General features: G+C 42.5%; 45 protein-coding genes and 1 pseudogene (1 of these 46 running past the window's edge). 9 read left to right on the top strand and 37 right to left on the bottom strand.

The genetic code is table 11. From position 1 onward, the window contains the following. Both D0X99_RS17090 and D0X99_RS20780 read right to left on the bottom strand, forming a co-directional pair. On the bottom strand, positions 1–6,973 hold the 5' portion of the coding sequence (locus D0X99_RS17090; protein WP_233553748.1) for an HYR-like domain-containing protein. The gene continues 1,142 nt to the left of window position 1, outside the view; the window shows 6,973 of its 8,115 coding nt (coding positions 1–6,973); it begins with the start codon at positions 6,971–6,973; the stop codon falls past the left edge of the window. A gap of 24 nt (positions 6,974–6,997) precedes the next feature. Beyond that, positions 6,998–7,984 (bottom strand): annotated as a pseudogene (locus D0X99_RS20780) (delta-60 repeat domain-containing protein); the annotation flags it as partial. A 211-nt stretch (positions 7,985–8,195) separates the two neighbouring features. On the opposite strand from D0X99_RS20780, the gene D0X99_RS17085 reads away from it, so the two are divergent. The 3 genes from D0X99_RS17085 (at position 8,196) to D0X99_RS17075 (ending at position 11,298) form a co-directional block, all read left to right on the top strand. Continuing rightward, positions 8,196–8,423: a hypothetical protein gene (locus tag D0X99_RS17085; protein WP_119479079.1), complete on the top strand. Its 228-nt coding sequence runs from the start codon at positions 8,196–8,198 to the stop codon at positions 8,421–8,423. A 407-nt stretch (positions 8,424–8,830) separates the two neighbouring features. Next, entirely contained in the window at positions 8,831–10,666 is a 1,836-nt protein-coding gene (locus D0X99_RS17080; RefSeq protein ID WP_119479078.1) for a sensor histidine kinase, read from the top strand. A gap of 8 nt (positions 10,667–10,674) precedes the next feature. After that, on the top strand, positions 10,675–11,298 hold the full coding sequence (locus D0X99_RS17075) for a response regulator transcription factor (protein ID WP_119479077.1): 624 nt from the start codon (positions 10,675–10,677) through the stop codon (positions 11,296–11,298). 279 nt (positions 11,299–11,577) lie between these two features. Here the strand turns inward: D0X99_RS17075 and kdsB are convergent, their stop codons facing one another. From kdsB to D0X99_RS17060, 3 genes are all read right to left on the bottom strand, one after another. After that, on the bottom strand, positions 11,578–12,303 hold the full coding sequence (kdsB, locus tag D0X99_RS17070; RefSeq protein WP_119479076.1) for a 3-deoxy-manno-octulosonate cytidylyltransferase: 726 nt from the start codon (positions 12,301–12,303) through the stop codon (positions 11,578–11,580). A 107-nt stretch (positions 12,304–12,410) separates the two neighbouring features. Further along, entirely contained in the window at positions 12,411–14,873 is a 2,463-nt protein-coding gene (locus D0X99_RS17065; protein WP_119479075.1) for a GumC family protein, read from the bottom strand. 4 nt (positions 14,874–14,877) lie between these two features. Then, positions 14,878–15,696 carry a polysaccharide biosynthesis/export family protein gene (locus D0X99_RS17060; RefSeq protein WP_119479074.1) on the bottom strand — a complete coding sequence of 273 codons (819 nt, stop codon included), beginning with the start codon at positions 15,694–15,696 and terminating at the stop codon, positions 14,878–14,880. A 259-nt stretch (positions 15,697–15,955) separates the two neighbouring features. On the opposite strand from D0X99_RS17060, the gene D0X99_RS17055 reads away from it, so the two are divergent. The 3 genes from D0X99_RS17055 (at position 15,956) to D0X99_RS17045 (ending at position 19,906) form a co-directional block, all read left to right on the top strand. Next, complete coding sequence (locus D0X99_RS17055; RefSeq protein ID WP_119479073.1) at positions 15,956–16,891, top strand: GNAT family N-acetyltransferase; 936 nt, start codon at positions 15,956–15,958, stop codon at positions 16,889–16,891. Positions 16,892–17,462: 571 nt separating this feature from the next. Then, the gene (locus D0X99_RS17050) at positions 17,463–18,509 is read left to right on the top strand and encodes a polysaccharide deacetylase family protein (protein WP_233553747.1); all 1,047 of its coding nucleotides are present in this window, start codon (positions 17,463–17,465) and stop codon (positions 18,507–18,509) included. Between the two features lie 158 nt (positions 18,510–18,667). Further along, positions 18,668–19,906 carry a glycosyltransferase gene (locus D0X99_RS17045; protein WP_119479071.1) on the top strand — a complete coding sequence of 413 codons (1,239 nt, stop codon included), beginning with the start codon at positions 18,668–18,670 and terminating at the stop codon, positions 19,904–19,906. A gap of 1,170 nt (positions 19,907–21,076) precedes the next feature. On the opposite strand, the gene D0X99_RS17035 is transcribed toward D0X99_RS17045, so the two are convergent. The 8 genes from D0X99_RS17035 to D0X99_RS17000 form a co-directional block, all read right to left on the bottom strand. Beyond that, positions 21,077–21,328, bottom strand: a complete 252-nt coding sequence (locus tag D0X99_RS17035; RefSeq protein ID WP_233553746.1) for a hypothetical protein — start codon at positions 21,326–21,328, stop codon at positions 21,077–21,079. A 28-nt stretch (positions 21,329–21,356) separates the two neighbouring features. After that, positions 21,357–21,593: a hypothetical protein gene (locus tag D0X99_RS17030; protein WP_147392254.1), complete on the bottom strand. Its 237-nt coding sequence runs from the start codon at positions 21,591–21,593 to the stop codon at positions 21,357–21,359. Further along, positions 21,569–21,997 (bottom strand): DUF5675 family protein, encoded by a 429-nt coding sequence (locus D0X99_RS17025; RefSeq protein WP_147392253.1) that lies wholly within the window; start codon positions 21,995–21,997, stop codon positions 21,569–21,571. Before D0X99_RS17025 ends, D0X99_RS17030 begins: the two co-directional genes overlap by 25 nt. After that, positions 21,997–22,746 (bottom strand): hypothetical protein, encoded by a 750-nt coding sequence (locus D0X99_RS17020; protein ID WP_119479066.1) that lies wholly within the window; start codon positions 22,744–22,746, stop codon positions 21,997–21,999. The genes D0X99_RS17025 and D0X99_RS17020 overlap by 1 nt, the downstream gene beginning before the upstream one ends. Positions 22,747–22,925: 179 nt before the next feature. Then, entirely contained in the window at positions 22,926–23,573 is a 648-nt protein-coding gene (locus D0X99_RS17015) for a DUF6266 family protein (protein WP_119479065.1), read from the bottom strand. Between the two features lie 280 nt (positions 23,574–23,853). Further along, a complete protein-coding gene (locus D0X99_RS17010) occupies positions 23,854–24,048 on the bottom strand; it encodes a hypothetical protein (protein ID WP_119479064.1) in 195 nt (64 codons plus the stop codon). A gap of 16 nt (positions 24,049–24,064) precedes the next feature. Continuing rightward, positions 24,065–24,967: a terpene synthase family protein gene (locus tag D0X99_RS17005; RefSeq protein WP_119479063.1), complete on the bottom strand. Its 903-nt coding sequence runs from the start codon at positions 24,965–24,967 to the stop codon at positions 24,065–24,067. After that, positions 24,948–25,550 (bottom strand): Crp/Fnr family transcriptional regulator, encoded by a 603-nt coding sequence (locus D0X99_RS17000; protein ID WP_119479062.1) that lies wholly within the window; start codon positions 25,548–25,550, stop codon positions 24,948–24,950. The genes D0X99_RS17005 and D0X99_RS17000 overlap by 20 nt, the downstream gene beginning before the upstream one ends. Positions 25,551–25,865: 315 nt before the next feature. On the opposite strand from D0X99_RS17000, the gene D0X99_RS16995 reads away from it, so the two are divergent. Both D0X99_RS16995 and D0X99_RS16990 read left to right on the top strand, forming a co-directional pair. After that, entirely contained in the window at positions 25,866–26,291 is a 426-nt protein-coding gene (locus tag D0X99_RS16995; RefSeq protein WP_119479061.1) for a MauE/DoxX family redox-associated membrane protein, read from the top strand. An 807-nt stretch (positions 26,292–27,098) separates the two neighbouring features. After that, positions 27,099–27,374: a hypothetical protein gene (locus tag D0X99_RS16990; RefSeq protein WP_147392252.1), complete on the top strand. Its 276-nt coding sequence runs from the start codon at positions 27,099–27,101 to the stop codon at positions 27,372–27,374. 48 nt (positions 27,375–27,422) lie between these two features. Here the strand turns inward: D0X99_RS16990 and D0X99_RS16985 are convergent, their stop codons facing one another. The 4 genes from D0X99_RS16985 to D0X99_RS16970 all read right to left on the bottom strand — a co-directional run bounded on the left by D0X99_RS16985 (position 27,423) and on the right by D0X99_RS16970 (position 35,160). Beyond that, on the bottom strand, positions 27,423–28,745 hold the full coding sequence (locus tag D0X99_RS16985; RefSeq protein ID WP_119479059.1) for a RagB/SusD family nutrient uptake outer membrane protein: 1,323 nt from the start codon (positions 28,743–28,745) through the stop codon (positions 27,423–27,425). A 277-nt stretch (positions 28,746–29,022) separates the two neighbouring features. Then, positions 29,023–32,214, bottom strand: a complete 3,192-nt coding sequence (locus tag D0X99_RS16980) for a SusC/RagA family TonB-linked outer membrane protein (RefSeq protein ID WP_119479058.1) — start codon at positions 32,212–32,214, stop codon at positions 29,023–29,025. 4 nt (positions 32,215–32,218) lie between these two features. Further along, the gene (locus tag D0X99_RS16975; protein ID WP_119479057.1) at positions 32,219–33,844 is read right to left on the bottom strand and encodes a TlpA family protein disulfide reductase; all 1,626 of its coding nucleotides are present in this window, start codon (positions 33,842–33,844) and stop codon (positions 32,219–32,221) included. Positions 33,845–34,956: 1,112 nt separating this feature from the next. Continuing rightward, on the bottom strand, positions 34,957–35,160 hold the full coding sequence (locus D0X99_RS16970) for a hypothetical protein (RefSeq protein WP_119479056.1): 204 nt from the start codon (positions 35,158–35,160) through the stop codon (positions 34,957–34,959). Positions 35,161–35,273: 113 nt separating this feature from the next. Here D0X99_RS16970 and D0X99_RS16965 point away from each other — a divergent pair, with 113 nt between their 5' ends. After that, the gene (locus tag D0X99_RS16965) at positions 35,274–35,486 is read left to right on the top strand and encodes a helix-turn-helix domain-containing protein (protein WP_119479055.1); all 213 of its coding nucleotides are present in this window, start codon (positions 35,274–35,276) and stop codon (positions 35,484–35,486) included. Positions 35,487–36,240: 754 nt separating this feature from the next. On the opposite strand, the gene D0X99_RS16960 is transcribed toward D0X99_RS16965, so the two are convergent. The 20 genes from D0X99_RS16960 to D0X99_RS16855 form a co-directional block, all read right to left on the bottom strand. Continuing rightward, positions 36,241–36,618: an ASCH domain-containing protein gene (locus D0X99_RS16960; RefSeq protein ID WP_119479054.1), complete on the bottom strand. Its 378-nt coding sequence runs from the start codon at positions 36,616–36,618 to the stop codon at positions 36,241–36,243. Then, positions 36,615–38,108, bottom strand: a complete 1,494-nt coding sequence (locus D0X99_RS16955) for a PIN domain-containing protein (RefSeq protein ID WP_119479053.1) — start codon at positions 38,106–38,108, stop codon at positions 36,615–36,617. The genes D0X99_RS16960 and D0X99_RS16955 overlap by 4 nt, the downstream gene beginning before the upstream one ends. Before the next feature lie 381 nt (positions 38,109–38,489). Further along, positions 38,490–38,816, bottom strand: coding sequence for a YegP family protein (locus D0X99_RS16950; protein ID WP_119479052.1), 327 nt, complete (start codon positions 38,814–38,816; stop codon positions 38,490–38,492). 1,677 nt (positions 38,817–40,493) lie between these two features. Next, positions 40,494–41,714 (bottom strand): hypothetical protein, encoded by a 1,221-nt coding sequence (locus D0X99_RS16935; RefSeq protein WP_119479049.1) that lies wholly within the window; start codon positions 41,712–41,714, stop codon positions 40,494–40,496. A gap of 296 nt (positions 41,715–42,010) precedes the next feature. Beyond that, complete coding sequence (locus D0X99_RS16930; RefSeq protein WP_119479048.1) at positions 42,011–43,099, bottom strand: glycosyltransferase family 4 protein; 1,089 nt, start codon at positions 43,097–43,099, stop codon at positions 42,011–42,013. Next, positions 43,096–44,727: a glucosamine inositolphosphorylceramide transferase family protein gene (locus D0X99_RS16925; protein ID WP_119479047.1), complete on the bottom strand. Its 1,632-nt coding sequence runs from the start codon at positions 44,725–44,727 to the stop codon at positions 43,096–43,098. Before D0X99_RS16925 ends, D0X99_RS16930 begins: the two co-directional genes overlap by 4 nt. After that, on the bottom strand, positions 44,728–46,128 hold the full coding sequence (locus D0X99_RS16920; protein ID WP_119479046.1) for a glycosyltransferase: 1,401 nt from the start codon (positions 46,126–46,128) through the stop codon (positions 44,728–44,730). It abuts the gene before it with no gap. After that, positions 46,125–46,520, bottom strand: a complete 396-nt coding sequence (locus D0X99_RS16915; RefSeq protein ID WP_199708128.1) for a serine O-acetyltransferase — start codon at positions 46,518–46,520, stop codon at positions 46,125–46,127. The genes D0X99_RS16920 and D0X99_RS16915 overlap by 4 nt, the downstream gene beginning before the upstream one ends. 151 nt (positions 46,521–46,671) lie before the next feature. Continuing rightward, on the bottom strand, positions 46,672–47,544 hold the full coding sequence (locus D0X99_RS16910; RefSeq protein ID WP_119479044.1) for a glycosyltransferase: 873 nt from the start codon (positions 47,542–47,544) through the stop codon (positions 46,672–46,674). Then, positions 47,545–48,252 carry an FkbM family methyltransferase gene (locus tag D0X99_RS16905; RefSeq protein WP_158587727.1) on the bottom strand — a complete coding sequence of 236 codons (708 nt, stop codon included), beginning with the start codon at positions 48,250–48,252 and terminating at the stop codon, positions 47,545–47,547. Continuing rightward, the gene (locus tag D0X99_RS16900; RefSeq protein ID WP_119479042.1) at positions 48,249–49,133 is read right to left on the bottom strand and encodes a glycosyltransferase family 2 protein; all 885 of its coding nucleotides are present in this window, start codon (positions 49,131–49,133) and stop codon (positions 48,249–48,251) included. Before D0X99_RS16900 ends, D0X99_RS16905 begins: the two co-directional genes overlap by 4 nt. Next, the gene (locus D0X99_RS16895; RefSeq protein ID WP_119479041.1) at positions 49,126–49,986 is read right to left on the bottom strand and encodes a glycosyltransferase family 2 protein; all 861 of its coding nucleotides are present in this window, start codon (positions 49,984–49,986) and stop codon (positions 49,126–49,128) included. Before D0X99_RS16895 ends, D0X99_RS16900 begins: the two co-directional genes overlap by 8 nt. Further along, positions 49,976–50,968: a glycosyltransferase gene (locus D0X99_RS16890; RefSeq protein WP_119479040.1), complete on the bottom strand. Its 993-nt coding sequence runs from the start codon at positions 50,966–50,968 to the stop codon at positions 49,976–49,978. The genes D0X99_RS16895 and D0X99_RS16890 overlap by 11 nt, the downstream gene beginning before the upstream one ends. Further along, entirely contained in the window at positions 50,965–52,062 is a 1,098-nt protein-coding gene (locus D0X99_RS16885) for a glycosyltransferase family 2 protein (protein ID WP_119479039.1), read from the bottom strand. Before D0X99_RS16885 ends, D0X99_RS16890 begins: the two co-directional genes overlap by 4 nt. Position 52,063: 1 nt before the next feature. After that, on the bottom strand, positions 52,064–52,801 hold the full coding sequence (locus D0X99_RS16880; protein WP_119479038.1) for a methyltransferase domain-containing protein: 738 nt from the start codon (positions 52,799–52,801) through the stop codon (positions 52,064–52,066). Beyond that, the gene (locus D0X99_RS16875) at positions 52,794–53,666 is read right to left on the bottom strand and encodes a beta-1,6-N-acetylglucosaminyltransferase (RefSeq protein WP_158587726.1); all 873 of its coding nucleotides are present in this window, start codon (positions 53,664–53,666) and stop codon (positions 52,794–52,796) included. The genes D0X99_RS16880 and D0X99_RS16875 overlap by 8 nt, the downstream gene beginning before the upstream one ends. 4 nt (positions 53,667–53,670) lie before the next feature. Beyond that, the gene (locus D0X99_RS16870; protein ID WP_158587725.1) at positions 53,671–54,540 is read right to left on the bottom strand and encodes a glycosyltransferase family 2 protein; all 870 of its coding nucleotides are present in this window, start codon (positions 54,538–54,540) and stop codon (positions 53,671–53,673) included. 26 nt (positions 54,541–54,566) lie between these two features. Further along, positions 54,567–55,460 carry a glycosyltransferase family 2 protein gene (locus D0X99_RS16865; protein WP_119479035.1) on the bottom strand — a complete coding sequence of 298 codons (894 nt, stop codon included), beginning with the start codon at positions 55,458–55,460 and terminating at the stop codon, positions 54,567–54,569. Between the two features lie 7 nt (positions 55,461–55,467). After that, positions 55,468–56,580, bottom strand: a complete 1,113-nt coding sequence (locus D0X99_RS16860) for a glycosyltransferase family 4 protein (RefSeq protein ID WP_119479034.1) — start codon at positions 56,578–56,580, stop codon at positions 55,468–55,470. A gap of 4 nt (positions 56,581–56,584) precedes the next feature. After that, positions 56,585–57,334 carry a hypothetical protein gene (locus D0X99_RS16855; RefSeq protein WP_119479033.1) on the bottom strand — a complete coding sequence of 250 codons (750 nt, stop codon included), beginning with the start codon at positions 57,332–57,334 and terminating at the stop codon, positions 56,585–56,587. Positions 57,335–57,671 lie beyond the last annotated feature (337 nt).

Genomic DNA, 57,671 nt, shown 5'->3' with positions numbered 1-57,671 from the left:
CTGTAGTTGTTCCAATCAGAGCCCCTTCCGGAGAATTAATCCAACCTCCACCTGTGACAAAGTTTCCATTCGGATCATAGACAGGCAGGTATGCGATAGATTCAGCACATCCATCTCCCACTACTGCGGTCACTTTATACACATCCAAGCCAAGCCCTGAGACAGTAAGGGTTGCAGTTCCGCTTGAATTGGTAATTGATGATCCTTTTAAGACATCATCCAGGTAGAAGTTTACGGATACCCCTGCAATAGCCGGAGTCACCGATGCACTCAAAGTCGCCCCAGTTCCGATCTGGATCGGAGTACTGCTGGCAGAAGCATCGATTTGGATTCCTTCCACTGTAATCACCTGAGTAAATACTTGAGAAAGATTGGAATTAACATCTCTCGCTACCCAAGTATTGGTAATGGTACCTGCCCCATTTGGACCGGAAGGAACAAACACCCCTGCTGTCTTCTCAACAGCCATCACACTGCAATTGTCACCGGCAATCGGTGCGAGAAGTTGAGCCTGGGCCAGAAGATTACTTTGACCGCAAGAAATGGTTCTGTTCAAACTACCCGGTGTTGTTGACCAAGTAGGGTTGGTCACATCAGACACAATAACCGTTTGCTGCTGAGTTACTGAATTTCCGTTTCCATCATTGTATGTCCAAGTGATGATATAAGTTCCCTGATTGCTGTAATTCAACGGATCGGTGGTCGTTCCGGTAATGGTTCCTGCACAGGCATCGTTGGCTGTCGGAGCGGTAACTGTAACTGAACACTGACTACTGATTGTTGGCAACTGGGCCACGGCTGGAACCGGAGCAGTCGTGTCATCCACGATCACGGTTTGTTCCTGAGTTACGGTATTACCATTGCCGTCATCGTAGGTCCAGGTGATGGTGTAAGTGCCCTGAGCATCGTAAGTCAGCGGATCGGTGGTCGTTCCGGTGATTATTCCCTTGCAGGCATCATTGGCTGTTGGCGCTGTTACGGTAACTGAACACTGGCCAGTGATTGTTGCCAAGGTTGACAAAGTTGGAACTGGTGCGGTTGTATCATCCACAATCACAGTTTGAGTCTGGGTGGACGTATTTCCATTGCCATCATCGTAGGTCCAATTGATTGTATACGTTCCCTGAGCATCATAAGTAAGCGGATCGGTGGTCGTTCCGGTGATTGTTCCTTCGCAGGCATCATTGGCTGTCGGAGCAGTGACAGTGACTGAACACTGTCCACTGATCGTTGGAAGTGTTGCCAAAGTCGGAACCGGAGCGATCGTATCGTCAACAACTACAGTCTGAGTCTGGGTGGACGTATTTCCGTTGCCGTCATCGTAAGTCCAGGTGATGGTATAAGTTCCCTGAGTATCATAAGTCAGCGGATCGGTGGTCGTTCCGGTAATCTCACCCTCACAGGCATCAGTTGATTTTGGAGCAGAAACCTCCACTGCACACTGTCCACTGACAACTGGCAATTGAGCAACAGCCGGTACCGGAGCAGTCGTGTCGTCTACGATCACGGTTTGAGTTTGAGTTGACGTATTTCCATTACCATCGTCATAAGTCCAGGTAATGGTATAGGTACCCTGAGCATCGTAAGTAAGCGGATCGGTAGTCGTTCCTGTGATGGTTCCCTTGCAGGCATCGTTAGCTGTAGGAGCTATAACTGTGACTTCACACTGCCCACTGATTGTTGGCAACTCAGCCACGGTTGGAACCGGAGCGGTCGTGTCATCCACGATCACGGTTTGAGTCTGGGTGGACGTATTACCGTTGCCATCATCGTAAGTCCAGGTAATGGTATAAGTTCCCTGAGTATCATAAGTCAGCGGATCGGTAGTCGTTCCGGTAATTGTTCCCTCACAGGCATCATTGGCCGTAGGCGCGGTAACGGTAACTGAACACTGGCCAGTGATTACTGGCAACTGGGCCACGGCTGGAACCGGAGCGGTCGTATCGTCCACGACTACCGTTTGCTCCTGAGTCGCGGTGTTTCCATTGCCGTCATCGTAGGTCCAGGTAATGGTATAAGTTCCCTGAGTATCATAAGTCAGCAGATCGGTAGTCGTTCCTGTAATGGTTCCCTCGCAAGCATCATTGGCTGTAGGCGCAGTGACAGTAACTGAACACTGACCACTGACAACTGGCAACTGAGGAACAGCCGGAACCGGTGCGGTCGTGTCGTCCATGATCACGGTCTGGGTCTGGGTGGAGGTATTACCGTTGCCATCGTCATAAGTCCAGGTGATGGTATAAGTTCCCTGAGCATCATAAGTCAGCGGATCGGAAGTCGTTCCGGTAATTGTTCCCTCACAGGCATCGTTAGCTGTTGGCGCTATAACGGTAACTGAACACTGACCACTAATTGTTGGCAACTGAGCAACGGCTGGAACCGGAGCGGTCGTATCGTCCACGACTACCGTTTGCTCCTGAGTCGCGGTGTTTCCATTACCGTCATCGTAAGTCCAGGTGATGGTATAAGTTCCCTGCTCTGCGTAGCTGGTCGGATCGGTGGTCGTTCCGGTAATGGTTCCCTCGCAAGCATCATTGGCTGTAGGCGCAGTGACAGTAACTGAACACTGACCACTGACAACTGGCAACTGAGGAACAGCCGGAACCGGTGCGGTCGTGTCGTCCATGATCACGGTCTGGGTCTGGGTGGAGGTATTACCGTTGCCATCGTCATAAGTCCAGGTGATGGTATAAGTTCCCTGAGCATCATAAGTCAGCGGATCGGAAGTCGTTCCGGTAATTGTTCCCTCACAGGCATCGTTAGCTGTTGGCGCTATAACGGTAACTGAACACTGACCACTGATTACTGGCAACTGGGTCACGACTGGAACCGGCTCGGTCGTGTCATCCACGATCACGGTTTGAGTCTGGGTGGATGTATTTCCATTGCCATCATCGTATGTCCAATTGATGGTATATGTACCCTGAGCATCATAAGTCAGCGGATCGGTAGTCGTTCCGGTAATTGTTCCCTCACAGGCATCATTGGCCGTAGGCGCGGTAACGGTAACTGAACACTGGCCAGTGATTACTGGCAACTGGGCCACGGCTGGAACCGGAGCGGTCGTATCGTCCACGACTACCGTTTGCTCCTGAGTCGCGGTGTTTCCATTGCCGTCATCGTAAGTCCAGGTGATGGTGTAAGTGCCCTGAGCATCGTAAGTCAGCGGATCGGTGGTCGTTCCGGTGATTGTTCCTTCGCAGGCATCGTTAGCTGTTGGCGCAGTGACAGTGACTGAACACTGACCACTAGCAACCGGCAATTGGGCAACGGCTGGAACCGGAGCAGTCGTGTCATCCACGATCACGGTTTGAGTTTGGGTGGACGTGTTTCCGTTTCCGTCATCGTATGTCCAATTGATGGTATATGTACCCTGAGCATCGTAAGTCAATGGATTGGTAGTCGTTCCGGTAATGGTTCCTTCGCAGGAATCATTGGCTGTCGGAGCAGTGACAGTGACTGAACACTGTCCACTGATTACCGGCAACTGGGCAACAGCTGGAACCGGAGCAGTGGTGTCATCCACGATCAGGGTCTGAGTCTGGGTGGACGTATTTCCGTTTCCGTCATCGTAAGTCCAGGTGATGGTGTAAGTGCCCTGAGCATCGTAAGTCAGCGGATCGGTGGTCGTTCCGGTGATTGTTCCTTCGCAGGCATCGTTAGCTGTTGGCGCAGTGACAGTGACTGAACACTGACCACTAGCAACCGGCAATTGGGCAACGGCTGGAACCGGAGCAGTCGTGTCATCCACGATCACGGTTTGAGTTTGGGTGGACGTGTTTCCGTTTCCGTCATCGTATGTCCAATTGATGGTATATGTACCCTGAGCATCGTAAGTCAATGGATTGGTAGTCGTTCCGGTAATGGTTCCTTCGCAGGAATCATTGGCTGTCGGAGCAGTGACAGTGACTGAACACTGTCCACTGATCGTTGGAAGTGTTGCCAAAGTCGGAACCGGCGCGGTCGTATCGTCCACGATCACCGTCTGGGTCTGGGTGGACGTATTACCGTTTCCGTCATCGTAAGTCCAGGTGATGGTGTAAGTGCCCTGAGCATCGTAAGTCAGCGGATCGGTAGTCGTTCCGATAATTGTTCCTTCGCAGGCATCATTGGCTGTCGGAGCGGTAACTGTAACTGAACACTGACTACTGATTGTTGGCAACTGGGCAACAGCCGGAACCGGGGCAGTGGTGTCATCCACGATCACGGTCTGAGTCTGGTTGGACGTATTACCATTGCCGTCGTCGTAAGTCCAGGTGATGGTATAGGTACCCTGAGCATCGTAAGTAAGCGGATCGGTTGTCGTTCCGGTGATGGTTCCCGCACAGGCATCATTGGCTGTCGGAGCTGTCACTGTGACTGCACACTGACCATTGATTTCCGGCAATTGGGCAACAGCTGGAACCGGAGCGGTCGTGTCATCTACGATCACTGCCTGAGTCTGGGTAGACGTATTTCCATTGCCGTCATCGTAAGTCCAGGTGATGGTATAGGTTCCCTGGGCATCATAAGTCAACGGATCGGTGGTAGTTCCGGTGATTGTTCCTTTGCAGGCATCATTGGCTGTCGGAGCGGTAACTGTAACTGAACACTGACCACTGATTACTGGCAACTGGGCCACGGCTGGAACCGGAGCAGTCGTGTCATCCACGATCACGGTTTGAGTCTGGGTTGACGTATTTCCGTTGCCATCATCGTATGTCCAGGTGATGGTGTAAGTGCCCTGAGCATCATAAGTCAGCGGAGCTGTAGTCGTTCCGATGATTGTTCCTTTGCAGGCATCGTTAGCTGTTGGCGCAGTGACAGTGACTGCACACTGCCCACTAACAACTGGCAACTGAGGAAGAGCTGGAACCGGAGCAGTCGTATCGTCCACGATTACGGTCTGAGTCTGGGTAGACGTATTTCCATTGCCGTCATCATAAGTCCAGGTGATGGTGTAATTGCCCTGAGCATCGTAAGTCAATGGATCGGTAGTTGTTCCGGTGATGGTTCCCTTGCAGGCATCGTTGGCCGTCGGAGGTGTTGTCACTGTTACTGAACACTGACTACTGATTGTTGGCAACTGGGCAACAGCCGGAACCGGAGCAGTAGTGTCATCCACAATCACGGTCTGGGTCTGGGTGGAGGTATTTCCATTTCCGTCATCGTAAGTCCAGGTAATGGTATAGGTACCCTGAGCATCATAAGTCAGCGGATCGGTGGTCGTTCCGGTGATTGTTCCTTCGCAGGCATCGTTAGCTGTTGGCGCAGTGACAGTGACTGAACACTGACCACTAGCAACCGGCAATTGGGCAACGGCTGGAACCGGTGCGGTCGTGTCATCCACAATCACCGTCTGAGTCTGGGTGGATGTATTTCCATTGCCATCATCGTAAGTCCAGGTGATGGTATAGGTACCCTGAGCATCGTAAGTCAGCAGATCGGTGGTCGTTCCGGTGAGGGTTCCTGCACAGGCATCGTTAGCCGTAGCCGCAGTGACAGTTACTGAACACTGACCACTGATCACTGGCAACTGTGCAACAGCTGGAACCGGAGCAGTAGTGTCATCTACAATAATCGTCTGATCCTGGGTACTGCTATTCCCTGCAGCATCGGTAAAGGTCCAAGTGATGGTATAGGAACCTTGCTGGGTAATCGGGAAGATACTTTGATTAGTAGTTCCCTGGATGGTTCCATCCACATTATCGGTAGCTGTAGGGATAGTGAGATCTGAGAAGTTTACTCGGCACTGAGCAATGAACTGGGTAAGGTTTTCAACGATTAGAACTGGAGCCTCTGTATCCACCTCTATTACGGGATCCCCGTAGATCCTTACAATCCTTCCCCTATTAATACCATTATAGTTAGTAAGTATTCCTCCTAGTAGAATCTTACCATCAGTTTGAGTAACAATTGAATTAATTTGTTCATTTGCTCCAGTTCCAGGATTAAAAGAACTATCCAAAGACCCGTCTAGATTAAGTCTGGCAATTCGATTAATGGAGACTCCATTATAGGAAGTAAATCCCCCACCAATGAGAATTTTACCATCACTTTGCAATCCTATTCTAAAAACCCTTTGATTAGCTCCTGATCCTATATTAAATGAGACATCCAAACTCCCGTTTGAATTCAAACGGGCAATTCGATTTCTTGATACTCCGTTAAAAGTGGTAAAATCTCCAACTATCAAGATTTTGCCATCTGGCATTTGTTTAATTGTGTGTACTGGATTATTTACACTTGTACCGGGATTGAATGAGGTATCTAAACTCCCATCTGCATTCAAGCGGGCAATCCAATTTCTCGTGACACCATTATAGGACGAAAAATAACCTGCAATAAGAAACTTTCCATCTGACTGAGTTTCTAAATAATCAATTGAACTATTGGGTCCTGCTGGATTAAAGGAAGTATCTATACTTCCATCTAAATTCAAGCGAGCAATTCGATTTCTTGAAATTCCATTGAATGAGGTAAAATCACCTGCAATTATTATTTTTCCATCAGCCAGTTGTGAAAATGTAGATACACTTCCACTAATTCCTGTACCTGGATTAAAGGAGACGTCCAAACTTCCATCAGGATTAAGACGCGCAATTTTATTTCGGGAAACTCCATTATAGGTAGTAAAGTCTCCAATGATTATTATTTTTCCATCTGCTTGTATTGAAATAGAATATACAAAACTGTTTGGCCCTGCTTGACCCAAATTAAATGAAGTATCAAGTGTCCCATCGGTGTTTAGCCTTCTTAAATAGGGTCTTGAAATACCATTGAAGGTGGTAAAAAATCCCCCAATCAAAACTTTTCCATCTTGCTGAAGCGCCATATTCATAATTCCATTATTTCCTCCAGCACCCAGCACCTCATAGGTTCCATCGGCATTTAGCTGTGCTAAATAATTTCTAGAATTTCCATTTACAGTTGTGAATTCGCCTCCAATCACAGCCTTACCGTCTGGAAGAGCTAAAACATTCCAGAGGGGCATATTAATTACCCCCGAATTAAAAGTATTGTCCAAACTACCATTACTATTCAATCTAGCTACATTCCATCTCTGAGTTTGGAAATTCCCGGCTATTAGGATCTTGCCATTTATGGTTGGGGAAATTGATAGGATATAACTTGAGATGTCTAATCCTGAAAAGGTAAAAGAGGTATCCACTACTCCATTTGGATTTATCCTTACAAGATTTCTTCTATTACCAGTTGTGGTTGAACCTAAATTAAAATTACCTCCAACCAAAAGTTTATCGTCACTCTGAACAAACAAAGCAAAAACTAACCCCGAAATTCCACACTGACACCAATTACTAACAGGTGCTCCAGATGAGGTTAATTTGACAATATTAAAAGTAAACCCTCCTGCCAAGTATATACTTCCATCAGAAGTAGAAACAATTGATCTTACCCCCCCGCCTTGAAAACCCGGGAAATATGAAAGATCCAATATCCCTGTGGTTTCTAGTCTTGCAGAATATGGCCTTGACACTCCATTAAATCCTACAAAATCTCCACCTACTAGGATTTTACCATCTGGTTGAAGGAATATTGTGTATACCCTCCCATTAAAGCCTGTACCAATAGTAAAATTTGAATCTACACTTCCATCTGAATTTAGTCTCGCTATTCCACTTCTCGCTACGCCATTGAACTGAGTAAAATCCCCTCCAATCAATATTTTTCCATCTGACTGTAATACAACTGTCCAAATTGTGGCATTTGCTCCAGTTCCAATATTAAAGGTGGGATCAAGAGTTCCATCCGGATTTATCCTAATAATCCGGTTCCTAGCGATTCCATTATATGTTGTGAAGTTTCCCACTGAAATAATTTTTCCATCAAGTTGCCTTACACTTGCATGTACAAATTGATTTGCTCCTGTCCCTGTGTTAATTCCATTGGGATTAAAACTCAAATCCAGTTCCCCCGGATTCTGTGCCCGGCTTATCCCACTAAAAAGCAGGAACAATAAAAGTGAGAAGTAGATGTGTTTCATATAGATCAGCGGTTTTTTCCTATTTGAAAGGACCTGATGCCAAGGTTGTCATCGATCCGATTTGGGGTTAAAATTCGCTGAAGGCCCCTCGGCGTCCTATACCTAGAACTAGGTAAAATCAGCAGTTAATTTGTAATTAAGTGCGTTTTACATGATGATTTTTGTATTGTGAATATCTACTGACAAAAAACAGTAAATAAAAGCACAGTAAATGAAGGAAGCGCAAAGAGCGTTACTGTACGTGTTACTTATCGATTCATTTAGAGGGAACCCCTGTCCTAAAAAACAAAAGTGCCTGCAAGATGAAATTGCAGACACTTGGTATTGGAAAAGATTGGAAATTAGAATTTGGTGGGAGAGCCATAGAATATGGAAGAAACCGAACAGGATCAGGAAGTTGGAGGATTCAATTCTCGGAAAAATTGCCTTTGAAAATTGAAGCGTTGAAAACATCCTAACTATCCTCCTCCTTTCCGGTCTAGCTAAAAAATCAACAGATGAGCCCCATCCTTTTTAGGTTTTGAATAAGAAATTTTCCGGTTGAGAATCGTGAATTTCAGTTCATATTTCTTCAATTTGATTTCGGTCTTTTTCCATCAAATTCTTCTTTAGTAAAAATCAATAATCTTTATTCTAAAAATCCGGTGATCGCTCCCGTTGAAAAGTTGCAGATAATCGACTAAATCTGTTTTTTAATACTGGATTTGACTTTCGGGAATTTTGGCCTTTGATCTATTTTAAACCAAACCGAAGTGGATTTCCTGTCTAAATTCACCCAAAGTCACTGAAGATCAAATACCTAGAACTAGGTAAAATTTAATTTTTGAAAGACTTTAAACGTAATTTGTGATTCAATTTTTGGTTCAATCCACCCGAATTGGAATAGGGTTTTTAGGAGTAATTGTTTTCCTGATATTCAGCTTTCTCCCTCAAAAGGAGAAAATTCCAACATCCCTACCATTCACCGTTCTCGTTGACAAAGGACAGGCCGTTGAGGATGTTTGGAATAGTCCCGAAGGGAATCGCATCACCAATGGCACCTTCAACCCCGGAATTCAGCTTAATCGCTGGTGGATAAAAGCCAAGCTAAAAAATGAATCAGATGCCGGGGAAGAGTTTTTCTTTCTCCTGAATAATCCCCACATCAATTACATCGAAGTGTATGTGGACGGAAATAAGCAACCCACTTACGTTACTGGAGATCGGTTTCCGTTTGATTCCCGCCCCTACCCTAGTAGAGACTTTGTATTTCCCTTTTCCCTCAAATCCGGTGAAACCAAAGAAATTTTGATGTTGCTTGATAAGCGTGGGGAGACGTTCCACATCGATCCAGAGGTTTTGAATGAAAATGAATTCACGGACCGCAGAGGAACAGAACGCTTAATTATGGGGATAGTGACCGGCTGGATGATTTTGACCGTGGTTTTCACGATGTTTTTTTGGTCCGAACTTCGACACCGAAGTGCTTTTTACTACGCATTGTACATCCTGCTGGTGTTCCTTTGGATCTTTTCTCACTGGGGAATGGGCTTCCAATACCTATGGCCGGAAAGTGTGACTTGGGTAGGGAAATCCCGTCCGGTCTTCAATCTCGCTTCCAATGTGGCGTTTTTACTTACTCTGATCAATTTTTTCCCTCCCTCACCCACTCAAAAACGATGGAACAGCTGGATTCGAAGCCTGATTTGGGTCAATGGTTTGCTGTTACTGGCTTTTTTGATAATCCCGGAAAGTGAAATTAAGCCCGAAACCATCGCATTTTTTCTCAAAGGAGTATTAATTCTCTCTGTGGTACAGATTCTAATCGCATTGAGTTATCTGATTGTCCAGTATTTGGCAAAGACTCCGTTTGCAGGGTATTATTTGGTCGGCATCTCCTTTTTATTTTGCTTCTCACTCCTGTTGTATGTTGACCAGGTCTCCGGTGCAGTTCAACTTTCCCACTACTTATTAAACTTTGGAAGTGCATTTGGTACCATGGGAGAGACAACATTGATTGCTTTTGCTTTTATGCGTCAGGCCTCTTTGGAGAAAAAGGAAAAAGAAAAACTTGCTGTCAAAATACTAACCCGGGAAAAGGAAATAGCGGACCAGGTGATCTCCGTTCAGGAGGAGGAACGAAACCGCTTGGGCAGGGATTTACACGACAGTATTGGGGGAATGTTGGGTACCCTCCACATGAGACTACAAGGAATTAGCCAAAAAATCCAGGATCCGGAACTTCAGTCCATCCAGAATTTGGTACTTCAGGGGATACATGAAACCCGAGCTCTAAGCCACAACCTCACCCCTCCTCACCTCGATGAACTTGGACTGGTAAAAGCACTTGCAAACCAGGTGGAGATGCTGAATCAGGAAGGTGCAATAAAGGTCAAATTTTACCACAGGCTTGAATCAAGTCTTTCCAAATCAACCGAGTTGATGGTCTACCGAATCGTCATGGAGTTGATCACCAATTCCCTGAAACATTCCGAGGCAAGTGAAATTGGAATCCAGCTGGTTTCGGATTCCGGGAAACTGGAGTTGATGGTGGAAGATGACGGAAAAGGATTCTCAGTTGATCAAAAAATGGGAGGCTTGGGACTTAAAAACATTTCCAACCGGGTGAATTACCTGAAAGGCAACCTAACTATTGATTCAAATTCCAAAGGAACCACTACCCTTATTATTATCCCAACCTAAACCTATCCATGAGCAAGATTACCCTATTTCATATCGACGATCACCTTCTTTTTTCTCAAGGTGTTTCCTCTTTATTAAAAGGAGCACCTCATTTTGAATGGCTGGGCGAGGCCAATGATCCGGAATCGGGAAAAACTCAAGTCATTCAAATCCAGCCGGATATTGTCCTTTTGGACTATTTCCTTCCCGGAAAAAACGGGATAGAACTTGGAAAGGAAATTTCAGGATTTTCTCCCCGATCCAAACTGGTGCTGCTCACCATGGAAAAAAACCACACGATAATACAACAAGCAAAAGAAGCCGGTTTTTATGGGTTTATTCCCAAATCAGCTGAGCGGGATGTCCTGCTCAATACGCTGTTAAATGTAGCTGCAGGGGAAAAAATATTTCCCCAGACCAAGGTTCAGGATATCGAAGAAAACCCGGGTTTGTCCAAATTCAAGCAATTGAGTAAACGGGAAAAGGAGATTGCATTGATGGTAGTTCAGGGATTTACCTCGGTAGAAATTGCAGAAAAACTGTTTCTTAGTCTTTTGACTGTCAATACACACCGAAGAAACCTTATTCAAAAGTTGGGATTCAAAAATGTGGCTCAACTTTCTGCTTTTCTAAACCAAATTTATAAGTATTGATATCCTAAAATCCCAAAGCTTAATTTTGATCAAGAGTTCCAGCCTAAAAAAAAGCCAGCCTCAATCGAAGCTGGCTTTAGGTTTTTTTAAACAACCCACTTTTTAATCAACCTTCCGGTCATCAACATCTTACCAACCTAAATCTGAACAGTGTACATGCCTAGGTCCATTCAGATCCAAGGTCTGAAAGAGTGCCGAATTTTACACTTCATCTGAATTTTGGGAGACTATTAAATCGGATCAGCCCAAAGGATTATCTGGTATTTGGCTCCTATTTCCTCAAAGGATACTCTTCAAAAAATTCCTTGCCCTGTCGAGGTCTTCTTTGGTATCAATGGCGATTGCCTGATGGGTGGTTTCCACCATTTTGATTTTTACGCCTTTCTCAATCAAGCGGAGCTGCTCGAGCATTTCAATTTGTTCCAAATAGCCTTTGGGCCAGGAGGTGAATTCTTTCAACAGTTCACGGGTATACGCATATACCCCGATGTGCTTCCAGTAAAAAACATCCTTTGTTCTTTCCCTGTTGAAAGGAATGGGAGAGCGGGAAAAATAAATTGCATTGTTCTTTTCATCCAAAACCACTTTTACTGCATTTGGATTGTATGCTTCGTCTTCCGAAATCCTGCACATCAAGGAAGCCATTTTTACTTTTGGGCGCTCAAAAACAGCCACCAAATCACTCAGGGATTTCTTGTCCTGAAAGGGTTCATCTCCCTGCACATTAACGATCAGGTCCGCATCGACTACTTCTAGCGCCTCTGCAATTCGGTCGGAACCGCTTTGGTGAGGCACGGTACTGAAGAAAACTTTTCCTCCCAAGTCCAAAATCTGCTCCCTAATCAGCTCATGGTCTGTCACCACCCAAACTTCATCAAAAACCCCTGTGGCTAAGGTGCTCACATAGGTTCGCTGGATTACCGAAATTCCTCCCAAGTCCTGCACCAACTTTGCCGGTAGGCGGGTAGAAGCATATCGAGCCGGGATCAATGCAGCAGTTTTCATGGGGAATTGAAATGGGTTTGCGAAAAGGGATTTGGGATTGGTTAATGTTGGATTTGATTAAGGATAATAGGATTGGGAACTATACTTTTCACCTAACACAATCCTAACTATCTTATCCTGAAGGCCTTTTTGATGACAGCAATCGGATCAAAAGGTTTGGTTTTTCTGATTTTCTTCTTTTTGGTTTCCAGATCGTCTCCGTAGTAATTATACATGTACTTGTTGTTTTGAGAGTACAAGTAGGTATTTCCATATCCATAATTATACCCTTCGTAATGGTATCCTGAATTGATAATACCATTAAACACCCCGTACACATTTTTCACCTGTTTGTTGTTGAACAAGTCATTGATCATAACCAAGTGATCCTTTACGGTATAGTTTTGACGCACCACATACAAATTGATGTCAAAAAGACGCATCAGGTCAATGGTCTCAGATACCAATCCCATGGGAGGAGTATCAAAGACGATTATATCAAATCGTTCTTCCAGGTATTTCAAAAACTCAAGTAACCTGGGTGTCTGAAGCAATTCCGCAGGATTGGGTGGAATCACCCCTGATGGAACAAAAAACAGATTTTCATGCTGAGAAGGGAACACGATTTCCTCCGCACTGACTTTCCCGATCAGGTAAGTGGAAAGCCCAATTTTATCCGAATGATCGAAATAAGCCCCCAATTTAGGCCTTCTCAAATCCGCTCCAACCACCACGGTCTTCTTGGATCCCAAGGCCATTGCAGATGCCAAATTGAGTGAGGTAAAGGTCTTCCCTTCTCCGGAAACCGAAGAAGTGACCAAGATCTTTTTAGTATTTTTTCCGGAGGCCAAATAGGTAATCGCAGATCGGAGTGATCGGAAAGATTCCGCCACAGCAGACTTGGGGTGCTCCAAAACCACCTTATTGGTATCCTTGGTGCTGTATCCAATGATTCCAAGTTGAGGAATCATAAAGTGTTTTTTCAAATCCCTCTGATCTTTGATACTGTCATCAAACATGTCACGGATGACGATAAATCCAAAAGGAAGTAAAAAACCCAGCGCGATAGCCAAACCATAATTTTGGGTTTTCTTGGGAAATACCAAGGTCCCTCTTTTTGCCAAGTCAAGAATTGCATTGTCCGACACGTTGGCAGCACGGGCAATCCCTGCCTCAGCCCTTTTTTCCAGAAGATAGGTAAAGAGCGACTCCCTTAACTTAAACTCACGGAAGATGGAGGTGTATTTGGATTCGGATTCCGGCAAGGTTGCAAACTCTGCATCATAAACCCTGATTTCGCTTAATATACCTTGCTTTTGTTTTTTTGTGTTATCGATCAGGTTGACTACGTTTTCAAAGAGTGCATCCTGGACTTTTTCCATCTGCACATCAATTTTGATTACCTCAGGGTGGTTTTCATTGACTGAGGCAAGCAGCTTTCTACGGTCTTGGGAAAGTGTCACCAAGGTTTGAATCAATCCATTCAACAAAGGATCAGGAACCCCGATCACAGAAGGGGCAATCACATCGGAATAATCCTTGCTTTTGCGCTCCATATACTGCCGGATCTCCTCGAAATACTGAAGCTGAAAGTCGAGTTCGGCATTCCGTTCATCCAGGGTATTCATTTTACTCAGGATATTGGAAAATTCCACCGAGACATCAAGCAGCTTATTGTCAACTTTAAACTGCTGGAGTTCCCGCTCTTTTTCCTTAAGGGAATCCTCCAAAAAGCCGAGTTGCTCCTCGATAAAGTTGATGGTGTTCTCCTGGATTTTATTCTTTTCGTCCAAGTCGTATTGGATATAGGATTGCATCAGGGCATTGATGTAGTCCCTCCCCTTTTCTACCACTTTGGTGGTGGTGGTGAGTCTGAGAACGGAAGAAAATTCATTCTCCATGGTGACCTGAACTGACTTGGCCAATCTGTCTTCCAGGACCGTGGGATTTATCAGTCTAAAGATGATAACATCCCCCACTTTGGAAGGATTCACCAATAAAACTGTGAATTTGGAACGGGCAGTTTCTATTTCTTCACCAAAGGTGTAGGTCTTATTGTATACCGATTCGTCTCCTGCCGCCTGTGCCTCATTAAAATCCATTAAGCCCTTTTCGGCCGGAAGTAATTTGAAATTCTTCTCCGAAAGCACCTCCAACTCCACCGGAGTGTCTGTCACCTGAAGGTGATCCCAATCCACCTGAATCCGGATGGGTGATCTGTCGTAGAGTTCAATATCCTTGATATTGGTTTTTGCAAAATACTCCACATCAAAATGGAGTTTGCTCAAAGCTTCACGGGCCATGTTTTTGGACCTCAATCGTAGGATGTCATTTTCCAGATTGATCCCGGCATTAAAAATATTGGATCGGTCCAGAATTCGAGATTCGGGAGTACTTGAGTTTTTGATTACAATCGATCCAGTTACCTCATACTCATCCACCGTATATCGGTGAAACATGTAAGTAGCTGTGAGGAAAACAGTAATAAAGAGAACGTACCATGGCCAATACCGGATGTACTTGGCGACCACATACCGAATCTCCAGCGCTTTTTCTTCATTGTCAAGTTGACTCAGATCGAGCTTCTCCATAGTCTTAAATATCCCCGCTAACCAAATTTACAATTAAAAGTATGGATGCAAACAATCCGGCAATAAGCGCAAGCGAAGCAGTCAAATTATCTGCTGTTCCAATTTGCCGAATTTTCATAGGTTCGAGGTAAAGGATATCGTTAGGCTGAATAAAGTACCAAGGGCTGCCCAACAAGGCTCTGTCATTCAAATTGATCTGATGAATTTTTGTACCTCCGTCGTATTGCCGGATTAGGAAAAGTTTGTTTTTCTTCGCCAAAAGTGAGGTTTCGCCTGAATTAGCCAAGGCATCGAAAATGGTTGCCCTATTTTTGTAAATGATCTGCACACCCACATTGTTAAATTCCCCCATCGTGGTATAACGAATACCGGCAATCCTCAGTCGGACAAAAACATCATCCTTGAAAAACTTATTAATCTCCTGCTGAACGACCAGCTTGGCTTGCTCTTCAGACATTCCCGCAATCTTGATCTTACCCAGCTTGGGAATTTCCACCATTCCCTCCTGATCGATCGAATATCCTGTCATGTAAAGCGGATCGCTTCCCTGTCCACCTCCTCCGCCAACACGAGTCCCAAGATTCTGAGGATTTGTCAAATAAGTAAATCCCTCAACCAGCTCAGGATCCGAACTTGCAAAATCAATCTGCACAATATCAAACGGTTGCAGGATGTATTCGTAGTCCACCTCAGCAAAAGGGATAAATTCATCCAGATCAATTGCAGTACTATCCGATAGATTTTGCAAATAAGTAATTCGCTTATTGCTGATACAGGAGGTCGCAAAAAGAATAATGCCGACAAAAAAGATAATCTGTTTCATTCAGGGTATTTTGAACTCAATGAATCAAATATAGATAAATATCGGATTAGGAGACGCAAACTCAACACATGAATGACAGGTCACCATTGATTGAAAGCAAAAGCTGTTGTCAGGTTGCATTTGGTGGGATTGTGGTCACTGTGCTAGCCGAAGTATCGAACCATCTGCTAGTGCTGTTGGCCGAAAAACGAACTAACATGATAACCTGACAACAAGGACAAATTTCCTCCAATCCCAACAATTAATTTAAATTCGGCACATGAACATTCGAAAGGCAAGCGATTACGATATTCCGGCAATTATCCAGCTCCTGAAAGTCTCTTTGGGAGAAAGCCTGATTCCAAAATCCGAAGCCCTTTGGAATTGGAAACATGTTCAGAATCCCTTTGGAAAATCCCCTGTTTTGTTGGCCGAGGATAATGGCGAAATCCTAGGAGTCAGAGCCTTTCTGATGTGGGAGTTTTTCCAAAACGGGAAAATCTTCAAATCCTGTCGGGCAGTAGACACAGCTACCCATCCTGAACACCAGGGAAAGGGTATTTTTAAAAAATTGACCATGGACTTGATCGAGGAAATCAAGAAAAACGGAATGGTGGCCGTGTTCAATACCCCAAATTCAAAAAGCACCCCCGGCTACCTGAAGATGGGTTGGGAAAAATGGGGAAATCTCCCGCTCAAGCTCAATTTTCATGTCGGTAAAAAACGAAAAGGAATCCAAATGGAATCTGATTGGACGGCGATTTCGGATTTAATCGAGGAGATTGAATCCGCGCCGCAAACAGAGTTAAGTTTGGGAACCCGAATTGTGAAGGGCTATCTCAATTGGAGGTACAAAGACTCCCCGCTCTTTCCATACCATTACCTTTCTGATGGAGAAAATTACCTCCTGATCTATCGGATCAAAGAAGGAAAAATGGGTAGGGAATTCAGAATTTGCGATTTCTATTGCCTCACCGAGCTATCCCCAAGCCAGAAAAAAGAATTGAACAAAAGTTTGGCTGTCAAAATCAGGGAATCAGGCTCCCGTTTTTCTTCCTTTTCAGGATTAAAATACTCCCAACAAAAAAACCTGGACATGGGAATTCTCCCAGTTATGAAAATCGGCCCTATGGTGACGATGAGGCAAGTTCAGGAAGACTTTTATCCGCTAAGCCAAGACTGGTCCTGGAGCTTGGGGGATTTGGAGGTGTTTTGAACCATTCATTTATTTAACCTCAAATTCGGTAAAGGTCGAATACCGAAAGATAATTACCTAAGACCGAAGATGTGGTTTTGGGTGTAAGATTAGTTTTCTCGAGACCGTCTATGCCATTGGGGCACAGGTTTCGGCAGTAGGGTATTGAGGGGTAAAAAAAATAAAAAACCAACAGTCCAAAAACTGCATTAACCTTGGCACAAGTCAATAGCCTTGCACCGAACTTGCAACCAATTGAAATGGCTCAAGCCCTATTTTTTTTCGTCCTTTTGGCTTGACCCAAAAGGACAATCCCGAAAGCTTTCGGGACAAGACGCCTCCAGCCCTGCAAACTGGCCCCTCACTAAATTAATCCACTGGATTAATTTTTTACGCTCGGTCCTAACCGCACTAGCCGGACGCCGGCCCGCTGCTGCGTCTCCCTCCCCGTCCTAAACTTTGAGAATTGTGCAATCTGGTGTAAGAGCTTGAAATGAAACTAATATCAAACGCTGGAGGAGCAATAGGGAAGGCATAGGCGAACACTAACCGGTTTACTTTTTCGCTTGGGAGGTTGATTTGCTAAACTTAAATGGATCTATCCCCAAAAATCTATTCCTGCCTTTTCTTACATTTAAATATGCAAACAGGTGTGCTTACCATCAGCCTCGACTTCGAACTCCTTTGGGGAATTTTTGACAAAATCGGGACACGGTACAATCCGGAATATTTTGCCAATACACGAAAAGTAATTCCAAGAATGCTTGAACTTTTTGCTCAAAATCAAATCCAAGTTACCTGGGCTACAGTCGGGATGTTGTTTGCCGAAAATGAGGAGGAATGGAAGTACTATTCCCCTGACTTTCTACCTTCTTATCGTGAAAAAAAATATTCAGCCTATGAATGGGCGAGGCAACACGGGATACGTCCTGAGGTCCACTTTGCTCCTGAATTGATCCGGGAAATAATTCAGACTCCTCATCAGGAACTTGGTTCCCATTCCTATGCTCATTACTACACGCTGATGAGGGGACAAAGCCCGGAACAGTTTCGACAAGACATCCAGGCATCCCAAAAAATCGCCATGGAAAAATTTGGTGCAAGGTTGAAATCTCTGGTTTTCCCCAGAAATCACATTAATGAACTTTACCTGGGAATTTGTCTGGAGGAAGGCTTTGAGTATGTCCGAGGCAATCCAAAAAACTGGTTTTGGCAGGAGACACAGCACGAAGACCAGAGCAAAAAATGGTTTCGTTCGGCAGATTGCTTTTTTCCAATGGGAAAAAGAACCTCTTATTCGCTCGAAGAAATAAACTTTTTATCAAAGGAACCGGTAATCCTTCCGGCCTCACGTATTTTGAGGCCTTACACCAATGGAAATTCACTTTTCAACAAGGTAAGACTTTCAAGAGTTTTGGGTGAAATGGAAAAGGCAGCCAAACTCAGAGAAATCTACCATCTCTGGTGGCACCCGCATAACTTTGGTAACAATCCTGAGGCTTGCCTAATCGAGTTAAAAAAGATTTTGAAACTATTCAAAAAGCTTCAGGAACATCACGGTATGGAAAGTCTCAGCATGGGGAATCTGGGGAATAGGGTTAAAGCTAAGCAGGTTAAAAACCAATTTCAGATTCAATGAGAAATTGGAAAGCTTCCAAATCTGGTTTGTCTTAAATCCCTATCAGACTGTTGAAAACCAAACTTAAAAATCCAATCCCCTCATTTTCAATACCATTTGGCTGCAATGTCAAGAGCCTTGAAAGGGGTTAGGACAAAATTTCCCAACTTGCAGGTGCAATGAAGTCCGATTCCAATCCCAAGCGAATAAAAGTCCTACACCTGATTAAAAGCCTTGGGCGGGGTGGTGCCGAAAAATTGATTCCGGAAACAGCCCTAGTTCATGACCAAAACCGATTTGAGTTTCATTGCCTTTATTTTTTTCATCAGGAAGAAAACATCAAGGATGAACTGGAAAAAGCAGGAATCCAGGTTCACCTAATTCCTTCCGGCAATCTTGAGCTTTTCTTTCAAATCAAAAAAGTAAAGCATTTTGTTCTGGAGCATGGATTTGACATCATCCATGCCCACCTTCCTTGGGCGGGAATTTTGGCGAGGTTCGTTGGAAGACAACTTTCCATCCCGATCGTCTACACCGAGCACAATACCTGGGAACGGTACAATAAGATTTCCAATTTTGGAAACCGTATTACCTTCAAACATCAGGATGTAGCCATAGCTGTTTCCAATGAGGTAGCCTTGTCCATGCGACTCAATTCCATTTGGGATCCCTACAAAAGAGGTGGGAGACTCAAAGTCCGGGTTGTTCAAAATGGAGTAAATACGGAGGTGTTTAGAAGAGGCGGCTCTCACAATCCCTCAACTGAAAGCGAGGCACTATCCTGGGGAAAGAAGTCACTTGGTCCGAAGGGAGAAGACTTAAAATCCGCTCTTGGCATCCCTCAACATGCTTCTGTCATTGGAAAAGTCGCTGTTTTTAGATCCCAAAAGCGGCTGTGGCTGTGGGTGGATATTGCCTTGAAAATTCTGGAAAAATGCCCGGAAACTCATTTTTTGCTGGTTGGAGATGGAGAATGGAGAGAAAAAATCCTTAGCCTAATCAAGAAATCCGGAAAGGCAAATCACTTCCATTGGGTGGGTGTCCAAAAGGAAGTGGTGCCCTATCTGAGCATCATGGATATTTACCTGAGTACTTCGGAATTTGAAGGCTTACCGATTGCAATGCTGGAAGCGATGTCCTGTGAGGTACCGGTAGTGGCTACCCGAGCAGGAGGAATCGGGGAAGTCATCCAACAGGGAAAGCAGGGTTTTTTGACTGAAATTGAGGAGTGGGAAGGCCTGGTAGATTATTGCATTCAATTGTTGGAAGATCCTGAACTTCAACAGAAAATGGCTTTGGCAGCACGGGAACGGGTTATAGAAAAATTCAGCATGAAAAGGATGGTAGAGGAGTTGGAAGGGATTTATTTGGAGGTGTTGGATACGTCATTGCGAGGAGGTACGACGAAGCAATCTTGAAGGGTTATCCGCTGCGCTGTTGTCAGGTTATCACGGTTTTCCGCAGATCCAAAAACCGTAAATCCTGCATGGCCCAGCCAACGACAATTATCCAGAAATGAGATTGGAAATTCGGATAACCGATTAGTGAATGATTAGGACTCGACCCTTAAGGGGAAAATCAGGAGCCTGACGAGGTCTGTCTTTTAATAGTTTTTGGTGCGACCCCGGGTTAAATAAATATGCGTTTTATACAGCGTTGGCCAAGGATTTTGATTTGGAAAACAGGATATGATGCCAGCATGGTGAAAAATTGACTGTGGTTTATTAAAATTTACCTTCCCTAAACTTTTTTCTTTCGTCACTTTTTGGCGGCCAAAAAGTAACCAAAAAGCCTTGGGCCCCAGGCTTTACTTCAAATCGGTGAGGTTCTCTTATCCAGTCTTAATTTGTTTTCGATTTGATTTTTGGCTCTGCTCCAAACCTAAAAACAGGTGGATCTCCTTCCAATACTCAGGAGCTAACCTGTTTTCTTTACGGTTTTCCGCAGATCCAAAAACCGTAAATCCTGCATGGCCCAACCGACGACTATTATCCGGTAATGAGATTGGAGATTTGGAGGACGGAATATGAAGCCAGCAAGATGGAAAACAAATCGAGAATTGGAGTTTGGGGAGTTGGATTGCAAATCCTGGAACAAAGGCTCCGAATTAAAAATGCTGAACAAGGCAGCTACTATCTGCAGAAAAAAAATCACCATGGTTTTAGCCCTTCCTTCGTCACTTTTTGGCGGCCAAAAAGTAACCAAAAAGCCTTGGGCCTAAGGCTTTACTTCAAATCGGTGAGGTTCTCTTATCCACTTTTAATTTGTTTTCGATTTGATTTTTGACTCTGCTACAAACCTAAAAACAGGTGGATCACCTTCGCCCACTCAGGTGCTAACCTGTTTTCTTTACGGTTTTCCGCAGATCCAAAAACCATAAATCCTGCATGGCCCAACCGACGACTATTATCCGGTAATGAGATTGGAGATTTGGAGGACGGAATATGAAGGCAGCAAGATGGAATCCAATTTGAGAAATTAGTAAAGACAATAAAGTCGGGAGACTGGCATCGGTTGGACAATTAAGAAAGTAAAAAACCGGGAAGGAGACCCGCCCGGTTTTAATCTGGTCATTCGACTTTATTAGCCTATTTGACCGAATTTAGCAACTTTTCCTCCAGTCTGCTTTCGTCCACTGTCAGTTGACAGATGCTGACCAGAATCGTCCCCGCAGTCAATGCGTGGCCTGCATAGGTCATAAGGATTTCCGGCAATTCTCCGGGGGCGGTCAACACTCCCAGCCCTATTGCAGCAATCATCAGCCCAAGCCGCTTCAACACCTGAAAGAATGGAGGTGTTGGGGCCTGTGCCCGTTCCTTGATTTCTGTGATTAAATCCATGATTTGTTGTTCGATTTTTCGTTTTGGTTTACTTCGGATAAGAATGTCTCGCATTCCTGATCAACTGTTTTTTGAGTAAAAACAGCACCTCGGAGATTCGGTCAATCTCAGCCCTCAGGCTTTCCTGGCGGACTTTGAGTTCCATAAAATCTCCCTGCAACTTCCTGAAGTCCTGTACCAGAAACTTCAGGAAAAAAGCGATGACCGAGAGCAGCAGCGAAAGGATCGCTCCTGTGACCATCAGGAGAAGTTGGGCATCCGACATGCGGATAAACGATAAGGAATCTCCGCTCCCGTCACCTGAAGCTCCACCACCTCTCCCCTCTCCCACAGGTTGCCCAATTCATCGAGCAGCTTTTGAAAGGCCAATCGGGTGAAGGTGGGTTTTGCCCCGGTTTGAAACTCGGTAACCGGTGCCATTTCCAACTGTCCGGGTATCCGATCCGGTCCTACCTGACGGATCCACCCTACTTCTCCAACCCGGATCGCCCATCCGCTCTCCTCCCCGTGAACCGGCTCCAATTCATAGACTCCCTCAGGCATGCAGTGCCTCTGAGGAGAGTAGCAGGATTTGGGGGCTTCCCGGATACAGCAGAGCAGCCGACTTCCCAGGTAAAGCCTCCCCAGCGTATGCCGGGGAGTATACCTGCGTTTAAGCAGGAGACGCATCAGACAGTTTTGCTCGTACCCAGGATCTTGGCCGCATTGTGGGCGCCGTTGTTGATGGCGTATTCCACTCCGTTGACGATCTGGATAAATTCCACTGTCAGCAAATACACGAAATGCGTTCCGCTGAGCTGCCCTTTGTCTACCGAAAGGGATTGAGCTACGGCAGAATCCAACACTGACATTGAACCTGTAGTGGAACCTATGACAGTTCGGGTACCCAGATCAAAGTCCACCGCTACCCCTGTAGCGGAAATCCGGTAATGGGTAGCTCCAACCGGAAGGGCAATCATGTCGCCGGGAACAAAAGCGGGCAACTGCACCTGCCAGGCACTGGCTGTATCGCTGGTTTGAATCTCGAAAAACAGGGTGCTGCTTAGCGATGAACCCGCATTTAGCTCCATTTCCTTGAGTAGGTCCCAGTTGCCGAGTTTAACCTTGCGGTCTCCCCTGACACTGGATTCATCGGACTTCAATACCTGCATCATCACCTGAGTGATCCGGAGGTTGAGGCGTTTATCGCCGATCTTGGAGATCACCGGTCTTAGTGCATCCCGCAGCAGCTTGGAAGCGGTGGCATTGTCAGTGAATTCCCGGATGTTTTCCCGGGTACGCGCAAAACGGGGATCATTCATGATCCTGGACTTTTCTATCCCTCCCTTTTCACGGGCGAGGTAGCCGTTTCTGGTCTTGTAAAAGGAAAGTCTACCGACTGGTCCTTTGAGTGTAATTACTCCTGTTTGCTTTGCCATTTTCAATGGGGTTTAAGTGAAACATGGACCTAAATTGATGGCTAGCAGACTGATGATCAATTGAATGTGCATTCCTTGCAGGCTTTTGCGGTTTATGTATAATCCTGCACCAAAACCTAAAATTCCGAGCATAAAAAAAGCCCCAAAATGGGGCTTTGAAGAACGGAATTCGGTTGTGTCTAAGGAATTTCAAAACATAAAGAATCAGAAAACCTAATTTTTTGCAATCCCAACTTGCGGTAAAAAGCCAGAAAAAGCAATACTCCGCTTTCCTTGAATATTCCTTGCAGGTGTATTTCCTGACTATCATTGGAGCGATGGGAGCCTTCCCGGATTTCCTGATATTTTTTTGATTTTGGATGATAAAGAACGACCCAAGTACTATCCGTTACTCGCGCACTTCCCAAACTACCCCCAGAATTCCAGTTTATTCGGACCCATGTTGGAGATAATTTAAGAATTTCAACTCCCTGAGGAAGTGGAAGGTCTCCCTTTGAAATCCTAAAGGCAGTATTTTGGAGCATTACAACTCCCTCATTTCCATACACCGCATGTTTCATTGCCCAAGACATGGCCAGATGGATTCCTTTTTTCATTCCTTCGGTATATTCTCCAAATCCAAAATCAAGAAGATCTTTTAGGGGAAGAAGAAACTGTTGAATCTGCCTAAAGGCGGCTTGGTTAAATTTTTGGAGCTTGCTGGGGCGATAGAGCTTGCCGGGATCGGGTCTTCTCCTTATTACCGTTTTTCCCATCAGTTGATAGACTACCAGATTGCCGAGTTTACCGCTCAATTGACTGAGCAATGGATTTTGTGATTTTGCCATATGTAAATGAATGAGACATTAAATTTTAAGAAACTGTGCTACATTCCTTTGATTGGAGCCTCACCTCAAGCTCCAACCATTGATTGTTCCTATTTTCTCCCACCTCCAATCCGATGGAAAAAGGGAGAAACCCGGTCTAAAGCAGGGAGAAACTCATACTAAAGGAACACTATGAGTCTATACAATTCCTGAAATGAATCGAAGTGGATGGAGAAAAGCACAATTGGCCGCTCCCAAAAACCAAGACTTTATTGGAAAAGCCTCGTACCCTGAATTTGAATCAATAAAGGTATTCCTGCAACTCCTCTTCCGGAATGCCGGAGAAGGCAGAAAATTCAGCTACCGTCACAAACTGACCCTTTTCCTTATCGACCAGATTGCGGATTTTTTTCAACACCTCATGGCTATATCGCTCGCTTCTCCCTGTAATCCGCTGTATGTCTTTAGCATAGATGACACATCGTTTTTTGAGCATTTCCTACTCCTTTCCATTAGTGGGATTTTACTGTTCCGTTAATCCTTGATAAATACCGAATGCTTTCTTCCGACCAAGCTTGACAACCTCCTGCTAAAAGCAATGCCGATTCTACCCAAGGTTTGGTGTCACTCTCATGTTTTGTCAAGTAGTCTCCCAAACCTAAAATTTGCCATTTGAGCCTTTCCAATTCCTTTTTTACCCGCCTTTTCGCGGAATCCAAACCAATAATTCCTTCCAAAAGTATAAGCTCATTTTGAAAATCTCCCTGACGCCTTTCCTTTTCAAAAGACCCAATATCATTGGACAATGTGATGAGTCTGGAAATTAATTGTTCCATTTTCAACATTCCGCAAGAAGGTGAATAGCAATCTATTCTGAGAAGTTGGAAGGCTAGAAAAACCCCAGAACTAAATCCTCTATTCTGTTGATAGTCATTTAATTCGGGAACCTTGTTTTCAGCCTTGAGAGTGAGTTCCCAGCCAAGGCCTTCCAAATAAAGAATCCAATTCTCCTTCCACTCCTTGCGCCAGATTTCAGAATTGGACCAACGTGAAATTCTTCGGAACAAACTCAAGGTATGTTGCCTTAAGGAGGAAAACTCAGGCTTGCCTTCCCAGGATCCTCTTTTTTCAAGTGCTTTCAACAGCAGATAGGAGTCCTCATTGGTCCAATTATCCATACCGTCATCAATGCGAAATAGGCAAAGGAAAAATCGCATCAGCACCTTTAACCGCTCTGCCTCCAATTCAGGATACAGGTAAGCTGCAAACCAGTTGATTTTCTGACGGCGAAAACTTTCCACCTGCTCAGGTGAAACCAAAATCCCATTTTTCCAAGCCCATCTCAAGCAATCCCTGTCCAGATCAATTACTTGAAGGGAAAGAGCTGAAGGAAACTCAAGTTGACGATTGTTCATGGTTTCCTTTAGCTAATTCAGTGAATACCCGACCAACTGTTCTGGTACTTGTTGCAAAAAGATCAGCCCAATCCTGATAATGTAATAAATCCTCAATACCTGGAAAAAGCTGACAGAATTTGGGGTACCCTTCCAGCATGGGAGATCTCAATATGGTCATTTGTTGAGACATCCGTTCTTGAATCCGGTGGTTGATCAAAATACCCAACTGGGCAAAATCAGGGTATCTTTTGACCACCAATTGTTCATTTTCTTTTGGAAATTCAAGAATGACCACTTCTGAAATCGCTCTTATTTCAATGTTTGACTTAAGTTCACCAGAATAGGAAACCATATCAAAAACTGTATCGGTCTCCCGACCTACATAACCAAGAGCCAATCCCTGACTTTGTTCAAAATAGACACCAACATGCCCACGGCATATGTACCGGCTTGCGCGTTCTTCCTGATATACAGGTTTGATCACATCTCCTTTTCTGTACCTTCTTACTATCAGGTGACGGGAAAGTAGGTGATACAATTCTTCGGAAACAGGATGCAAAGAGTCGTAATCCTGCTTCATTTTTTTTATCAAAATCTCCATCTGTTTTAGAAAAAATAGGTTCAATGAAAATTTTAAAGGACCTCGGCATTCAGATTAGTACAGCTTAATCCATCTGATTCGCCGGGGAAGCATGGGAAAAATAGCTATCTCAAACTAAAAAATATCACCATTTATATATTACGATAAAAAAAATTTATAGAAATCTGGCCATTTGGCTTGAAAACGCAAAAAATTTTCATTTCGAGGCGAATGGCCTTGTATTCAAGTACTTGTACCGAATAATTTTCTTCAATAAAGTAGAGTGGCCCTCTTTTTAGGGAAATAAGGCCATGTAATTTATTCATTGAAGATCATATGGAAACAGAAAGCCCAAAATCCTTAAAGTACCCGGATCTGATTTCTTCCTTTATCCTGTTTGTTTGGGTTTACACCGGAATCGAAAAGTTTATCCGGTTTGAAGAAAGCCGAAATTCCTTTCACAATCAGGTTTTTCCTTCATGGCTGGCTGAAATCTTAAGCTATTCAGTACCTGGAGTTGAGTTGCTTCTTGCCCTGCTACTGCTCTTTTCAAAAACAAGATGGTGGGGATACCTAGGCAGCATCTTGTTGCTGTCAGTTTTTACCACCTATGTGGGATTGATCTGGGTTGGAGCATTCCCCAGAGTTCCTTGCAACTGCGCGGGAATCATCGAAAGTCTTGGATGGGCAGAGCATTTCTGGATGAATCTGGGCTTGATTGGGACTTCGATTTATGGACTATGGATAGAGGGAAAGGGGTGAGGGGATTAAATATTAAGCGTTAATCGTTAAGAGTTAAATGTTAAGAATTGCCGGTGGGGCCTGAAAAGCTGGTTACCGGATGTTGAGTTTGTCCAATAAAAGAAAGTGGTCACCACATTCATTCCAGACTGGCCCCAAAGGGGTCAAATCTTGGTAGCCATGGGTGTGGTTCGACTCCGCTCACCAACCGAGCGGAATCCACGGTAAAAAAGATCAAAATCCATTAAAGGGTACAGGGTACCATGGGTAACTGGCTGATTAGGCCGAGGTATGGAGATATTGGCCCGATGATATATTGTCCAGCACCGATTCGGATCGGTGGAGAAGCAGGACAACGAGAATGGGATTTGGAAATAAGCATAGAATGCCAGCAAGATGGAATGGGAAATGGGATTACAAATCCCAAAGGATATTAGGGTCGAATTACAAATTCGACCCAGCCAGGGTTTTAAGATTGGTAATTGGGTAATTCAAATAGATTAAAGTCTGAAAGCTGAAAAGTCGAAAAAATGTCGAATGTCGAATATCGAATAAAGGATATCGAAAAAGGGATTCACCTCAATAGTTAAAAAATGGAGCGGTGAGGTGGGCCCACCGCTCCGGGCAGAATCAGACAAACAGATGAAAAACTGATCTGCCAAAAAATATCAATAAAAAAAGAGGATCATTTCTCTCGTGGCTTGGGGTGAGAGACAAGCCAAATCCCAATGAGCCTCCTACAGGGAGATGCCGAAAACCCTTTCCAGAGTAGGCAACCAAATGAAACGGTTTGTCCCTTTTTGATCGGTCAAAAAAGGGTCCTCAACGATGAATAAACTTTCAAAATTGCTCCCTGTGCTTGCATTGGTACTGGGAGCTTTCGCAGCAGTGGCATTTTCACCTAAAGACATGCCTATGAATGTCTATGGAGAATCCGCCGGCCAATGGTACAATGTCACCGGAATAACTCCGGGACCAAGTACCTATACCTGTGATCAGCAGGATGATGTGGAATGTCTTCATGATGCAGTGAATGGCAGTCCCATCAATCCAGGTGAAGACAGAATCTTTGTGAAAAGAGGAACTCTTCCGCCTGCCAATTGATAGGAAATCAATTGAAGGATTGGGCCCGGGAATTTGTCCCGGGCTTTTTTATAATCCTTCCAATTCCATCTCGATGGGAGGCAAACTCAACACAAACTGGGAATTGCTGTTCAATAGATAGGATTGGCCTCCTATTTCTCTAACCATTGGTAATTCCAAGTCGCCAATAGCAGCCAGCCTTTTCATGTCTGCCCACCTGCTTGCCCTGAAAACTAATTCCTTTCTTCTTTCCTCCAGTACTGTGGATAGATTAGGAATCCCTACTTCTTGTTGCCAAATCGCCAAATTCTGATAACGATTTAATGCCAACTGTGTCAACAAGGTCTTTCCCTGTTCTGCATTTCCTGTTCGAAATGCCGCTTCCGCCCCATTCAAAAGAACTTCTGAAAGACTCAGTCCGGAAAACAGGTTAAAATCTCCCAAATAAGAACCCCGAAAGAGCGCATTCCCCTGAGCATCCAGACTGAAAAAGAGTTTCTTTCTTAGGTCATTTGCTGAATAAACCTGATACAACTCACGGTTCACAAAGGTGGCAGAGCTGGCTGTCACTGAAAAACTGCTGGTGACTCCGTAGTACAGCGTTTCTTTGTTGAAGAGCGGGAAGGGGTAAGGATTATTTGGGTTAATCTCCTTATAGTTCAAAAGTGCGGGATTGGAACCCAAAACCTGCTGAGCCGACTCCAATGCTTTATCATATTTGCCTTCGTAAAGGTATAAGCTAGACAAAAGCGCATGGGATGTTCTTTGTTCCGGACGATTGGGATATCCGGCTTTTACCGGAAGCAAGTTCAGGGACAAATTCAAATCCTGTTCGACTCGGGCTAAGATTTCCTTAATGGTAAGCATCTCACTTTTGTCGCTGACATTACCTGTAAATCGAACCGGAATTCTGAGTAAGTCGGCTTCGGAACTTGCCGGATGAGGCAGGAAGAGCTGAGCCAGTTGGTACAATGCCAGCGACCTGACAAATAAAGCTTCTCCTCTCAGATTATCCGCCTGAATCGAATTTTCTGAAAGCCGGTCCAGAATCTCCAGGCAATTGTTGGCGAAGAAAATTTTTCGATGAAGCTTACTGTAGTCCGTGGATCGCTCCAAAGGATCAAAAACTTCCGATTTCCATAAATAGGAATTTTGCTCCCAAGGTTGCAGCGTTTGCCAGTTGCCTGTACTAGTCATCCAATCGTCTGAGAGAATAAAACTGATCAGGGTATTATCATTGAGGGTGGTATAATTGTCAAGAAGCGCTCTGACATCCTCCAAGGTGCTTGGAACCAGAATGGATTTCACGGGCTTTTCTTCCAAAAATCCATCACAGGAAAGGGTTGCAAACCCTACAAGAGTCAAGCATAGGTTTTTCAATATCTTTTTCATGGTGTTATTAAGTTTTATGATTGTTCGCAATATTTCGCGTATTGATAATATTTGAATTAAGCTGAATGGAAGAATCCCCCTTGCCCCCTTGGGAAGGGGGAATTTGCCAAATGCCAAAACCAAACCTTTTTTATCCTTTGGCTACATGCAAGGTTCCAGATATACCTATTAGGTTTTAGATTAAAAGGGTGGCAGAAGCAATTCTGCCGGGAGGAATTTTGGGTTTATCAACTGACCTTATGAAGAAAGCACCTCCTTTTACCCTTTTTTTAAGAGCTTAGAAATCCATTTTCAATCCTGCTGAAAATGAACGCAGGGGTTTGGCTGTTTGGAAATCAGGATCCAAAGCATCCTCTGAGGCTTTCCAGATCAGTCCCAGATTTCCCGCATATCCATACAGCTGAAGTGTTTTAAATGGTAGGTTAGGAATACTCAGCTTATCCCAGGTGTAGGATAGACGGATGTCATTCAGGCGAATGTGATCCCCTCTTTCAACCAAGACCGCTGAATTGGAGTAGAAAGCATTTCTCCGGGTATCCGCAGTAGCTGGCAGGGAAGGGATTTGTGTAAACTCCTCATCTCCGGGCTGCTGCCATCTGTTGTCATAATCGCCATGTCCGATTTCTCCCCGAAGGAGGGTAAAATAGTCAATCGACCTTCGTTTATAGTAGTAGCCTAGGCGATACGAAATGTTGAGCGACAGGGAAAATCCCCGGTAGGCAAAATCATTTCTGAAGGCCCCAAAAGATGTGGGTCTTGCCGGTCCGTGGTACTGAAGATTATCAATGGTAGCCCCCCGGGAAATAGCCAGGTAATCAGAACTGGGTTCACCGTCTAAAATCCCCCTTGGATTCCCATTTTGAGGATCCAGTCCTCCCCAAGCATAGGTATAGATTCCGTAAAGTGGGCGACCCACTATGGGCTGAGGGGTTGGAGAAAATGCGGTTCCCAAAAGATTTGAAACGGTGGGTAAGCGTTCAAAATCCAATACCTCCTCCTTCAATCCACTGTAAAGAAATGTTGAAGTCCAGGAAAACTCATTTCTAAACCACCTCAGGCTTAAATCCAGATCAATTCCTTTCACCTGGGTTTCTGCGAAATTGCCGGTAAAGCCGGTGAGTCCCAAAGATGCAGGGACTGAATAATTTCCCAACAGATCCGTTCCTTTTTTGGAATAAACCTCCACTGTACCAGCCAGAAATCCGTTTTGGGTTTCCAAATCCAAAGCCAAATTGCTTGTGCTTATTTTCTCCCATCTCAGGTCAGGATTGGGAGGATTTACTATCGATGCTGCCCTTAGCTGGGGCAAAATATCAAAAAACTGAAAGGAAATGTACTGGGCTGTCACATCGGCCGAAAGGCTTTTGTCCACATTCCCCGAGGAGCCATAGGTTGCCCGAAGTTTAACAAAAGGCATCTTGGAAATAGCCTCCGAGAAAGTCTCCGATACAATCCAGCCTCCTCCCGCTGACCAAAGCGGTACCCCCCGGAGATTGGCATCTACCCCAAATATATTTGCCTGGTCTTTCCGAATGCTGGCAGTCAGGAAATATCGGTGCCTGAAATCATAGCCCAGATTGGCATAGTAAGAAACAAATCGGTCTATTCTCCCCCCAAGGGTATTTCCGGATAAAATTGATCCCTGCTGCCCCTTGTTGTAATAGAAGGGATAACGGGTGACCAGGTCTACCGGAATACTGGTACCCATATCATCCCGATATCCATAGTATCGGGTACTCCAATTCTCCGCCTGCAAATCCCTGACCTCAGCCCCTGCCAAGACGTTGACAAAATGGGACTCAAGCCATTCCCTTTGATAGGAAAGCTGGGGTCTAAATGTATGGGAATAGGCCTCGGAGTTGCCTACAGAAAGCACTTCACCGACCGGAACCGGATAACTGAGGGTTCCATCCTGAGCTACTTGCGTATACCGATTGATCAAATCCCTGGTGGTAAACAAGCTCATCGGATCCCGGTTTTCGGATTGGGAAAGGTTCCTCCAGTATTGGTAATAAAGACCCAATTCTAGCCCTTTTGTGACTTGAAACTGCATGGAAGGGCTTACCCGAAGGTCATAAGCCTCTGTGCGGTAGTCTAGCTGTCTAATTTCTTTCAAAGGAGTGTAAGTCCAGTCCAATAAACCCTTTCCTTGGATGGATTCGATGTATCGGGTACTGTAAGTATTGGCAATAGTCAAGGGATTGCCCTTTTCATCGGCCAAGCGATCATAGGCATAGCCAAAAGGCAAGGAGGTGGTTGATCCATTATTCTGGTTGGAAAAATTGAGCTGAACCCCTGCTTTTACTCGGTCCTTAAGAAAATTCCACTGGCTTCCGGTAGCAATGGTCCAGCGAGCGCCACTATTCCCAATGATATCCGACTGGATTTTGTCATATCCTATGGAAAAATTCTGAGCCGAATGTTCCCCTCCCCCGCTGACAGAAATCGCATACTGTTGGTTGAACCCCGGCTGTAAATAATAGGATTGAATGTCTCTTCGGTTATCCGAATCCCCATAAAGCTGGATTCTTGCATCTGCCTCTTCCTGGGTAATTTTTCGATCCCGGAGTGCAATGAAGGTCTCCACTGCCGGTGATAGTTTGGGCTTGTTGGCATTGGTTTCCAAACTGCGGTAGAAGTTTCTTCCAAATAGCAATTTTTCAATTTCGATAAATTCCGGGATGGACATTTGGGGTGTATAAAACAGATCCCGAGGCTCAGTGAATGTAAAGTTGGAATTGAAGCTTACCGAAAGGGGCTGTTTCATCCTGGCTCTTTGTGTGGAAATCACGATTACACCATTTCCAGCTCGGGCACCCCAGATGGAAGCCGCCGCGGCATCCTTCAAAACTGAAATGCTGACCACGTCATTTGGGTTGATGTTTTCAATCGGACCGTCATAGGGAAAATTGTCCACAATAATCAAAGGGGCAGTATTGGAAAAGATCGTACCTCTGCCCCGAATGGAGATTGGATCATTTGCAGCCTGAGGACCTTTGTTGAATATCAGACCGGGAGTAACATCCTCCAGTCTTTCCAAAATTCCGGGACCCACTCTACGCTGGACCAACTGGCTATCCAGAAGCACAAAGGATCCGGTTGCCCGTTCTTTGGGAAGCGTTTGGTAACCGGTGGACACCACATCCACCGATTCCAAACTGAATTCTTCAGGTTTGAGAATAATCCTTGGCTTGGTGGACGTTGGCAGAGAAATAGCTTCCCTGAAGGTTTCCATCCCGATATAGGTCACAATCAGCACATAGTCCCCAGCGGGTGCGCTGAGCTGAAAGTTTCCCTCTTCATCCGTTACAGCTCTATATTCTGTGGATTCAAGGGAGACAAAGGCTCCGGGAAGTGGAAATCCTTCACTGGAATAGACCGAACCGGAAAGGACTTCCAAGGGATTCTGTCGGGAATAGAGTGACCCCGACAAGCTCCATAGTACTAGAAGTAGGAGTGTTTTTTTCATGAGGTTAAGGATTAAGTGGGGAAATGGTTGATGGGGAGGATTTGGAAACCTCCATTAATCGGCGGTACAGTTCTTCTGTATCCATCCGATCTATGGTCTGAAGCCTGACTTTGCCGTCGGGACCGATAATCATTTTTTGGGGAAAGGAATGAATCCCATAGGTCTCCAGAATGCCGGAACCTTTTGGAACCCAGGTATTCAATTCCTCCGGGGAGGTGTAGTCTCCACTCTCGAGACCCATCTTCCAGGTTTGGGCATCCGGGTCGGCATTTACGGTCAGAATCAGGACATTTGGATCATTCTGGAACTTCGCACTCAGCTCCTTCATGACTGTCTGATGGTCATAGAGACAGAACTTGCATCCGTTGATCCAAAAGTGGATTAGCAGGGTTTTCCCCTTGATCAAGTTCGGATCAAGTACATTTCCATCCTCTTTCAACATACCCGTCGGAACAAATTCCTTTTGTCCTGTTTCCAGTAAGTGATTCAGTCGCTCAATGATCCAAGGTGATTCAACCAAGGGGAGGTTTTGGGCAATGATATCCGGAAGCCGGTCTTCCATTCGGTTGAAGTTGTCCAGGATGTAGAAGGCAATGACCTCCTCTCTCAAGGGATTGGGTAAGGCAGCAAAAACCTGCTGGATTGGTTTTCTAAGGGCCATTGACCCCATCAGTGACCACTGATAGACCCCTTGTGCCAATTGCGGATAGGAGTAGGTGATTTCTTTGAGGAAATACCCATCGACCCATTCTCTGACTTTCGCCAGTTTGGAAGGATCATTTTGAATCAGGGGCCAGGCCAGTTCCGCTTTGTTGATTCCCTGAAAAAGCAGCCGACCCCTGATCCCTGTTTCTACCAGTTCCAGCCTTTCCTGTGAAATTTTGCCCACGTATCGGTCCAGCACTTCCATTGCCGGATGGCCAAGCCAAGGGAGTTCGACAAACTGCTCAAACTCCGACCAGGCAGCTTCAGAGCTATTGATCAGTCTCATTTTCACATAGAGATCTTCCGGCTTGGTTTGGGATTGCTCCCAAAGCTTGGCAGTGAGGGAATCCTGAAGGAAGGAATCTGAAGAGGAGAACAGAACCGGGTCGGTGTTGAACTGGACTTCTTTAAAAGCCAGATCCACCTCGTGTTGAAGCCGATAGAAATCGGCATCCGGACCTCCAAAAATAAGGGAGCCGGAGAGCAGGTCTGCCCGAAGGCGCACCCGGTCTGAGGGGAAATAAAACCAATGTTTGCCCAGGGTATTTTTCCCTCTTCCAATGGAGAAAAAGCCATAGGAGTCAACTTGGGGAAGTGGCACCTCAAACACATAATAGCTGCGGCTACCCTCAAACATGTTCCCTTCTATGGCAGGGACTGAAATAGGAATTCCAGGATTGACGGTCATCCGGTCAGAAACCAGATGGTCCCAGAATCTCAGGTCGAGGGAGTCCGCGGCAACTGAGGTGGCCAACTCCAGGTAGAGTCTGCCCGGCAAATTATCGGGAAGGGTTTCCCCCTCCCGATTGGAGACCGACCTATGAGGGAAATCGGCTCCGGGTGACTGAGCAACTTGACTCAGAAAAGAGGTGCTTCCAATTAGACATACGGGTGCCAGGAAGCATGTGAATAGAAATTTTTTCATGCTTGTTAATGGTTGTGAAGCTGAGCTTGGTCAACGGTCGACAGTCCACGGTCCACTGCCGCGTACGTCACTGCGAGGAGCCCCTGAGGGCGACGCGGCAGTCTCATTTTTGGGATTACTGGTCCCTTTTATATGAGATTGCTTCGTCGGTGTAAGGCTTCATGATATTCTTAAGCTTACGTTTACCTCCTCGCAATGACGTGGAAATAGTCCGGAGACGTCACTGCGAGCGGAGGCACGGAGCGAAGCAGTCCTATAATTTAGACAACAGTCCACGGTTGACGGTCCACGGCCGCGTACTTGACTGCCGCGTACGTCACTGCGAGGAGCCCCGATAGAAATCGAGCGACGCAGCAGTCTTACCGACCGGAGACGTCACTGCGAGCGGAGGCACGGAGCGAAGCAGTCTCGTTGGTATGAATACTACTCCTTTTGAAGAGATTGCCACGGCAACCCACTCTCCTAACATCGATTGGTTTGCCTCGCAATGACGAATAGCAAAGACGTACCTCTCCCACCCGACCCACAAGAGCCATGGTTCGATTTACTCACCAACCATGGTTCGACACTTCGACAAGCTCAGTGCAGGCACGCTCACCACTGAGCTTCAGGTTAAGAAATAGATTGAATGGATAAGCATAAAATCCTCTGCAGCGGAAGGCTTATCGGTTTACGTCACTGCGAGCGGAGGCACGGAGCGAAGCAGTCTCATCAATCGGATTCGTTACTGCGAGGAGCCCCAGAGGGCGACGCGGCAGTCTTATTAATAAGAATTCGAATTTGTGGAAAAGATTGCTTCGTCTATCCACTCTCCTATCGTCGAGTGGCTTTCCTCGCAATGACGTGCGTCACTCCCGGATCATCAGTGGTAGGCCAACCGGAGGGAGATGTCTCTTTTCATCGACATGGCCAGTCGGGCAATCCGGGAGAAAAAGTGTGTTAAGTAATAAATCAAATCGGGTTCTTGGGTTTCCTGGGAAACAATTGATCAAAGACAGTAATAGGACCTGGAAAAGCGGACTCAGGGATGGAATTAATGTCCTCTCTCCTCTCCATTTTATAAAAATGGTAAAGGTGAAAAACCTGAATACGATACCTATGACCCAATGTCTTCATTTTGAATTCTTTGTTTCTGAAAAATAGTCCAACAGCCTAAAGATTTCCTTGATATCCTCCTGCTGTACCTGATCGCCTGATTGGATCTCCACCTTTTCCAAAATGCGGATAAGGGCATTTTTAAACCGGGATGCTTGATTTGCATCCAGATTTATCCGGGGACCCAATTCTTCAGTGTCTCCTTTGTTTCTCTCGATCATTTAATAAGTATTTCTGTAAATATGTAAAGAATATCTAAATATAAAAAATAAATAATACAGATTTTCTAAAGGATTTTAAAGTTTTTCTAACTTAGAATTAAGAAAGACAGAAAATGACAAGACTCGGAGAAGTGTTTCAGAAGAAATCAGTTAACAAGGCTGAGGTTGCGAGGAAAACAGGTTTGAGCTCCCCTAGAATAAGCGAACTCACCTTAAACCCAAAAACAAAACTTACAGCAGCCGAACTTTACCTTATTGCGAAAGCTATTGATGAGGATCCGTGTAAGTTGTTGGATTATGTGTGTCAGGATTTAAAAGATCAGTGAAAGGTGAAGAAGGAGTTGAGCGTCGAATTTGAGAATTAGAAGAATCCATTTTTTTAACAACTACAAAAATCAACTATACAAACCAATCCACTGGTCTTTCAGCCTATTATGAAAGTGAGGAGTAGGGTACCCCAAGCGAAAAGTTATTCATAAAGCAGCCTGAATAATGAATTATTCCGGTGTTAAGGCAAAAGACTTTCACTAATTGAGGGCAAAAAAAAACGTGAGTGGAGACACTCACGTTGGCGAAACAAAGCAGTATAAAGACTGCATTAACTCAGGCAAAGGTCTGGGAACTTCCACTTATACAGATGAAAATTTAATATTGAACATCGAATGATGAATGTTGAATAACGAAGAGCGGGTAGATTTTATATCCACCAAAATATGGAAGGGACTGACCCTGAAAACCTGTCCCGATGAGCGGAGCGATTTCGGGAGGGTAAAATTATTAATAGCTCGGGGTGTACCCCCCCCCCTGGGAGTAGTCAAATTATCGTTTGAATGGGGTGGAATTTGAAATTCCACCCATCTAGGTGTAGTCAAATCCTCATGGTGACTGGGTGGGATTTGCAATTCCACCCTACTATCCTTACCAATTTGTAATTGGCTTTTATACCTTTCCCCACCCCTCTCCTTAAGTAGAGTCGGTCGTTCAGCGGAAAGTCCAGGATTAGTAATCCATGGTCACTTACCCGTCCTTACCAATTTAAAATTGGGGGACACTGCACATTAACCTCTCTAATTTCAAACCTTATGTCCCCTCCACATAAGCAAAAGATTGAGGCGGGGCAATTCCAAAAGCTTCTCGAATCCCAAGTGGCACTCTGTATTTCTTTACTTCTTTCACCTCAATGGCAAAACCAGATTCTTTTCCATTGAAATATTCCCTATAAAAGGCCTCCGATATTCCTGCAAACTCGAAAGTTGATTCCCAAAGCGAATTCAAATCGTCATGGTGGACAGTCTCAATCTCGAACTCTCCAATTACTTTGCTTATCGGTGCAGAAGCATAGACAATTACCGACTTTACAGCCTCATTTTTATAGATTCTTCTCCGAAACTCGAAACGCTTGGTCCCGTCAAAAATCTTTTCGGCGAATTCCGGTTTGATCGATAAAAGAACTTTCATAATCCAGACAATCTTACAAGCTTGGTAAATTGATCTCTTTGCATTTTTGTAATGGTTTTGATGCTGTCCATACTTGGCAGAATCCCTTCATCTAGCATTTGCTTTAAATTGAATCGTTTTTTGAACGAAAATGCATACAAGAAATTGAATACAAACGGTCTCATTTTTGGAAACCTATCCCAATATTCTGCCAATTCTTCATCTGTAAGTACTGATCTCTTCCTGCATATTTGGCGAAGCTCTTCCAAGCTTTTTATACCATCAATCGCTTCCTCAATAATCCCAATCGTGGTAGCAACACCTTTGTAGATTCCTCCAGAGCGGTAAAAAACCACAATATCTCCACGCTTCAGGTTCCTAGTGCTTGAATGAGAAATATAGGACTTTGAAATCGCATTTCTATGCGGCTTATTCTCCACAAAATCTAAAGGGCTCTCGGTCTTCAAAATAGAATCAGGAAACAACTCGGTATGGTAATCAGGCCTAATGGGTACGATATATACATCATTGGTTTTTGAAAGCCAGGGAAAAGTTTTGGAAGGATGGGTTTCGTCAAACCTCACGGAGAAATCCCTAACCAATACTCTTTCAACCCCCGAGGAGGTTGTTTTGATCCCATAATCTTCAAAACCAAACTTCCTCAACAGGCTAATTAAACCTTTCAATTCCGGCCTATGGTCAAAAATAGTCACATAAATCTCATCTACGCCATATTGACGGGCATTGTCAAAAACAATTTTCAGGAATCTTTCCCCAATTCTAAGTCCATTACTAATGACCTTGAATGTTCCGATTTTGAGCCTTTTTTTCGGCTTAAAAGGGGGGGCTATCTGTGAATAATTTTCTTTTTCATCTTCAAGTTTCAAGAACAAAAAGGCTTTGAGTGCCTCCGCTTCATAACATACATAGGCCATTTCATTATCGCCTGCCTTTCCGTTATACCATTTATCAAAACCCTTATAATCATTTCTGAAACCGTCAAAGAATTCATCACTCAGGTTTATATTTCCAAAGTATTCTTTCTTTACTGATAAGACCGAGTAATCCATAAAGTCAGGATTCTCCGAGATCACTTTTTCTAAAAAACCATCAATTCCAAAAACCCGATCTGCGATATTTAAGGCTTTCGATTTTATTCGTATTTTCTTATCCTCTGTAATTAAAAAATCAACCCGGTCAGCCAAGACCTCATTCAACAGCTTTGAATCCTCGATATCGTTTGGCTTGGTATCATACTTTTCAATGATTTCAAGAATCTCTTTCCTTAAAGGTGCCGGTGTTTTCAATTCCTGATAGCTACTCAACTTGATGGCCATAGATTTGACCATTTGGGCACTGGCATGCTTTTGCAATTCCGTAAGAGTCAAGGGATGAACACATTTGGTGATTTTCAAGCGATCAAGCCAATTGAACAAAATCCCAATGTTTTGTTGAGAAACTTTGTCTGTTTCCCGATGAATGACAATGTTGGTATCTAAAAGTACTCTCATTAGAATCTAATTTATCTCTAAAAGTAACCATTCACTTTCCTCCCTATTTGGACTCAATTTTCAATAGGTTCTTGAGGGATTTTCCTTCTCTTCCCCCCCCAAGTAAAGGCACTTAACCTACATAAAAGCAACTGGCTTAATCTTACAAAAGACAAGATTCCTATTTCTCAGTCCTTCTCTGAAGGTTTTATTTATACACTTTCCTGCCCCAATTTGAAAATGGCTTTTATGATTAACCCTCTCTTTCCCATCTTACCCAAACCTTCTCAAAATTCTTCAGGACAAACTTCATTCAAGAAAAGGAGATTTCACAGGGGTGGACTTGATGAATCGTATCCAAAATCAATTTTGGGAAGGGAATCAAAAGCTTACAGAGAGTATTTAGGTACGGTCTTCAATAGTAGCATTTGGGGCATTTTTTTTCACACTTTCTATACCCATATCTCTTGAAAAAGAAGAGGAATACATTTCACTGGTTCCTAAAACCTGATTGTTATTTGCGACCTGGTTAAAGTAGGGTTCATTTCTGGTTGAATTCAGCTTTCTAAAATTAGAATCTGCCACACTGAGTTTGCTGCTGGCAATTCCAGCTAAGCAATTTTGCTTGGAAACATAGGCTTCGCTTGTGATCAGTTTTTCTCCGTTTACCGACATCAAAACCCATCGGTACTGACCATTGCTTGTTTTAGTTACTACATACTTTCCCATAATTTTTAGAGTTTAATTTGATTGACTCATTATTTAAATTCATTTTAGAAGATTTGGGATTAGGTTAAGCTTTTGATAGTCAAACTACTGTTCATCAAGAGCTTACTTGCAAGAAAGCGGGAAATCTCGAACTAAAAAATACCCTGTACAGGGTATTTTTTGAGGTAAAAGAATAAACAGAGGTTAAATTCACACTTTTAACCGATGAAAATTGCCCCACCGTCAGGTGGACAAAAATGCTCTTTTCTGAGAATTAGGAATCCTAAAAATGCCCTATTTTTCAGCAGCTGCATTTGAAACGGGAAATGGGGACAAAAATCCTTGAGTAAAAACAAAAAAACGTGAGTAGAGACACTCACGTTGGCGGAAATCTACCAAAATATGGGAAGAGGACCCTGTAGGTGTCCAATATTATTAGCCCAGGGTTTTAACCCTGGGTAAAAATGGGAAGAGATTTTTCAGCGCTGGCCAAGGAGTCCGATTTGGAAAACGGGACATCATGCCAGCAAGATGGAAACCAAATGGGGTTTTTGAAGGTCGAGGATTTGGTAAAATCGGATTGCAAATCCTAGAACAAAGGGTCGACATTACACAAGTCGAACAGCAGCGGGCAAAAAAAACGTGAGTGGAGACACTCACGTTGGCGGAAATCCACCAAAATATGGGAGGGACTGACCCTGAAAGGGTCAAATTATTAATAGCCCCGGGTAAGGCCTGAGGTACGAAGGCTGCAACCCGGGGTTAAAATAGGAGGAGATTTTTCAGCGCTGGGCAAGGAGTCCGATTTGGAAAACGGGACATCATGCCAACAAGATGGAAACCAAATAGGTTATTGGAGTTTGGGGAGTTGGATTGCAAATCCTATAAGGAAGGTTTGACATCACAAATGTCAAACAACGCAGCTACTAGCAGGAGCCTAAATCCCTATGTTTTCTTGCCTTTTCCTTCGTCACTTTTTGGCGGCCAAAAAGTAACCAAAAAGCCTTGGGCCACAGGCTTTACTTCAAATCGGCTAGATTTTCCAATCCACTTTTAATTTGTTTTCGATTTGATTTTTGGCTCTTCTTCAAACCTAAAAACAGGTGGATCTCCTTCGGTGACTCCGGAGCTAACCTGTTTTCTTAACGGTTTTCCGCAGATCCAAAAACCGTAAATCCTGCATGGCCCAACAGACGACTACTATCCGGAAATGAGGTTGGAGATTTGGAAGACCTATGGGTTGTTGTCAAACCGCTGAAAGAGGGCAAAAGTCGGGTAGATTCGAAATCCACCAAAATATGGGAAGGCCTGAGGTACGAAGGCTGCAACCCGGGGTGAAAAATGTATGCGAATTATTCAGCGCTGGCCGAGTAATCAGTTTTGGAAAACAGAACATCATGCCAGCAAGATGGAAACAAATCCGGGGTTGGAGTTTGGGGAGTTGGATTGCAAATCCTTCAATAATTGGAGATGAAAAAATTATAATAAACTCGGGCACAAGTCGGGAGACTTGCGCCAGTGTGGTCGAACAGCGGCGGGCAAAAAAAACGTGAGTGGAGACACTCACGTCGGCGGAACTGGAATGTTGTTCAGAGGGGAATTACGCCAGTGTGGGATGGGAAAAAGATTGCTTCGGGAAGTTGGGCTTTATATAGCATTTCAAACCTCCAGAGCTCCCCTCGCAATGACGGATAAAAATCAAGCGCTGGGAGCTTCAGCCAATTCCCGGTTTCTTCGCTCCTCTTCCACGATTCGGTTGTAGATTTCTGCTCGTTTCTTAATTCGATTGGTTTTTTCCCAGTCCATAAAGGCCACGATCACGAAGAGCATGTAGTACATGATCTGGGACTTTTGACGGATAATGATGCCTAAATTGGACATCACAAAGGTCATAGATATGGAAATGGAAATAAAAACAATTGCCGCCATCTTTACCATAGCCGGTGCTACCCGGATGTAATCGATAAAACTCTTTCTTAAAATCCTGGAAAACATGTAGATGTATAAGGCATTTTCCATGGAGACCACCAAGCCAATAGCATTGGGAGAATCCACAAACAGGGGCCGAAACCAAAACGTGAATAACTTCATTGGCAAACTATAGGAAGCCATATCAACGGCAGATCCTGCTGCTTGAAGACGCTGAGCGTTGAGTGCTGTTTCTTCTTCAAAACTGGCCACCACATTGTTGGGGTCAAAACCCAAAAAAACCAACAAGTCCTCGTAAACAAAAATACTGATCGCAATCCCTCCGAATGCTGCAAGGTATTTCTGATAAGTAGGGACTTTTTCCTTACCCAAAATAAAACCCACGCCCATTCCAATCAGCACTGCAAACAGGATGTGAGGTCGAATCATGTAGCAAATAAATCCACCCAAAACCATATGGATAATTCGCTTTCCGGGCCAGGAAAGTCCATATGTCAATAGGGCCAAACCGGTAAAAATATAGGCTCCTTTTCCCAAAGATGCCGTCCAAAAATGCATGTTGGGCAAAAACATAAAAATGGTAATCGCATCCCAGCCTTCAAATTTTGGATTGAAGCGAAGGTTTTCCTTCATGAAACAGTAGAAATATACAAAGCCCCAAAATCCCACCCAGGTGGACAGGAACATCATCATGTCATAATTAAACCCAAACCACTTAGCAAAAGGATAATTGACCCATTCGATAAAAAGTGTTCCCGGTTCAAATGCATCAAACCAATTTTGGTAAAGCCTATAACTTCCAAAATAACTTACTGAATCTGATCGATTGAACTGTGCATAAGTCCAATACACCAGACCAAAAAACATATGGTAGGCAAACATCTGGTTCAGAAGGCCCGCCTTAAGCCACTTGTGTTCTTTTTGGAGATTGTCCAAAATAGGCTGGGAGGCGAAAAAGAGGAAAAAGACAAGTAAGGCAGCGCCGAGCAAGGGAAAGGGAAATTGTTTGGTTTAAAGATAATATGAATATTCGCAATCCTGCCAGTGCAAGAATTCAGGGTTATGAATGTTGCAGATATTCGTCCACTGACCACGGACGACAGTCAACAGCAGGTGAATTTGATTTTTAAAGCCTCTTTAATTTGGTTTGTTGTCAAAAAAGCGGAATCATAAAAGATTATGAATGATGGGAAAGGGAAAAAGTTAAACGTTGATTCTTTAAAAGTTAAACGTTAAATCGTTAAGCGTGAAATTTGAGGATGGATTTGAGAACCGAAGAATTCAAATTACTTGTTTGTGGAAAGGAGAGACCTATAGAACTGTTCAAATAGAAGGCTTATCTGTGAAAGGGAATAGTTGGTTGAAACCATTTGATAGGCTTGTTTTAAAATCACCATTTTTTGTTCATTATCCATAGTTAATACTTCTTGGATAGCCTTGACAAAGGCATTCGTGTTTTGGGGAGGAACGCACCAACCGGTTTCCCCGTTTCTTAGAACTTCCGGAATACCTCCCACTCCATAGGCAATCACCGGAATCTGATGCAACATAGCTTCCAAAATAACCCCTGGAAGTCCTTCAATTGTACTGGGGAGCAAAAGAATTGCATTCTTGGAAATATGGGAAAATGGCTGGCCCACATTTCCAAAAAATTCGACCTGATTCTCCAAATTCCTGGCTTTTACCTCAGCTTTTACCTGATTCCATAGCGGCCCTTCCCCAATTAAAATCAGGCGGAAGCTGGGATCTTTATCGGAAAGGCGTTGGAAAATATCCAAAAGTTCCCCGTGATTTTTTTCAAAAGTGAAACCGCCAATGTGGACCAATTCCCTTTTCCCTTCTTTTGGAGAACACATCGATTGTAACCTGGTCTCTACTCCTATGGGAATCACAAGAAGTTCCGGTTTATTTAACTTGAAAAACGAACGCATATCCTCCTGAGCCGTCTGACTTACCGAAACAATTCCCTCGACCTGATTCAACAAAAACTCATTGTACTGTTTGATCCAAAAATGGGAAATATAGCTGCTTATCAAGGAGGCATTTCTGAAAATCACCGGAACCTTCCACCCAAAAAACAAGCGGGATAATACCGTGAATTTCAAGGTGTCTCCGGCATTGGCCTGAATGATATCGGGAGATTCTTTTTTTACCAAATCTGCAAACGACTTCCAGGCCTTCCAATCCCAAAGTCTATTCTTTAAGGGTCTGTTTAAATGAATTTGTCTTCCGGTGAACGGAAGTACGAACTCTCCCTCAAAAATTGAAATTAAGATTACTTCATGGCCTTGATTTACCAATTCCTCGGATAAAAGTGAGGTAAATAATTCCACACCCCTAGCCTGTGGTTTTTGGATAACTTGAAAAATCTTCATTTTCTGGAATAGGCGTCGGAAAAAATCCAGGAGGAGGTAAAGTTGAAGGTATGCATTCCAAAAACTCCTTTTTCCTCATCCCCTTCCATGATTCTGACTGTTTTTTCAGAATATTCTGATTCACTCAGGCTAAGAATTTCCTGAATTTTAATTCGGTGCCCATAGCGCCTCCCGGAATCTTGGGCAGGTCTATAAAATTTACCATCCTGCTCGAATATTCGTCCTGCCGGCCTGGAAGATCGGACATCCGAAACGATGGGATTTAATGCATGAGGAATCCAATCTGGATTTACCAGATTCTTTGAATAGTAGACATAAAGCTCCACAAACCCCGAAGTTCCTGGATGAGGTCTTCGATTGACGAACAGCCAATAGATTCCGTCCTTTTTTAAAATTGTCGGATCAAAGGCTTCTCCTTCAAAAAATACTCCGAGACTTTCCCATTTATATGGAAATTCGAAGGATTTGTAAATGAATAACTTGCCTGACTCAGCAGATTCAGGGATCAAAAAATGACTTCCATTTTCTTCCCAAACAAAGGGATAGGATAAATGCCAGTTTTCCTCCAAGATGACCTTTGTTTTCTGCAGGGTATTTCCGTCCCAATGTCCTACTCCTATTTTCCCTTTCTTCTGAGAGTAGTCGAACTCCTCGAAAAATACCCAAGTTTTCCCTTCAAAATCCAAAGGAAATGGATCAGCCCAAAACGAACCCTTTTCAAGGGTCTTTTCAGGAAATGGTGTTTTTTTAAATTCAAAGGCTTGATTTAAAACATCCTGCTCAGAAGTACGATTGGCCACCGTGATTTCCCAATAGGGCTTTTTTGAACCTTCAGAAATCTTCCGTGCAAAATTTCTGGTCCAAAGTCCTAACCATGCGGAAATCATTTTTGAAGAATTAGGCGGAGTTAAAATTGGAACTTTCTCTTTTTTGGGAGCCTGAGAATTTTCAACTTTTCTCTTCCATTTTTCCAACCTCAATACCGAAATTTCATTTAGTACCCTCGCAATAAAATAGCTGGAAGTCCAAAATACTTTGTTTGCATTACGCTGCACAGACAATGGATCTGTTTGTGCATGTGACTGATATAGGACCATACCATCGTCCAATTTTTCACTGAGTTGGAGTAGTACTGCCCCGGTAGTTTCCTCCTGATTCATTACCTCCCAAAAGCCGGGAGGACCTCCCCTGTATCGTAGAGGGTCTCCATGATGATAAGACCAAACTCCCAAGGGTGCGAGATTCAAGATGTCCCCTTTGATAATTCGAAAGCCAAAACGAAGGATTACATCCGGCTTGGATAATTTGATCTGTTCGAGAGTGTCAGAAGTAAAATAGTCCGAGTACTTTTTTTGGACAGGTTGAGCCAGTAGTTTGGGGACATTCCAACCGGGGATAGAGGTCAGATTCTTCTTAGAGAATGCGTCAGGTTGTTTCAAAAAAAGTTTCCGATCCAGGTATCGGTACACCCGATAAAGGAAGGGGGATTTTTTCCCGCTCGATTTAGGTGATTCGTTGATGACTGCCAAAACCAAACGGGCATTGGGCACTTTGGTGACCTGAAGAATAGACTCATAAACCCAAGCCGAAACTTCCAATGAATCCAACAACAAGACAATTCGAATCATTTATGCTTTTTGGTTTTGCTGATGGATTTTTCTAAGCAAAGCTTCATATTGTTTGGCAATCACCTCGATGTCAAATTTTTGAACAGAAACTGATCTGGCTTGATCACCTAGTTCTTGCATCAATTTGGGATTTTCAATTGCTGTTATCATCCTTTCAGCCATGGCCTCCCAATTTCCAACAGGGAACACCAAAGCACTTTTTCCGGACTGAACAGCTTCCAGATTCATCGGGATATCGGAGGCGATGATCGGGATCCCTGCCATCATGGCTTCAACCAAGGCTCCGGAGAAGCCTTCGTACCAGGAGGGAAAGATGAAACAATCGAATGATTTCGGATTTCGGATTTCGGGTTTCGGTTGTCCAAAATCTTGGACAAGTAGTAATTCGCTTGGATTATCAATTTTTCCTGGCAGAAAGACGGAGCCATTTAATCCTAGGTTTTGGATTAGGCTTTCCAAGTCTTTTCGGTAAGAACCTTCACCAAAAATAGTCAGGGTACAGTCGGGATAGGTTTTCAGGACTTGGGCAAATGCGCGGATGGCATCCTGAAAGCCTTTACGCTCCAAAAGCCGGCCATAGGAAATGAAGTTTCGAATAGGTCCCGTCACTGCGAGGCTTCCTTCCTGAATGCCTAATTTGATTTCTTGACTATTCGAAGCCGAAGCAGTCTCCTCGGGGGAAAGTTCGTAATCATTCAAAGATTGCTTCGCTCCTGCGTCACTCGCAATGACGTCCTCCGTCACTGCGAGGCTGCTAACCGCTAAATTAGATCTTACCTCAGAATCCTCAGCAGCCGAAGCAGTCTCCTCATTAAAAGAATGTTCTCTCTGAGAGATTGCTTCGTCCTCGTACCTCGTCCTCGCAATGACGGGAACGGGTCGGCCGCGGTAAACAACCGAGATTTTTTCTCTATTTAAACCAAGCGTTTTGACATGTGAATCAGCCAAAACATTGGCATTGGCGATCCAGTGGATAGGGATACCGGCGGTAAGGCGATCCAACCAATGGACAAACTTATGTTTTAACCCTTTTTTATCTGTCCAGGCTATAGGGCTGTAGGAGTCATTGACCAAAGTACCGATCAGGGGAACACCGGTAAGCATCGATGCTATTCGAGTGATGATATCTGCGCGCCAGAGACTTGAGATCAGGAGATCGGGTTTCTCTTTTTTGATTAGCTGGACCAGTCTCAAGATTCCCTTAAGCAGGTGGTATTTCTCGGGGATATCCAAAAAAAAGAGCCGAATCCCGGCTCCTAAGTAATTTTCTTTCAACTCATACCTCGGATAGAAATAGACTACCGAGACTTCCAAATTCTCAGAAAATCTGGATATCAATTCCAGATTGCTCCGCTCTGTTCCGGCATTGATTAAGGCATCTTGGGTAAAAAGGATTTTCAAAAGTGGAAATTAATATAGTCCTCAGAGGTTTTTCCTTCAATGATTTGTGCAGGATTCCCCAACACCATAGAGTTAGCAGGAACATCAAAATTGACAAAACTAAGAGGCGCGATTAAAACATTGTCTCCTATGCTAATATTTCCCACCAATACTGCATTTGCACCAATCCAGACTCTATTCCCAATTTTCGGAGCTCCTTTCCTAGGCCCTTTATTAATTCTTCCAATGGTTGATCCTTGGGCTAAATTACAGTTGTCACCAATCACCGCCTCGTTTGAAACTACAATTGCTCCGTAATGTCCAATGAACAGTCCTTTGCCAATTTTTGTAATATGCGGGATTTGAATCCCATAGGAAGACTTGTTAATATGGAGAAAAATCCGAGCTATCAAGCCAAGAGGATTGAATCTGGAAAAATGGGATGAAGCCCTTAAAAACACCACAAATCTAAAGCAGGGATTGGTCAGATACATTTTTAAAAATGATCCCCATCCTTTTTTTGTATATCGGTATTGATCTTGGGTAATACCCATATTGATTAAGTTATTTTAAAGGAATCCTTTTAAGGGTAAGTGGATCTACTCTTTTCCCCTTTATTCCTCTTAGCCCATCCCAAATACCCATAAATCGGAATTTAACCACTTCCCATTTATTCTTACCAAATAAAACGGCGTGAAGGATAAATTTCCCATGCCGATGGATATACCCAAGGCTGTCTTTTAGAGAAGGATAATCTCTTAGAATTAATAGATGATTTCTGGAATGGTAATAACCTCGCCAAATAATTGATCTGGAAGAAAGTTGACTTCCCAAATGCAATCTCTCAACTAATTCATTCCCATCTCTCCAAAGCCAAACTTTGAATCCGTATTTCTTCGCCCTTTTACAATATTCATAATCCTCTGCCATGATAAAATAACCTGGATCGAGGTTGCCAATTTTTTCCACTACCTCTTTTGAAATCAAGGCATTATCCACTAATACGAAATCAACTTCTCTGACATTAGGTGCAGGTTCTGGCACATAAGGCATTCCGTATTTAAAGTTACACCCAATCAAACCCATAATTCCCGGTTCATTTTGCACTGAGAGTTTGGAAATCAAAGTCGATAAAACATCGGCATTGGGAAAACTATCGTCATCCATCAGCCAGAAAAAATCCGGATTCCATTTTTGCTTTGCAAAGGTCATTCCGGCATCCAAACCTCCGGACCAGCCGATATTTTCCCCAATTGGTAAAAAATCAAGCTCAGACTGGGATTCTAAAAATTCGAGAGTTCCATCTGTGCTCCCATTCTCCACAATCACCACATATTCTGGAAGTCTTTTTTGCCTTCTTACAAATTCCAGATTCCTTTTTAGTGTTTTCAATCTATTGAAGGTGACTATTATGAGCGCAACACTGTACTTCTCCATTTAGCTTTTGTAATAGATTGTGAGTTCTTTGGTAAGGAACTTCTGAAATCCAAATGGGGTAACAACCTCATCAATCAATTTACTGCATCCGGGCTTGAGGCGATCATGAACCTCAATCATCATCATGTTGACTTTTGAAAGCCATTCAGAGGAATTGTATTTAAACAATTCAAATTCTGCCCCTTCAATATCAATCTTTAAAAGATCGATTCTAGAAAGACCATATCTTTCCATCAGACCAGAAATAGTTATGCCCTCAACACCAGCTTTTTCTACGGGATCTGCGGCATGGGTTTCAAATCCCCAGCTTCCGATTTTGGGATCATGGATTTTCAAATTTACATTTTCATACCAGAGTCCTGCTTGGATTGGAATTATACAGGGATTTTTCCCTGTGTTTTTTTCCAAAATTCTAAAATTAGAAAGAACAGGTTCTATGGCATAGATCTTTGCTGATGGAAATTTTGAAGCAAACCATACCGGGGAGTAACCCACATTGGCACCTGCATCCACAATCACCTGAGGATCAAATCTTTCGGGAAAGAAATGATACACCTCATCCAAAAAAATCTGCTTAAATACCCGGATATCCGAATCCCCTCTTCGGATTATGAGATGCCCATACTTCTTTTCAAAATCAAAAGACTTGAAATAGGTAGATAGATTTTGAAGCCTGTAGCCAAGAGAAGTATAAATTCTTTTATTCATTCTAATCCCTTTAATACCCCATCTTTTAAACCTTTGAATACTATGTTCATATTCAAAACTCCATAATTCCATCCAAATCGAAAACCTATTAGCATTTTTGAAATTGATTTTCCTACGTTTATCCAATAGGCAACCATCATTCGGTTTTTCCTTAAAATCCAAAGTAAATTTCGAATGCTGTAATATTCCCTTGAAATAGAGTTAGAGGATTTTTTACTGTAAACAGGTCTTTCAAATTGAGCTCTTTGATACTTCTCCCTTAACTCCAAAAATATCCTGGAATCAACCAAGGATAGGTAACCAGAACTTCCCATTTTCAGATCAAAATCCAATTCTTCAAATCCAAAGAAAAGCTCCGGTGATGTCAAGATTCCTTCTCTTATGACAGCCGAATTAATAATCTTGGATTGGTTTCCGGAGATTGTATCTACTGCCACAACAGGACTTTGTTCCAATTCGATATTTTTAAGTCTTAAGGTTTTCCCTAGATTTTTATCAAATCGTTGTCCAACAACCCCCACCTGACCAACTTTCAGGTGGAGGTTGGATTGGATGAGCGAAAATAAACGTTCAAAAGTATAGGGATAAGGCGGAGGGTCATTATCATCTCCCCAATAAATCCATTGAAATCCTTCTTTTGTTAACATTTCCAATCCGATTTTTGCAGCCCCAGCCGGACCTGAATTATATCCGACAGCATAGTACACTAACCTAGGATCATTCAGATTTTGAATTGCTGTTTTGGTAACCTGATCTGCGGAATTATCGATAATCCATAACTTTTGTGGAGGGAAGGACTGTGCAAACACCTGATTGATAGTATTCAGCAGGTCTTCAGGTCTCTGGTAAGTGATAATAAAACCTCCAAATTGCTTATCCATTCAGGGAAGACTTGATAGGGTAAATTTTCTTGGCCAGAAATGGGAATTTTGAAATTCCCCATCTTACCAGAGTATCTAACTTCCAGGGTTGAAGAAGAAAAGCTTTCCTTAAATCTTGAGAAGCCTGCCGATAGTCCCCTAATCTCAGGTAGTTTACGCCTGCTATTTGGTGATACAATCGCTTCACCTTGGGGGACAAATAATCCTGATGTTTAACAAGGGTATGGCGAATGGAATCATTCATATTGCGAAGATTTTTACTTCCCCCATCATGGGATTCTTGGTATATCAAATCAGCGGTTTCAATTTTCTGAATGGATTCATTCATTTTCTCGAGCCGAAAAAAAAGCTCAGAGTTTTCTCCAAACCTTAATGCCTCATCGTATCCACCCAATGAAAAAAATAGGTCTTTCTTAATTGCAAAAGTCCCTGTCAATGGCGGAAGATATTTACTTTGACTGGGCAAAAAAACCTTATTTTTTCCTGATCCAGCAAAGATCAATTCATAGCCCATCTGAAAAACCTGACAACCAGGAAAGCCTCTTATGGCATTTTTAAAATTCATCAACCATGATTCCTTAACGGTGTCATCTGAATCCAAGAAAACCAACCATTTGCCTTTAGCAACAGATGCACCTAAATTCCTTGCTGAGGTAACACCTTTATTTTCTTGGAATAAATAAACAATTGAAGGGTATGAACTTATAAGATTCGAAGTGCCATCAGTAGAGCCATCATCGGCAATAATAATTTCATAGGGAGGAAAGCTCTGATGTTTGGCTGCTTCAATAGCTCTTCCTATTGTTCCTGCCCGGTTATAGCTGGGGATAATTACTGAAAACCTAGGATCCAAAGTGTTTTTTCAGTTGGCGGAAATGAGTTGTGGCAACTTTTCCCTGACTAAGGAAAGCCCTCATCTGAGACTCCAAAATGGCAAAAGACAACTGGTTTTCCGGTATGGAAGGCTTTCCCATCCATAGAATAGAATACTTGATGTATAATAATACTGACTTACTGGTACTGGAAAAATACTTGAAGATGAACCCAATCAAGGGTCGAAATGAAGATGAAAAGTAAAACGTATAAGCACTAAGCAATCCCACACTTCCGGAAATGCCTCTCTTCAATGTTAAGTAATAGTCCCAGGTCAATCGTGAAGCAGGAATCTGATGATAAAACCTGAGCTTTTCCGAGAAGGCCACCTTGTGCCCCATTAGTTGCATAAGCCAACACCATTCCACATCATCTCCTGCGCTCATTTGCTTTCCTTTTCTTCCGCTGAGCACTGGATTGAATCCTTTTTGAAACAGGTCTAAAAGAGGATTTCTTAGATAGGTTGAGCAAGCTCCATAAACATGAACTAATCGCTTTCCTCCCGAATTTTCTACCTGCTGAGGCCCGACGGCATAGCTCGAGGAATATCGCTCAAACCAGCCCGGCTTAGTTCCAAGAAACTCGGGAATCCCCAGACTTCCCAATACTCCAATTCCGGAATTCCGGGAAAGAACTTGCTGACACTGAAACAGGAAATCTGAAAACAAGACATTGTCATCGTCGCAAAACAACACCCAATCGTACCGAGCTGCCTGAAGCCCTGCCAATCGGGCATAGAGCAAACCGGGTTTTTCTTCTTTTATTACGCTCCATCCACCCAAAGGAAATGAGGAATTCAATTGTGTTTTAACCAGCTCTCCTGTCCCATCGGTAGATGCATTATCCACCACCAGAATTTCATATTCCGGGGAATTTTCCTGGCTTACCAAGGAAGAAAGACAATTGGATATTCTATTCGCACCGTTATGGGTACAGACAACAATGGATATCGAAAAACTCAAAAACTTAACTTATTAATAATTCCACCCAGTATTCTGCCGAATCTTAAATGATTCCTTTTTTTGAATTGGGCCGAAAAAACCCTTTTTAAAATTTTCTTGGTTTCATTTTCAGAATATCCAATAGAAATAAAAAATTGGTGAAAAGAAGGTAGGTTTTCGGTTAGAACTTTTTGAATCAATTCAGGGGTTAAAAAATGCTTAAAACTCAAATTGGAGGATAAACCCTCCCAATCGGTCATACTAAAAGACCACTTAAACTTTTCCTCTTCAAACCAGGACTTACTTTCCTCAATTAAACCCTGAAACAAACTTACTCCAAGACAATTGATAAAATGGATTTTAAATCTTTCTGGAAGATTAATATCATAGTCTTTGTTTAAAGGTAAGGTTACAGAAATCCTAGAGTCAACCATAGCTGCTCTGGAAGAAACCTCACACAAGGCCGCATACATTTGCTTAGGCTTTTTACTCATGCTACCCGCCACATACCGATAGGCAACCAATACCTGATTCATGGAATGTATTCTGAAACCGGATTTGGCAGCACGGATCCATAAATCCCAATCCTCACAGCTTTTTAGCGAAATATCGAAATCCCCAACTGACTCCAAAACTTCTTTCTTTACAAAAAAGGATACGGGCGGAGCTAAATTTCCATTAACCACTCTAGGAAGAAATATTTCCTCAGATTGAAATCTATGAGTGTGGATAATTTTATCTCCCAAATAATAACTATATCCTGAAATACAAACATCTATTTCGGGATCTTTAAACTTTTCAGCCACTTGTTCCAAACATCCGGGAAGTAACCAATCATCAGCATCCAGAAAATGAAGAACATTACCATTCGCAACTTTGATTCCTGAATTCCTTGCAGCAGAAAGCCCAAGATTTGATTGTGTGATTACTTCAATACGAGCGTCAGAAGCACTTAATTTTTGAGCAATTTGTCCAGTTTGATCCGTACTTCCATCATTGATAATCCACAATTCCCAATCTTTAAATCCTTGGGCAATGACAGATTCCACTGCTTTGCTTAAAAAATGCCCCTGATTGTAACAAGGAACTATGATCGAAAAAAGGGGAGCAGGCATTCTAAACCTTCTTTCCAAAGAATCTCAAACTTTTGATTAATGATTTCAAATAAAAAAATGCACCTACTTTGCCTTCTTTGATCCGATCCAATTGGTTTTTAAGCGTGAATACTTCTTTATTCCTTTGATTCCAATATTCCGGGAGGACGAGATCCAAAGCTCCTACTTCGGCATGTTGAATTTTATTCTTTGAAAAGATCAATAGATTCTGTCGGTACCAAATTTCTACCTGAGGATTATCCCAGATTTTTGGACGAATCAGATCATACACTTCAAATCCATTCCTTTTAAACTTTTCAATCCAAAAGGAAGGCCACTGCTCATTCAAATGATTTTGCCCACCTTGATTTGGGATTGCGGCTGAAAAAAGGACCTGATCTGAATGCCGGCACAAGGAATCCACCAATAAATCTGATGAAGTAATTGGAAGGTGTTCGGCAACCTCCAAACAAATGGCAAGCTCAAATTTTTTTTTTAGGTCAAATTCAAGGGACAAATCAATTGATTTGAACGAATCCAAAGGAATGTTTTTGGCCAAAAGATCCCTGTTTACATAATCCCCATCCAAACCGAGAATCTCCAGACCTTCTTTTTCCTGAAACACACTCAGCCAAGTTCCTATACCGCACCCCACATCCAACACAGAATCAAAGTCCAGAATCTCATGAAGCAATGGGATTATTACTGATGCGGCTTTTTTGTTGTGAGTAGCCTCATCGTGGATGTAAAGATTATTCATTGAAACTCACCTTGAAATTTGGGTTGGTTATGATAAACTTCCTACCGAAAAGATAAGGGGAATTTAACAAGCCTATAATTTCACCCTCATTCATTTCTTTGGGACTTTTTTGACCAGTTTCCCAATCGATATAGCGAAATCTATCTTCTGAAATCAACAGTTTATCGGCCTCATAATCCATCATCAAAATGGTTTGAATAATGATTTCTTCCGGAAGGGTAACGAATTTCAGTCGATGAAAAAAAATGGGATATTTTCTGATATTGGATAATAATCGCTCCACCCCAGTCCGGTGCATCATGAAGTAGAATTCCCCTCCATAAAAGGTTTTTCCTCTATCCAATTGAATGAAGATGCCAGAAAGAACTTTGTAGAATGCCTTTAAAACCCAATTCCCGATTTCAGGATGGAAAATGATCCTTTTCCCCTTCCAGATTAGTTTGATATGCCTTAATCTATCTATTCCACCTTTTTCCCAAGTTAGTACAGGAAAAGGGATAACGTTTACAAAGTTGGTTGGGAAATACTGGGATAAAGTACGATTGATAAAATCAGGACTTTTCAGAGGAAAATCCTGCCCACTGAGATGAATAAAATAATCAAACCGAACTTTCTCATAATCAATTGCCTGTCGAAGTCCATTGAGCAAAGCTTTGACACATTGATAACTCCCCCAATAGGAAGTTTCTCTTTTTACCCAGGAAATTCTGCCTTCATACTTCCTCAATTCATCTTTAAAGGGACTTATGTCAATACGTTTATCAATATGAATAAAAAAAAAGTAATCGGAATGAATCAAATGTTCTATTAAGATTCTAATCTGAGTAGGATTCTTATATCCTAAAATGACAAAAGCTACTCTCACCTGATTAAACTCGATTTCGCTTTTTAATCAAATTAAGAACCCAAGCGGGGGAATATTCGGCTAGAATAATTTTTTTTGAAAACCAACCCAATTGAAAAAATAAGTCAAAACTCAACTTTCTTAGGAGAATGGACCTTTCATTAATCTTCTTCTTTGAAAAGCTACATGAGGACTGATTTTCATGTAACCGAAATCCAGTTAACTGCTTCTGGATATATCCAAACTTATATTTGGAAAAGACTCGTAGTGAGAATTCCAAATCCAAAAATTGAATTAACTGAGTATCAAAAAGCCCTACATTTTCAAATACTGATTTTCGAAAGAGCATGGTGGAAGGTTCACCAAGCTTATTCCATGGCTTGACAAAAAATAAATTACGGTCTTTTAGAATACGTTTTCCTAGATAAATCCCTGTTTCTAAAGGATCTGCCCATTTATGATTAAGTTCCCCATTAGCGTTATACCAGTTTACATGTGCTAAATTGGTTTCATCCATAAGGATCCTTCGATCAGAATAAACTAATCCTACCTCATCATCCGATTCCGCCATTGCGACCATATCACTGATGCATTCAGGAAACAGAACATCATCCTGAAAAAGAAACTTAATGTATTTGCCGGTTGCATGCCGAACACAATTATTCCAATTCTTCCCAATTCCCCGATCAATATTTGTGACCAGCGTGAAAGGAAAATGGTTTTCACGTAAAAAATGTTCAATGATTTCTATCGAACGATCATTGGACTGATCATCAGAGATAATAAACTCCAAGTTGGAATAAGTCTGTATTTTCACTGATTCCAAGGCTTCCAATAAAAATTCGTCACCATTGAAAACTGGAATACAAACAGAAACTAAAGGAAAAATATTCAAAATGTTTAAAATTCAACAACCCAATTTTACATTATAAAAAATCTAACAAATGCTTTAAACCTATCTACAGGAAGAAAAAAATGTAAAACAAAAATAAACTCATTCCAATCTTTCAAGTGTTTATTATGTTTTAAAAATTTAAAATAATCCAAATAAAATTTTCTTTTACAAATAGTCTGAATACTTTTATCAATTTGAAAATTTTTTTCTATTTTTTTCTTTATTCGAACTCCTTCAAGTAGTCCAGTTAATTTATTTGACTCTTGAAATCTAACGGAAGTGTTATGCCACCTGAAAAAATTCAACTTACAATCTAAAGCAATCAGTGAATTTCCTTTTATTAGTTCAATCCAAAAAAGATAATCCCCTGAAAGACGAAAATCAGTTATTTCAATTAATGTAGAACTTTTAACAAGACTTTTTCTAAATACAACTGAAGATGCATTTAAAATAGAATTATTAAAATACATGTAACTATTAACAAACTCATTACCACTGAATTTACCTTTAAATACAGTATTCATTGGACCATCTATTTTTTTACTATTTCCATCTACATAAACAGAGGAGGAAACAACCAAGCTGACATCATGATCATCAAAATAAGGAACACAAGTTTCCAAGAATACTAGATCTGAAAAATCATCTGATTCAGCAATCCAAATTAGATCACCTTTAGAACTTTCTATACCTTTTACCCATTGCCTAAATGGACTACCTGAGTTTTTATCATTCCTCAAACAAAAACTAACTTTAGGATGCTTTAAAAAAAGCTGAAGATATTCCCAGCTTCCATCAGTAGAACAATCATCTAGCAGAATAACTTCAAAATTTTCAAAAGTTTGATTGAAAATTGAATCCAATCGTTGTGGTAAAAACCGCTTATGATTAAAATTCGGAACAATAACTGATACAAACATAATTTCGCTAAACGGAAACTACAGATCTAATCACGGAATAAATTTCAGGACATATCAAATCAGGAGTAAATCTAGAGAAAAGATTTTTGGCAGATTGACCATCTTGGAATTTAGCATCCTGGTCATCATAATAATAAATAATTTGTTTCCCCATTTCCTCTACATCTAAATATGGCACACATTTTCCACCACCATGCATTAGAACCTCTTCAGTCCCAGTTGCACCTGAAAAACAAATTATTGGAACTCCAATTTGGGCAATTTCAATAGCCGCTAACGGAAAAGGGTCTTCCCTTGATGTTAAAAGAAAAATGTCAAAACTCTGATATTCTTTCCTAGGTTCTTCAACCTCTCCAACAAATTCAATTTTTGAAGAAATACCTAACTTTTCTACATCATTTTCCAAAATTAAACTATCAGGATATTGAATGGATCCAACCCACTTAAACTTAATTCGCTTTTCTGGAAAATTTTTTGATACCCAATTAGCAACCAACACAAAAATATCTGTTCCTTTTCTCCAATGGCCTGTTCCTGAACCACCCACTATAAATTCATCGCAACATCTCGGATTAAAATTTAAAGAACCAAGGTTCAAACCTGAAAATTCATAGATTGTGGATATCTTACTAGATCTTACACCAAAGTCATGATTAAGCATTTTACGAACTTTATCTGATGCAGCTATGAAATAATCTACACTTATGTTAATATCTTTAAAATTTTCCACAAGCAATTTAACAATTAATGCAAGTTCATGAACATGACAAATAATTCTTGGGTTTCCGATACAACGATTTTTAAGGTGAATTGAAGTATTAAGACTTACAACTGAGTTAGAATAAATAATATCGTACCTAAATTTTGAAATAACATCCATTACATTAGATTTATTTACCAACTTATTTATGATCCTTCGAAAAACACTATATCTGCTTTCCTTTTTTTCAAAATAGTTTAAAGTTAATTTTTTAAAATCAGATTTCAATACGCCATCACCGAGGACTAAAAGATCAAATGAAACTTCAGGATGTGAGATTTTCAACCATTTTAAAAAATAAAGAAGCATTAAGGGAGCACCTGTTCTACTTGCATCATGAGAAACGAACAAAACTTTCATAAGATTAAAAAAAACCTGGTTTAAAAATAAGGATTAAATTGTTATCATGAGGATTAAACTCATTAGGAATTTTAAGTATCATATATCTTACATTACCTCTCGAAATAGAAAATTCAGGTAAATATTTAACCCAACTTGAAATTTCAGATCTAGAAACATCTTCAATGACATATATTCCATTTGATTTAAGCTTATTAAATGAGTTTTCTAAAAAAATCTTGTTAGCAGAAAAAACATGCAGTCCATCCTCAATAATAATATCAAATTCTTTGTTTAATTCTGAATTTGAAACCCACATTTCATTTATTGATATTGGATTAGTCTGATCACAAAAAAAGGTTTTTATTCTATCCTCTTGGAAGAGAATAGAATAATCAATGTCTGCTCCAAATACTTTTGCATATGGAAAATACTTCCTCCAAGCCCTCAATGAAGCTCCAGGTTTTCCATTAGGTCCCATATTAGAATCAAATTTCTTATCAGACGTTCCAAGTCCTAATTCGAACAATAAAATTTCTTTATTTCTAAATTTTCGAAAAAGGCTATGATAAATTGGAGTGTAATTATGTCGACCCTGACCAGCAAACACTCCCTTATCACTTCCTTCATTTAACATGTACTCACAAAGCAAAGTGGTTTTATTCACATTAAATATAAATGGGATAGTAATTAAATCCCAGAATGAAAAATTATTTAGTAAACCAGGTCTAATTATCAAAGAATTTTTAAAAAATCTCTTAAAAAAAAACTTCATTTTAAAATCTTATTGATTGAAAAATTCAACCTCTTTTATATAAATCCCTCCAATATATTTTAAGGATGGCACCTTCAAATAGTCAGTATTCTTATTTTCAACGTTAAAATAAATCACATCCTTGAGCATAAAATAATCCAATAAGGAATCTCCTAAAAAAGCAGAAACATAATATTGACCAGTATGAAGAATCAATCCCTTTACTGATATTATAACGGTATCAGAAGAACTTGATTTAATTTTAGAATCATAAAACCTATTGTTAAGCCAACAATTACTTTTGTAAGTGTGGATATTGAGGATTCTGAGAATGGAGCCTTTCTATTCACTGTAAAGT

Source organism: Algoriphagus lacus (assembly GCF_003583985.1).
Taxonomy (GTDB): Bacteria; Bacteroidota; Bacteroidia; order Cytophagales; family Cyclobacteriaceae; genus Algoriphagus; species Algoriphagus lacus.
Note: the sequence above shows the minus strand (reverse complement) of the source record. Positions and strands in the feature narration are given on the sequence as shown.

Bases quoted from the DNA above. Each gene is read 5' to 3' on its own strand.
- D0X99_RS17085 (WP_119479079.1), top strand. From the start codon at position 8,196: ATGAAGGAAGCGCAAAGAGCGTTACTGTACGTGTTACTTATCGATTCA.
- D0X99_RS17075 (WP_119479077.1), top strand. From the start codon at position 10,675: ATGAGCAAGATTACCCTATTTCATATCGACGATCACCTTCTTTTTTCT.
- kdsB (WP_119479076.1), bottom strand. From the start codon at position 12,303: ATGAAAACTGCTGCATTGATCCCGGCTCGATATGCTTCTACCCGCCTA.
- D0X99_RS17065 (WP_119479075.1), bottom strand. From the start codon at position 14,873: ATGGAGAAGCTCGATCTGAGTCAACTTGACAATGAAGAAAAAGCGCTG.
- D0X99_RS17060 (WP_119479074.1), bottom strand. From the start codon at position 15,696: ATGAAACAGATTATCTTTTTTGTCGGCATTATTCTTTTTGCGACCTCC.
- D0X99_RS17055 (WP_119479073.1), top strand. From the start codon at position 15,956: ATGAACATTCGAAAGGCAAGCGATTACGATATTCCGGCAATTATCCAG.
- D0X99_RS17050 (WP_233553747.1), top strand. From the start codon at position 17,463: ATGGATCTATCCCCAAAAATCTATTCCTGCCTTTTCTTACATTTAAAT.
- D0X99_RS17045 (WP_119479071.1), top strand. From the start codon at position 18,668: ATGAAGTCCGATTCCAATCCCAAGCGAATAAAAGTCCTACACCTGATT.
- D0X99_RS17035 (WP_233553746.1), bottom strand. From the start codon at position 21,328: ATGGATTTAATCACAGAAATCAAGGAACGGGCACAGGCCCCAACACCT.
- D0X99_RS17030 (WP_147392254.1), bottom strand. From the start codon at position 21,593: ATGTCGGATGCCCAACTTCTCCTGATGGTCACAGGAGCGATCCTTTCG.
- D0X99_RS17025 (WP_147392253.1), bottom strand. From the start codon at position 21,997: ATGCGTCTCCTGCTTAAACGCAGGTATACTCCCCGGCATACGCTGGGG.
- D0X99_RS17020 (WP_119479066.1), bottom strand. From the start codon at position 22,746: ATGGCAAAGCAAACAGGAGTAATTACACTCAAAGGACCAGTCGGTAGA.
- D0X99_RS17015 (WP_119479065.1), bottom strand. From the start codon at position 23,573: ATGGCAAAATCACAAAATCCATTGCTCAGTCAATTGAGCGGTAAACTC.
- D0X99_RS17010 (WP_119479064.1), bottom strand. From the start codon at position 24,048: ATGCTCAAAAAACGATGTGTCATCTATGCTAAAGACATACAGCGGATT.
- D0X99_RS17005 (WP_119479063.1), bottom strand. From the start codon at position 24,967: ATGAACAATCGTCAACTTGAGTTTCCTTCAGCTCTTTCCCTTCAAGTA.
- D0X99_RS17000 (WP_119479062.1), bottom strand. From the start codon at position 25,550: ATGGAGATTTTGATAAAAAAAATGAAGCAGGATTACGACTCTTTGCAT.
- D0X99_RS16995 (WP_119479061.1), top strand. From the start codon at position 25,866: ATGGAAACAGAAAGCCCAAAATCCTTAAAGTACCCGGATCTGATTTCT.
- D0X99_RS16990 (WP_147392252.1), top strand. From the start codon at position 27,099: ATGAATAAACTTTCAAAATTGCTCCCTGTGCTTGCATTGGTACTGGGA.
- D0X99_RS16985 (WP_119479059.1), bottom strand. From the start codon at position 28,745: ATGAAAAAGATATTGAAAAACCTATGCTTGACTCTTGTAGGGTTTGCA.
- D0X99_RS16980 (WP_119479058.1), bottom strand. From the start codon at position 32,214: ATGAAAAAAACACTCCTACTTCTAGTACTATGGAGCTTGTCGGGGTCA.
- D0X99_RS16975 (WP_119479057.1), bottom strand. From the start codon at position 33,844: ATGAAAAAATTTCTATTCACATGCTTCCTGGCACCCGTATGTCTAATT.
- D0X99_RS16970 (WP_119479056.1), bottom strand. From the start codon at position 35,160: ATGATCGAGAGAAACAAAGGAGACACTGAAGAATTGGGTCCCCGGATA.
- D0X99_RS16965 (WP_119479055.1), top strand. From the start codon at position 35,274: ATGACAAGACTCGGAGAAGTGTTTCAGAAGAAATCAGTTAACAAGGCT.
- D0X99_RS16960 (WP_119479054.1), bottom strand. From the start codon at position 36,618: ATGAAAGTTCTTTTATCGATCAAACCGGAATTCGCCGAAAAGATTTTT.
- D0X99_RS16955 (WP_119479053.1), bottom strand. From the start codon at position 38,108: ATGAGAGTACTTTTAGATACCAACATTGTCATTCATCGGGAAACAGAC.
- D0X99_RS16950 (WP_119479052.1), bottom strand. From the start codon at position 38,816: ATGGGAAAGTATGTAGTAACTAAAACAAGCAATGGTCAGTACCGATGG.
- D0X99_RS16930 (WP_119479048.1), bottom strand. From the start codon at position 43,099: ATGAAGATTTTTCAAGTTATCCAAAAACCACAGGCTAGGGGTGTGGAA.
- D0X99_RS16925 (WP_119479047.1), bottom strand. From the start codon at position 44,727: ATGATTCGAATTGTCTTGTTGTTGGATTCATTGGAAGTTTCGGCTTGG.
- D0X99_RS16910 (WP_119479044.1), bottom strand. From the start codon at position 47,544: ATGGAGAAGTACAGTGTTGCGCTCATAATAGTCACCTTCAATAGATTG.
- D0X99_RS16905 (WP_158587727.1), bottom strand. From the start codon at position 48,252: ATGAATAAAAGAATTTATACTTCTCTTGGCTACAGGCTTCAAAATCTA.
- D0X99_RS16900 (WP_119479042.1), bottom strand. From the start codon at position 49,133: ATGGATAAGCAATTTGGAGGTTTTATTATCACTTACCAGAGACCTGAA.
- D0X99_RS16885 (WP_119479039.1), bottom strand. From the start codon at position 52,062: ATGCCTGCTCCCCTTTTTTCGATCATAGTTCCTTGTTACAATCAGGGG.
- D0X99_RS16880 (WP_119479038.1), bottom strand. From the start codon at position 52,801: ATGAATAATCTTTACATCCACGATGAGGCTACTCACAACAAAAAAGCC.
- D0X99_RS16865 (WP_119479035.1), bottom strand. From the start codon at position 55,460: ATGTTTGTATCAGTTATTGTTCCGAATTTTAATCATAAGCGGTTTTTA.
- D0X99_RS16860 (WP_119479034.1), bottom strand. From the start codon at position 56,580: ATGAAAGTTTTGTTCGTTTCTCATGATGCAAGTAGAACAGGTGCTCCC.
- D0X99_RS16855 (WP_119479033.1), bottom strand. From the start codon at position 57,334: ATGAAGTTTTTTTTTAAGAGATTTTTTAAAAATTCTTTGATAATTAGA.